The 55,955-nt window shown below is 60.2% G+C and carries 55 protein-coding genes and 1 tRNA gene (1 of these 56 running past the window's edge); 19 read left to right on the top strand and 37 right to left on the bottom strand.

All coding sequences use genetic code 11. The annotated features are described in order from the left end of the window. Positions 1–38, bottom strand: the 5' portion of a protein-coding gene (locus tag LKX83_RS21925) for a hypothetical protein (RefSeq protein WP_227884916.1). The gene continues 163 nt to the left of window position 1, outside the view; 38 of the gene's 201 nt are visible here — the first part of the coding sequence; the start codon lies at positions 36–38; its stop codon lies off the left edge, out of view. Positions 39–136: 98 nt separating this feature from the next. On the opposite strand from LKX83_RS21925, the gene LKX83_RS21920 reads away from it, so the two are divergent. Further along, the gene (locus tag LKX83_RS21920) at positions 137–703 is read left to right on the top strand and encodes a GNAT family N-acetyltransferase (RefSeq protein ID WP_227884913.1); all 567 of its coding nucleotides are present in this window, start codon (positions 137–139) and stop codon (positions 701–703) included. A gap of 63 nt (positions 704–766) precedes the next feature. Further along, positions 767–843, top strand: a tRNA-Arg gene (locus tag LKX83_RS21915). 383 nt (positions 844–1,226) lie between these two features. Here the strand turns inward: LKX83_RS21915 and LKX83_RS34735 are convergent. Continuing rightward, positions 1,227–1,343 carry a hypothetical protein gene (locus LKX83_RS34735; protein ID WP_465249350.1) on the bottom strand — a complete coding sequence of 39 codons (117 nt, stop codon included), beginning with the start codon at positions 1,341–1,343 and terminating at the stop codon, positions 1,227–1,229. Positions 1,344–1,712: 369 nt separating this feature from the next. On the opposite strand from LKX83_RS34735, the gene LKX83_RS21910 reads away from it, so the two are divergent. After that, complete coding sequence (locus LKX83_RS21910) at positions 1,713–2,129, top strand: type II toxin-antitoxin system HicB family antitoxin (RefSeq protein WP_227884911.1); 417 nt, start codon at positions 1,713–1,715, stop codon at positions 2,127–2,129. A gap of 251 nt (positions 2,130–2,380) precedes the next feature. On the opposite strand, the gene LKX83_RS21905 is transcribed toward LKX83_RS21910, so the two are convergent. Beyond that, positions 2,381–3,022 (bottom strand): zinc dependent phospholipase C family protein, encoded by a 642-nt coding sequence (locus tag LKX83_RS21905; protein WP_227884910.1) that lies wholly within the window; start codon positions 3,020–3,022, stop codon positions 2,381–2,383. 282 nt (positions 3,023–3,304) lie between these two features. Between LKX83_RS21905 and LKX83_RS21900 the strand changes: the two genes are divergently transcribed. Continuing rightward, positions 3,305–3,733 (top strand): EamA family transporter, encoded by a 429-nt coding sequence (locus tag LKX83_RS21900; RefSeq protein WP_227884907.1) that lies wholly within the window; start codon positions 3,305–3,307, stop codon positions 3,731–3,733. Between the two features lie 248 nt (positions 3,734–3,981). Here LKX83_RS21900 and LKX83_RS33995 read toward each other — a convergent pair whose 3' ends face one another. The 3 genes from LKX83_RS33995 to LKX83_RS21890 are packed head-to-tail and all read right to left on the bottom strand — an operon-like array spanning position 3,982 to position 4,802. Beyond that, positions 3,982–4,116, bottom strand: a complete 135-nt coding sequence (locus LKX83_RS33995) for a hypothetical protein (protein WP_255654760.1) — start codon at positions 4,114–4,116, stop codon at positions 3,982–3,984. Between the two features lie 21 nt (positions 4,117–4,137). Then, complete coding sequence (locus tag LKX83_RS21895; protein ID WP_227884906.1) at positions 4,138–4,479, bottom strand: hypothetical protein; 342 nt, start codon at positions 4,477–4,479, stop codon at positions 4,138–4,140. Next, positions 4,476–4,802: a hypothetical protein gene (locus LKX83_RS21890; protein ID WP_227884904.1), complete on the bottom strand. Its 327-nt coding sequence runs from the start codon at positions 4,800–4,802 to the stop codon at positions 4,476–4,478. Before LKX83_RS21890 ends, LKX83_RS21895 begins: the two co-directional genes overlap by 4 nt. Positions 4,803–4,949: 147 nt before the next feature. Here LKX83_RS21890 and asnB point away from each other — a divergent pair, with 147 nt between their 5' ends. Then, the gene (asnB, locus tag LKX83_RS21885) at positions 4,950–6,803 is read left to right on the top strand and encodes an asparagine synthase (glutamine-hydrolyzing) (protein ID WP_227884902.1); all 1,854 of its coding nucleotides are present in this window, start codon (positions 4,950–4,952) and stop codon (positions 6,801–6,803) included. Between the two features lie 125 nt (positions 6,804–6,928). On the opposite strand, the gene LKX83_RS21880 is transcribed toward asnB, so the two are convergent. From LKX83_RS21880 to rph, 7 genes are all read right to left on the bottom strand, one after another. Then, positions 6,929–8,704, bottom strand: coding sequence for a sensor histidine kinase (locus LKX83_RS21880; protein WP_227884900.1), 1,776 nt, complete (start codon positions 8,702–8,704; stop codon positions 6,929–6,931). Between the two features lie 30 nt (positions 8,705–8,734). Beyond that, on the bottom strand, positions 8,735–10,303 hold the full coding sequence (locus LKX83_RS21875; protein WP_227884895.1) for a response regulator: 1,569 nt from the start codon (positions 10,301–10,303) through the stop codon (positions 8,735–8,737). A gap of 80 nt (positions 10,304–10,383) precedes the next feature. After that, a complete protein-coding gene (locus tag LKX83_RS21870; protein WP_227884893.1) occupies positions 10,384–12,078 on the bottom strand; it encodes a type 2 periplasmic-binding domain-containing protein in 1,695 nt (564 codons plus the stop codon). Positions 12,079–12,155: 77 nt separating this feature from the next. Next, positions 12,156–13,052 (bottom strand): carbohydrate ABC transporter permease, encoded by an 897-nt coding sequence (locus tag LKX83_RS21865; protein WP_227884891.1) that lies wholly within the window; start codon positions 13,050–13,052, stop codon positions 12,156–12,158. Between the two features lie 32 nt (positions 13,053–13,084). Continuing rightward, on the bottom strand, positions 13,085–13,957 hold the full coding sequence (locus LKX83_RS21860) for an ABC transporter permease (protein WP_227884974.1): 873 nt from the start codon (positions 13,955–13,957) through the stop codon (positions 13,085–13,087). Positions 13,958–14,317: 360 nt separating this feature from the next. Beyond that, a complete protein-coding gene (rdgB, locus tag LKX83_RS21855) occupies positions 14,318–14,953 on the bottom strand; it encodes an RdgB/HAM1 family non-canonical purine NTP pyrophosphatase (protein WP_227884889.1) in 636 nt (211 codons plus the stop codon). Continuing rightward, on the bottom strand, positions 14,950–15,696 hold the full coding sequence (gene rph, locus LKX83_RS21850; protein WP_227884887.1) for a ribonuclease PH: 747 nt from the start codon (positions 15,694–15,696) through the stop codon (positions 14,950–14,952). Before rph ends, rdgB begins: the two co-directional genes overlap by 4 nt. 174 nt (positions 15,697–15,870) lie before the next feature. Between rph and LKX83_RS21845 the strand changes: the two genes are divergently transcribed. From LKX83_RS21845 to LKX83_RS21835, 3 genes are read left to right on the top strand one after another with little or no spacing between them, the layout of a single operon-like run. Then, positions 15,871–17,217, top strand: a complete 1,347-nt coding sequence (locus LKX83_RS21845; protein WP_227884885.1) for a spore germination protein — start codon at positions 15,871–15,873, stop codon at positions 17,215–17,217. A gap of 6 nt (positions 17,218–17,223) precedes the next feature. After that, positions 17,224–18,381 (top strand): hypothetical protein, encoded by a 1,158-nt coding sequence (locus LKX83_RS21840; RefSeq protein ID WP_227884884.1) that lies wholly within the window; start codon positions 17,224–17,226, stop codon positions 18,379–18,381. Beyond that, on the top strand, positions 18,378–19,481 hold the full coding sequence (locus tag LKX83_RS21835; RefSeq protein WP_227884883.1) for a Ger(x)C family spore germination protein: 1,104 nt from the start codon (positions 18,378–18,380) through the stop codon (positions 19,479–19,481). Before LKX83_RS21840 ends, LKX83_RS21835 begins: the two co-directional genes overlap by 4 nt. Before the next feature lie 11 nt (positions 19,482–19,492). Here the strand turns inward: LKX83_RS21835 and LKX83_RS21830 are convergent, their stop codons facing one another. Then, positions 19,493–20,581 carry a GerMN domain-containing protein gene (locus tag LKX83_RS21830; protein WP_227884881.1) on the bottom strand — a complete coding sequence of 363 codons (1,089 nt, stop codon included), beginning with the start codon at positions 20,579–20,581 and terminating at the stop codon, positions 19,493–19,495. A 214-nt stretch (positions 20,582–20,795) separates the two neighbouring features. On the opposite strand from LKX83_RS21830, the gene LKX83_RS21825 reads away from it, so the two are divergent. Together LKX83_RS21825 and LKX83_RS21820 are read left to right on the top strand one after the other, a co-directional pair. Continuing rightward, complete coding sequence (locus LKX83_RS21825) at positions 20,796–21,347, top strand: phosphatidylglycerophosphatase A family protein (RefSeq protein ID WP_227884878.1); 552 nt, start codon at positions 20,796–20,798, stop codon at positions 21,345–21,347. 18 nt (positions 21,348–21,365) lie between these two features. Further along, positions 21,366–21,560 carry an acetylxylan esterase gene (locus LKX83_RS21820; protein WP_227884876.1) on the top strand — a complete coding sequence of 65 codons (195 nt, stop codon included), beginning with the start codon at positions 21,366–21,368 and terminating at the stop codon, positions 21,558–21,560. 194 nt (positions 21,561–21,754) lie between these two features. On the opposite strand, the gene LKX83_RS21815 is transcribed toward LKX83_RS21820, so the two are convergent. Further along, positions 21,755–22,834: an MBL fold metallo-hydrolase gene (locus LKX83_RS21815; protein ID WP_227884874.1), complete on the bottom strand. Its 1,080-nt coding sequence runs from the start codon at positions 22,832–22,834 to the stop codon at positions 21,755–21,757. A 253-nt stretch (positions 22,835–23,087) separates the two neighbouring features. Here LKX83_RS21815 and LKX83_RS21810 point away from each other — a divergent pair, with 253 nt between their 5' ends. The 6 genes from LKX83_RS21810 to LKX83_RS21785 are packed head-to-tail and all read left to right on the top strand — an operon-like array spanning position 23,088 to position 29,936. Then, positions 23,088–24,455, top strand: coding sequence for a YheC/YheD family endospore coat-associated protein (locus LKX83_RS21810; protein ID WP_227884872.1), 1,368 nt, complete (start codon positions 23,088–23,090; stop codon positions 24,453–24,455). Beyond that, positions 24,430–25,647 carry a YheC/YheD family endospore coat-associated protein gene (locus tag LKX83_RS21805; protein ID WP_227884871.1) on the top strand — a complete coding sequence of 406 codons (1,218 nt, stop codon included), beginning with the start codon at positions 24,430–24,432 and terminating at the stop codon, positions 25,645–25,647. The genes LKX83_RS21810 and LKX83_RS21805 overlap by 26 nt, the downstream gene beginning before the upstream one ends. Beyond that, positions 25,628–27,001, top strand: coding sequence for a YheC/YheD family protein (locus LKX83_RS21800; protein ID WP_227884869.1), 1,374 nt, complete (start codon positions 25,628–25,630; stop codon positions 26,999–27,001). Before LKX83_RS21805 ends, LKX83_RS21800 begins: the two co-directional genes overlap by 20 nt. Continuing rightward, positions 27,001–28,170 (top strand): YheC/YheD family endospore coat-associated protein, encoded by a 1,170-nt coding sequence (locus tag LKX83_RS21795; RefSeq protein ID WP_227884867.1) that lies wholly within the window; start codon positions 27,001–27,003, stop codon positions 28,168–28,170. Before LKX83_RS21800 ends, LKX83_RS21795 begins: the two co-directional genes overlap by 1 nt. After that, a complete protein-coding gene (locus tag LKX83_RS21790; RefSeq protein ID WP_227884865.1) occupies positions 28,167–28,697 on the top strand; it encodes a GNAT family N-acetyltransferase in 531 nt (176 codons plus the stop codon). The genes LKX83_RS21795 and LKX83_RS21790 overlap by 4 nt, the downstream gene beginning before the upstream one ends. Before the next feature lie 6 nt (positions 28,698–28,703). Beyond that, on the top strand, positions 28,704–29,936 hold the full coding sequence (locus tag LKX83_RS21785) for a YheC/YheD family endospore coat-associated protein (protein WP_227884864.1): 1,233 nt from the start codon (positions 28,704–28,706) through the stop codon (positions 29,934–29,936). A gap of 88 nt (positions 29,937–30,024) precedes the next feature. Here the strand turns inward: LKX83_RS21785 and LKX83_RS21780 are convergent, their stop codons facing one another. The 12 genes from LKX83_RS21780 to moaA form a co-directional block, all read right to left on the bottom strand. Beyond that, the gene (locus LKX83_RS21780; RefSeq protein ID WP_227884862.1) at positions 30,025–30,717 is read right to left on the bottom strand and encodes an HAD family hydrolase; all 693 of its coding nucleotides are present in this window, start codon (positions 30,715–30,717) and stop codon (positions 30,025–30,027) included. A gap of 1,023 nt (positions 30,718–31,740) precedes the next feature. Continuing rightward, positions 31,741–33,099 (bottom strand): glycoside hydrolase family 26 protein, encoded by a 1,359-nt coding sequence (locus LKX83_RS21775; RefSeq protein WP_227884855.1) that lies wholly within the window; start codon positions 33,097–33,099, stop codon positions 31,741–31,743. Positions 33,100–33,501: 402 nt separating this feature from the next. Beyond that, positions 33,502–34,071 carry a manganese catalase family protein gene (locus tag LKX83_RS21770; protein ID WP_227884853.1) on the bottom strand — a complete coding sequence of 190 codons (570 nt, stop codon included), beginning with the start codon at positions 34,069–34,071 and terminating at the stop codon, positions 33,502–33,504. A gap of 15 nt (positions 34,072–34,086) precedes the next feature. Beyond that, positions 34,087–34,344 carry a spore coat protein CotJB gene (locus LKX83_RS21765; protein ID WP_227884972.1) on the bottom strand — a complete coding sequence of 86 codons (258 nt, stop codon included), beginning with the start codon at positions 34,342–34,344 and terminating at the stop codon, positions 34,087–34,089. 74 nt (positions 34,345–34,418) lie between these two features. Then, entirely contained in the window at positions 34,419–34,676 is a 258-nt protein-coding gene (locus LKX83_RS21760; protein WP_227884852.1) for a spore coat associated protein CotJA, read from the bottom strand. Between the two features lie 149 nt (positions 34,677–34,825). After that, positions 34,826–36,247 (bottom strand): hemolysin family protein, encoded by a 1,422-nt coding sequence (locus LKX83_RS21755; protein WP_227884851.1) that lies wholly within the window; start codon positions 36,245–36,247, stop codon positions 34,826–34,828. Positions 36,248–36,324: 77 nt separating this feature from the next. After that, positions 36,325–37,482 carry a radical SAM/CxCxxxxC motif protein YfkAB gene (gene yfkAB / locus LKX83_RS21750; protein ID WP_227884848.1) on the bottom strand — a complete coding sequence of 386 codons (1,158 nt, stop codon included), beginning with the start codon at positions 37,480–37,482 and terminating at the stop codon, positions 36,325–36,327. 126 nt (positions 37,483–37,608) lie between these two features. Beyond that, the gene (locus tag LKX83_RS21745) at positions 37,609–38,634 is read right to left on the bottom strand and encodes an HD-GYP domain-containing protein (protein WP_370639111.1); all 1,026 of its coding nucleotides are present in this window, start codon (positions 38,632–38,634) and stop codon (positions 37,609–37,611) included. Positions 38,635–38,988: 354 nt separating this feature from the next. Then, positions 38,989–39,834, bottom strand: coding sequence for an undecaprenyl-diphosphate phosphatase (locus tag LKX83_RS21740; RefSeq protein ID WP_227884840.1), 846 nt, complete (start codon positions 39,832–39,834; stop codon positions 38,989–38,991). A gap of 9 nt (positions 39,835–39,843) precedes the next feature. After that, the gene (locus LKX83_RS21735) at positions 39,844–41,310 is read right to left on the bottom strand and encodes a bifunctional metallophosphatase/5'-nucleotidase (RefSeq protein ID WP_227884838.1); all 1,467 of its coding nucleotides are present in this window, start codon (positions 41,308–41,310) and stop codon (positions 39,844–39,846) included. A 31-nt stretch (positions 41,311–41,341) separates the two neighbouring features. Further along, positions 41,342–41,806 carry a molybdopterin-dependent oxidoreductase gene (locus LKX83_RS21730; RefSeq protein WP_227884835.1) on the bottom strand — a complete coding sequence of 155 codons (465 nt, stop codon included), beginning with the start codon at positions 41,804–41,806 and terminating at the stop codon, positions 41,342–41,344. Positions 41,807–41,873: 67 nt separating this feature from the next. Then, complete coding sequence (gene moaA, locus LKX83_RS21725; RefSeq protein WP_227884827.1) at positions 41,874–42,878, bottom strand: GTP 3',8-cyclase MoaA; 1,005 nt, start codon at positions 42,876–42,878, stop codon at positions 41,874–41,876. A gap of 141 nt (positions 42,879–43,019) precedes the next feature. Between moaA and LKX83_RS21720 the strand changes: the two genes are divergently transcribed. From LKX83_RS21720 to LKX83_RS21710, 3 genes are all read left to right on the top strand, one after another. After that, positions 43,020–43,778 carry a molybdenum cofactor biosynthesis protein gene (locus LKX83_RS21720; RefSeq protein WP_227884969.1) on the top strand — a complete coding sequence of 253 codons (759 nt, stop codon included), beginning with the start codon at positions 43,020–43,022 and terminating at the stop codon, positions 43,776–43,778. Then, positions 43,775–44,821, top strand: coding sequence for a ThiF family adenylyltransferase (locus tag LKX83_RS21715; RefSeq protein ID WP_227884825.1), 1,047 nt, complete (start codon positions 43,775–43,777; stop codon positions 44,819–44,821). Before LKX83_RS21720 ends, LKX83_RS21715 begins: the two co-directional genes overlap by 4 nt. A gap of 418 nt (positions 44,822–45,239) precedes the next feature. Continuing rightward, a complete protein-coding gene (locus tag LKX83_RS21710) occupies positions 45,240–46,274 on the top strand; it encodes an HD-GYP domain-containing protein (RefSeq protein WP_227884823.1) in 1,035 nt (344 codons plus the stop codon). Positions 46,275–46,466: 192 nt separating this feature from the next. On the opposite strand, the gene LKX83_RS21705 is transcribed toward LKX83_RS21710, so the two are convergent. The 10 genes from LKX83_RS21705 to LKX83_RS21660 form a co-directional block, all read right to left on the bottom strand. Beyond that, the gene (locus LKX83_RS21705; protein ID WP_227884821.1) at positions 46,467–47,450 is read right to left on the bottom strand and encodes a C40 family peptidase; all 984 of its coding nucleotides are present in this window, start codon (positions 47,448–47,450) and stop codon (positions 46,467–46,469) included. Between the two features lie 159 nt (positions 47,451–47,609). After that, positions 47,610–49,007 (bottom strand): Fe-S cluster assembly protein SufB, encoded by a 1,398-nt coding sequence (gene sufB / locus LKX83_RS21700; protein ID WP_227884819.1) that lies wholly within the window; start codon positions 49,005–49,007, stop codon positions 47,610–47,612. 20 nt (positions 49,008–49,027) lie between these two features. Beyond that, on the bottom strand, positions 49,028–49,480 hold the full coding sequence (sufU, locus tag LKX83_RS21695) for a Fe-S cluster assembly sulfur transfer protein SufU (RefSeq protein ID WP_227884815.1): 453 nt from the start codon (positions 49,478–49,480) through the stop codon (positions 49,028–49,030). Then, positions 49,464–50,693: a cysteine desulfurase gene (locus LKX83_RS21690; RefSeq protein ID WP_227884813.1), complete on the bottom strand. Its 1,230-nt coding sequence runs from the start codon at positions 50,691–50,693 to the stop codon at positions 49,464–49,466. Before LKX83_RS21690 ends, sufU begins: the two co-directional genes overlap by 17 nt. After that, on the bottom strand, positions 50,694–51,998 hold the full coding sequence (sufD, locus tag LKX83_RS21685; RefSeq protein WP_227884811.1) for a Fe-S cluster assembly protein SufD: 1,305 nt from the start codon (positions 51,996–51,998) through the stop codon (positions 50,694–50,696). A 24-nt stretch (positions 51,999–52,022) separates the two neighbouring features. After that, complete coding sequence (gene sufC, locus LKX83_RS21680; RefSeq protein ID WP_227884810.1) at positions 52,023–52,805, bottom strand: Fe-S cluster assembly ATPase SufC; 783 nt, start codon at positions 52,803–52,805, stop codon at positions 52,023–52,025. A gap of 215 nt (positions 52,806–53,020) precedes the next feature. Then, positions 53,021–53,590 carry a DUF1802 family protein gene (locus LKX83_RS21675; RefSeq protein ID WP_227884808.1) on the bottom strand — a complete coding sequence of 190 codons (570 nt, stop codon included), beginning with the start codon at positions 53,588–53,590 and terminating at the stop codon, positions 53,021–53,023. A gap of 48 nt (positions 53,591–53,638) precedes the next feature. Next, a complete protein-coding gene (locus LKX83_RS21670; protein WP_227884805.1) occupies positions 53,639–54,997 on the bottom strand; it encodes a hypothetical protein in 1,359 nt (452 codons plus the stop codon). Continuing rightward, positions 54,984–55,265 carry a sigma factor-like helix-turn-helix DNA-binding protein gene (locus LKX83_RS21665; RefSeq protein WP_227884804.1) on the bottom strand — a complete coding sequence of 94 codons (282 nt, stop codon included), beginning with the start codon at positions 55,263–55,265 and terminating at the stop codon, positions 54,984–54,986. The genes LKX83_RS21670 and LKX83_RS21665 overlap by 14 nt, the downstream gene beginning before the upstream one ends. A gap of 29 nt (positions 55,266–55,294) precedes the next feature. After that, on the bottom strand, positions 55,295–55,516 hold the full coding sequence (locus LKX83_RS21660) for an RNA polymerase sigma factor (protein ID WP_227884802.1): 222 nt from the start codon (positions 55,514–55,516) through the stop codon (positions 55,295–55,297). Positions 55,517–55,955 lie beyond the last annotated feature (439 nt).

The following is a 55,955-nucleotide window of genomic DNA, read 5'->3' as shown; positions in this document are numbered from 1 at the left end:
ATCTCCGCGCTTCGGCCGACGTAACGTTCGATATTCATCGTGCATCCCTCCGGATAGAACGTTTGTTCCCATTATATCAGGAACGTCCGTTCCCGTCCAACTTTTGGATGTCTGTGTCATATAAGGAGGTCCCATCATGTCTTTACGTCTGGCTCGCCCGTCCGACAGCCGTGCCGTCGCCCAGCTCGTGCTGCTCGCCATTCAGGACATCGCCTGCCAGCTCACCGGCGAGACAGAGGAGAACGCAATCCTGAACCGGCTCGAGCGTTATTACTTGACGGAAGGCAACCGTTTCAGCGCGGACCGTTACCGGCTGTTCGAGGGGGAAGACGGCGCGGCCGCCGGCATGATCCTTTGCTACGACGGAGCGAGCGCGCAGGCGCTGTACCGGCCCGTGCTGGATGAGCTGCGCCGGCGCCAGGGGCGCGATGACCTGGCGATGGATGACGAAGCGGACGATGACGAATTCTACATCGACGCGCTTGCCGTGTTTCCCGCGTACGAAGGGCGCGGTTATGCCAAGGCGCTCCTCGCGGAAGCTGAAGATTGGGCGCGACGGGAAGGCTGGCGCAAAATCTCCCTGAACGTGGACGTGGACAAGGCGAAAGCCCATGCCCTCTACAGCAAGCTCGGCTATACGGAAGTCAAGCAGATCCGAATCAACGGGCATCTTTTCCGTCATATGGTCAAGAACCTGCGTTGAGTGCCCATTTCCTTTTTTCCACTTGAGCAAAAGGCTGTCTCTGTGGTAAGATAATCAAGCTGTGTCCCGGTAGCTCAGCTGGATAGAGCAACGGCCTTCTAAGCCGTCGGTCAGGGGTTCGAATCCCTTCCGGGACGCCACTTCCTTACGAATGAAGAAATTATAAATACATGCCAAAACCCCGGATTCCTTGATGTACAAGGCTTCCGGGGTTTTTATTTTGATTTTTTCAGGCATTGAGATATGGGTACTTGACGACAGAATCTCGATTTTTTACACATTTTTACACTTCTACTCATGTTCCTCTAAAAGAAATGAATATCGTCGCCCCCTGCCCGATAAAGCTTCGCAATCCTCAAAGCAGTTGACGGCAAAATAACAGCTTGATTATTCTCGAGTTTTCAAGATCTATCCCTGTCATTCCTAATTTGGCTGCCGTGTATTCCAAAGAATACCCATAAATCCCTGTCCCATACGGACGCTAATCTCCGCCCGAGCTCTCCCGAACGACTCCCAACCGGTCCTAGTAGCCCCGGCAGACGTAACAGGTATAGATGACAATGTCCTCCTGGTATTCCTCGTTGAGCTTGATCTGGCGTGCCTTGAGCTCCTTGCGCAGCGCCCGATAGTCCCGGTTGATCTGATCGGAAAAAGGTCGTTCACCTGTACCTATTTCAAGCTTATTTCGGAAAACTTTTGACGCGCATTTTTATGCGTGTTAAAATATAGGTGGAAAAAAGGACAAAAAGTGGGGAAACAAGTCACGGCTTGCGAAGCTCTAAAAGCGCTTCGGAAAGCGGGGTTCATCGAATCGGCGCATCATGGGAACGGAACCAGCCATAGACGATACATACAGAAAAGCGAGCCCAACCGATACGCCGACATCGCAGTCCACCGCTCCGAGCAAATGATTCCCAAGGGAACACTCAAACCATCAAATGGATTTCCGGTTACCTTCTAAACCTGGTTGTTTTCCCATCTGTCCGACCAAAAAGGGAGCGTGAGCTGCATGGAGAATTATTACATCTACCCGGTTGTCGTTGAACGTGGAGAGGTTGGCGGGTACGGCCTGTATTTCCCCGACTTTCCAGGAACGGCTATCCTACATGATGACCTGACAAAAGCGATTACTGAAGCAAAGCTCATGCTTGCCTTTCGTGCTCGTGAGCTGGAAGAGAGCGGCCAGCCATTGCCGAAGCCATCGACTCCGGAGAGCATTAAGTTAGAAGGCCCAAGCGATCGAATCGTGTTTATTGAAGTTTATATGCCGCCGTACCGGGACGATGCCGCGAACAAGGCCGTCACTAAGAATTGCACGCTCCCGAAATGGCTGCGGGATGCCGGGGATGAGGCGGGCGTCAACTACTCCTTGCTTCTACAAAACGCGATCAAGGAAGCGCTAGGCATTTCAAGGCACCAGGGGTAAGAGGGGCTAATCCGTGAAGGTCGTGAAGGGTGAAGAACGTTGCGACGAATACGGAAAATTGTGGCGGCTCGTTATCTTGGAAGGGTTTAACGGGCAATTAGGATTGTGTTCAGATTGCTCCTTTCCTGTCGTAAAAAAGCGAACGAATTCGCAATCGAAATTCCCGATAGTTATTTTTGAAAATCGGCAAACACCGGGGAGACTATTGGTCTCGGGCTCCATATGATCCTTCTTACTGAGGCTTGGCGCCCCTAACCGTGGCCAGCGTCGACAGGCAAAGGATACAGAACGGCCGCCTGCTTGAGATGGATCAAGCTGACTTCAACGGATGTTTCGATATATCCCAAGATCTGATCGAATGTAAAAACACGAAGCTTTTCGCTCAGCATTTCCTTATCGTATGCCATGTCCCCCAACACATGCGGAACGAGCGCTTCGACCTCTTTGGACTTCACCTCTTCCAGATCCATGACGGATGGAAGGGCTTCGAACGCTCTCCGCAACGTATCCTTCAAGCCGTAATGCTCCAGCAGCTTTCCGTTCAGCAAGCGAAAATCATGGTGGTATCGCGGGTGCCATTCCGGATCCGCTTCCATTCGGTTTCTCAGCCAGGACAGATTAAAGCCTTTCAGCCAGATGTCGTCGGCGATCAAATGCGTAAAATACCCTAAAATGAACGGATTCGCCGCATGGTCGCCGTATTTGTGCAGAAAGCCTTTATAATCGACGCTTCGCGAAAAATCCCGTACTTCGCCTTTAAAGAAATGCGATTCGTTTTTGATGAGAACGGCATCGGGGGCCACACTCCCCAGCAAAAAGGATGTTCGATTTTCGAATGGCAGCCTCTCGGCGATTCGGTTGGCGATGATCAAGTGCATGATCCTCGATCCCATTAAACCCCTCCCCTTTCCCAGCTCCTTTGAATTATTGCCGCGCCTGCGTTAAAGGCTCTTGCGGACTCCCAACAATCCCTCTCTCCGACGCCTCAACTTTGATGTGTTATAATGGCTTCGCGTGCGGAACCCTACATACTGCGCCCACATTTCTTTACGCCGCGGGAGGATCTTCATGATCTCGTTCGTCCTGACCTTGAAGCGGCTGCTGTCCGGTCTAATTCACGGTTACATAGATGAACGCCTAGATATTCCGATCCCCGCCAGAAAGGAGTTCAGAGCATGGGTGTTTGGCTGATTTACGCGTTGTTGTCGGCCGCCGCGGCCGCGCTCGTCGCGATCTTGGGCAAAATCGGGCTGAAGGAAATCGACGCCAACGCGGCGACGGCCGCCCGATCGATCATCATGGCGATATTCATGGTTGGCGTCGTCGTCATCCAGGGAAAGTGGAGCCAGTTCGGCGAGATCTGGTCGCACAAACGGGCGTTGGCATTCATCGCCCTAAGCGGCGTCGCAGGCGCGCTGTCCTGGATGTTTTACTTTCTCGCGCTTAAATACGGAAAGGTCTCGCAGGTCGGCCCGGTCGACAAGCTGAGCGTCGTCATCGCCGTCGTGCTGGCGATCGCGTTCTTGGGAGAGAAGATTACGCTCTGGAACGGCATCGGCGTCGCGTTGATCACCGTCGGCGTCATCCTGACCGCCCTCAAATAAGGAAGCAGCCGATTAGTTGCACTTTTGCAATAAACCGGTCCAGCGCCTCAAACGATTGCCCCTTAGGCCTCATCTTCTACGAGGACGCATAGCCCGACCCATTCAGACAAAGTAGGCGACCACGCGCCCTATTCCCATTTTATATCATAGTGGAAGCCGCTTCCAGAGTCTCGTGACAAGATCTCCGGAAAGCGGCTTCCATAGCGCTTTTCTATGGCATGAACCTTCACGGCTTCAACCCGGCCGCGTTATCGGTTGTGCGGCGTCGCCGGGCTGTTCTGCGCCGGATGCTGCTCGTCGCGATGCTTGATGACGGCCTCCGCGAACGCCTCGCCCTGCTCCGCGTAGCTGTTGCCTTTGTTCTTCTTGCGTTTGCCTGCCATAACCGAATCCACCTCCTCCCTCTAGGCCAGTTGGCGCGCCAACTCATCCGCGAGACCGCCGTAAGCCAGCACCCGCCGGCCGAATGCGTGGCGGTCGTCCGCGCCGCCGTGGCTCGGTCCGGCGAACAACTGTGAGGTGACGTCCTGAGAGGCCGAGTGGAGATGATTGTCGAACCAGTCCAGCTCGTGGTCGGCGTCGTTCGCGATGACCCGGATCAGTTGGAACTGACCCCCGCCCTCTTTGCGGAAGTAAGCGAGCAGCTCCGGATTCCGCGGAAGATCGGTGTGCACCTCCACCTCGGCATAGCGCTGGTCTCCCCGTTCCAGCACCCGGCGGAACGCCGCATGTCGAACGCCGATCATCGCTTCTCCGAATCCTCGTCCAGCAGTCCCGACGACTCGATATGGCGCCGGGTCTCGTCCGTGCCCAGCTCGTAAAGCGTGTGATAGAGTCCTCTCATCCGCTCGTCGTAGTCCCCCAGCATGTCTTCTTCGTCCACCGATTTCCAGCCCGTATGGCGGAACGCGGCCGTTTCGTCCGCGCTCGACAAATCTTCGAACTGCTCCTGCAGTTTGTTCAACTCTTCGACGTTCGCCCGAATGGCGAATTCGAACGGCGAGACCGTCGGATCTTCGAGGATTTGCCCCGCGCCAACGGCTACGTAATACGTCTTGCGGTCGTCCATGGATGTTCGCCCCTTCCCTGATCGAATCTCCTCTATTTTCTCCACGCGGACAGACATTTTATGCCTTTTTTCGCATAACCATCAGTTGAGCGGTCCCTACCCCGTCATAGACGGCTATCGCGAAACCTAGGGGAGGTAGTTTCTTCCATGTGCGGAATTATTGGCTGGATCGATTGGAAAGCGGATTTGACACAGCAGGCGGACGTGCTGGAGCGGATGACGGAGACGATGGAGCTGCGGGGGCCGGATGCCTCCGGCACTTGGCTGTCGCGCCATTGCGCGTTCGGCCATCGGCGGCTGTCGGTCATGGACCCCGCGAACGGCGCGCAGCCGATGGTTCGGCCGACCAAGCGCGCGGAAGACCAGGATTGCGTCGTCGTCTACAACGGCGAGCTTTACAACGCGCCGGAGCTGAAGCGGGAGCTCGAATCGCTGGGATATGCGTTCCGCACGACTTGCGATACGGAAGTGCTGCTGCAGGCCTATGTCGAATGGGGTCCGGCTTGCGTGGAAAAGTTCAACGGCATCTTCGCCTTCGCCGTCTGGAATACCGAGGAGGAGCGGCTGTTCATGGCGCGCGACCGGCTGGGCGTCAAGCCGCTTTTTTACCGGCGGGAAGAGGGGAGGCTGCTGTTCGGCTCCGAACCGAAGGCCATCTTGGCGCATCCGGACGTACAGCCGGAGATCGACGGCGAAGGGCTGGCGGAACTGTTCGTGCTCGGCCCCGCGCGGACGCCCGGACATGGCGTGTGGCGCGGCATGTCGGAGCTGAAGCCCGGCCACACGCTTTTCTACGACCGCGACGGCATGCGGATCTCGGCCTACTGGCAGCTCGAAGCCGCCCCGCACGAAGAAGAGGAGGCCGAGACGGCAGAACGGGTCGGAGCGCTGCTCCAGGATACGCTGGAACGGCAGCTTGCCTCCGATGTGCCGGTCTGCACGCTGTTGTCGGGCGGTCTGGACTCCAGCGCGCTGACGGCGCTCGCCGTCGCTTACTACAACCGGACCGGGCAGGGCACGGTCCATACCTATTCCGTTGACTACGTCGACAACGACAAGCATTTCCAGGCGCATGCGTTCCAGCCGAACGCGGACGCCCCGTGGATCCGCCGGATGGTCGACCACCTGTCCACCGAGCACCACGAGATCCAGTTCGACACGCCCGAGCTCGTGAACGCGCTGGAAACGGCGGTGCTGGCCAAGGACTATCCCGGGATGGCGGACATCGACGCCTCCCTCTACCTGTTCTGCCGCGAGATCAAAAAGGGCGCAACCGTGGCGATTTCCGGCGAAGCGGCAGACGAAATATTCGGCGGCTATCCGTGGTTCCACCGGAAGGAGGCGCTGGAGGCGGAGACGTTTCCCTGGTCACTGTCCGCCGATTTGCGGGAGAGCATCCTGTCCCCGGAGCTGCTTTCGCTCCTCCGGCCGAAGGAGTATCTCGGCGACCGTTACGCTCAGGCTGTCGAAGAGGTGCCTGGCCTTCCGGGCGAGACGCCCGAGCGGCAGCGCATGCGGCGGATGTCGTACCTCAACATCACCCGTTTCATGCCGACGCTGCTCGACCGCAAAGACCGAATGAGCATGGCGGCCGGTCTCGAAGTCCGGGTGCCGTACTGCGATCACCGCCTCGTCGAATACGTATGGAACATCCCGTGGGCGCTGAAGATGGCCGGAGACCGGGAAAAGGGCATTCTCCGCCGCTCCCTCGAAGGGGTTCTGCCGCACGACGTGCTTTACCGCAAAAAAAGCCCGTATCCGAAGACGCACAACCCGAATTACCTGTCCGCCGTCCGCGACCGTCTGCTGGAGCGGCTGGACGATCAGTCGTCGCCCCTTCAGCCGCTCCTCGACGTCCGCCGTGTCCGGGAGATCGCCTCGTCCGTGGACGCGAATACGAATTTGCCCTGGTTCGGACAGCTGATGTCCGGTCCGCAGCTGTTTGCCTACTTGCTGCAGGTCGACTTCTGGCTGCGGCACTACCGGGTGCAGCTCGTCTGATCGACCGTTCGATGCGAGTGGCAGGATGATCGAGATGCGCCGAAAAGCCGCTTCCCCCTCATGGGGAGCGGCTCTTTCGGTTGTGCAAGTTCGGCGAAAAGAACGGCGAACGGCAACAACGCGCCTTAGGCGGAAAGCTCGCGGTGGTCCGTCCGGCGGATCGCCGGGAAGACGATGCGCACGGCCGCGCCGATGCCCGGGCGGCTGGCGATCGTCACCCCGTAAGCCTTGCCGAAGTGGAGCTTGATCCGCTGGTCGACGTTGCGGATGCCATAGCCGGCTTGATCGACGTCCGCGCCGCCGAATATTTCCTGAATCCGCGCCGGGAGGAAGCCGACGCCGTCGTCGATGACCTGAATGACGATGCAGCCGTCCTCGAGCTTGGCCGCGATGCGCAAGTGGATGCGGTCGCCGCACCAGGCGTGCTCGAGCGCGTTCTCGACGAAGGGTTGGATCGTCAGCTTCAGCATGAGGTAGCCGGCGACGGACGGATCGATGTCGTAGAGCACGTCCATCCGCTCGCCGTATTTCGTTTTCTGGATGTCGATATAGGCTTTGACCTGCTCCAGTTCGCGGTAGGCGGGGATGATGTTTTTCCCGTCGCTCAGCGACAGCCGGTAAAATTTCGCCAGATCGAGCACCATCCGGTGCAGCTTGTCCACCTCGCCGAATTTGGCCAGCCGGCTGATGGACGATAACGTATTATAAAGGAAATGCGGGTTGATCTGCGCCTGCAGCGAGGCGAGCTCCGCTTCCTTCTTCTGCAAATCCTTCAAATAAACCTCGCGAATGAGCCGCCCCGTGTTCTGGCCCATTTCGTTCAGCGCTTGGGAGATCCGGGTGAACTCGTCGTTTCCTTTGAAGTGGATTCGCTTGTGGAACTCCCCGCTTTGGAACGAGTCGAGCACGGTTACGATTTTCGTCACGCGCTTGGAAAAGAAACGGGAGATGAACAAACCCGCCGCCGAAAAGACAAGGAGGCACGCCGCGCAGATCAAGGCGGTCAGCAGCTGGATTTTGCGCGAGTCTCGCTCGGTCAGGTTCGCCGGGATGACCGCGCGAAGCGTCCAGCCGAGACTCGGGAGCGTCTGCTCGATCGCGAGCTGGCGTCCGGCAGGCTGCGCCTGCCACGTCTCTCCGATGGCCGGCGGCAGCGAGCCCGAGGACGTGACGACGCGCCCCCGGTTGTCGGCGATGAAGATCGTCGCCCCGGTGCCGATCTTCTGGTAGTCGACGCTCTCGAACAGATCCGCAAGCGGCACGCTGATGCGCAAAAATCCGATTTCCTTCACATCGCGGGGGCCGAGCTCGATAATCCGCCGCAGCAGCGAGATGCGGCTGTAGCGGTAGTCGTCCTCAATCTGCTTCCACTGCATCGTCTTGCCGTACTGCTCCTCGGGAAAGTCGCGGTACCAATCTTTGTCCGCGATGCGTTTGATATGGTACCAGTCGTACTGCTGATCGCGGAGCGCGATCGGGTCCGCGTCGCCGTAGTTTTTGTAGATTTCCGGCAGCAGCTCGTTGTGCAGATAAAACGACATCCACATCCGGCGGTTCGTTGCTCCGAGCGCGGTGCGGAACTTGGGCACCAAGTATTTTTTGGTCGCCTCGTAGTTCACCCATCCCGCCTCGAAATGCCGCAAGTGGGCGGCCAGCGAGTCGTCGTAGTAGAGCATGTCGGAAATGCGCTGCGTATCCTCCATACGGTAGGCGATATTGTCCCTCATCTGTTGCAGAGTGCCCTGGATGTTCGTCCGCGTCTTGTCGCGAATCGACTCGACGAAGACGGAGTTCGCCACGTAGCCCACGAGCAGCACCGGGATCATGATCAGGACGGCATAGGACAGCATCAGCTTGTAGCCGAAGCTCAGATAGCCTCGCTTAGTGCGCTTGCGGGACATCGCGATCCCTCCTCCTGACGCGGCGGTCGGTCAGCACTTTCTACGGTATTCCATCGGGGTCATTCCGGTCGTCTCCTTGAACTGCCTGCTGAAGTAGGGCAGATAGCGGTAGCCGACGCAGTCGGCCACCTCGTAGATTTTCAGCTTCGTCTCCCGCAGCAGCTCCTGCGCCTTGTCCATCCGGAGGTCGATGACGAACTCGCTGAAGTTGCGGCCCGTCTCTTCCTTGAACAGCAAGCCCAGATGGTTCGGCGAAAAGGAAAACCGCTCCGCGACGTCCCGAAGCGTCACGTTCTCGTGCAGCCGCTCCTTGATGCACGACACGACGCTTTGGACGAGCTTGCCGTTTTTGGACTGCTTTTTGGCCTGCAGCGTTTCCGAGAGCTCGAACACCTTGCGCCGAAGCCAATCTTCGATGTCGCCAACCGTCTCGAACTGCAGCAGGATATCCAGGTTTTTGAGTTCGAGGCCGAGCAGCTTGAACAGATCCTCGTTCAACCCGCGAAGATGCTCGTTCAGCTTCAAGATGACGTACATGGAGAAATGGCGGATCGTGATCTTGGACCCGAGCCGCGCGGCCAGGCGGAAGACGCTCGACAGCTCGTCGTGGGCGAGGACGAGATCGTACCGGGCGACGGCTTGCAGCATCGATGCCAGGTGGAGATCAAGTCCCTTCAAATCTTCGAGCTCCGCTTGCCCGCTCTCTTCGTAGACGAGCACCCTGCCTTTGCCCCGCAGCATCTTCTGCTCGAGGGCGCGCGCCGCTTCCGCGTAGGCGTCATGCAGCCCGGACAAGCCGTACGCCTCGCTGCCTAGGCCGATCGTCGCCGTGAACGGAAACGCCTCGCGCACGCGATCTGCGAGCGACTGCATGGCGTCCGGCCGCACGTCGGCCCCGAGCAGCAGCGCCGTCCGCTGCTTGGAGACGCGGCAAACCTCCTGGATGCCGTGCTCGGCCAGATACGCGGACAGCAGCGCGCCGAACCGGTCCAGCAGCACCCTGCGCTCCGGCTCGGGATAAGGATTCAGCTTCCACGTAAAGTCGTCGATCTCCAACGCGGCGACGCGGATCGGCCACCGAAGCCGATCCAGGCTGTAGGCCCGCTTCAGCACCGGGGAGGGCAGCGCCTCCGCCGGCGACTCCAGGAGCTGCAGCAAATATTCGTTTTTGGCGATCGGCACGAGCTGCCGGAGCGCCTCCCGTTCTTCCCGCCGGCGGCGCCCCTGGTCGAGCTCGCGCTTGACGCCCAGGAGCGCCTCGATCAATTCCTTGTCGTCCGTCGGCTTCAGCACGTAGCCGTCCGCGTTGAGCGACACGGCCTGCTTGGCGTATTGAAAATCCTGGTGCCCGCTCACGAAGATGACGCGAAGCTCCGACTGGACGGAGAGTGCGCGCTTTGCCAGCTCGAGTCCCGACATGTTCGGCATCCGGATGTCGGTGACGAGAATATCGATCTTCTCGGATTCGATCACCTCGCAAGCCGCGAATCCGTTGTTGACGGCGCCGGCGACCGTCAGCCCCAGCTCCGGCCACGGGATGAACGTCCGCATGCCCTCCAAGTCCAGCATTTCGTCGTCCGCCAGCAGCACCTTGTACATCGCGAAACCTCCTCTCGTTCGATGGCAAAGGAGAGCATACGCCACCGTATACTCTCCCTGCTTCCGCTATGAACGTCTTATTACTCGCCTTTCATGATCTTCTGGTTGCGGTGCCATCTTTCCGTCTGGTAGTCCAGCAGCTTCTGATAGCCGACCGCCATGGCGTCTTGATCCGCTTTGTCGAGAATCTTCAGCACTTCCTCGTCGCTCTTGGCGAACAGCGCCTGAGCTCTCGATTCGTCCCAGATGTCTTCGACCGCCGTCTGGATGATCCCTTCCTGGCTGTCCTTGGCCGGGCTCAGATTCGCGTATTCGGTCGCGTCGGCCTGGGTCTTCCAGGTGATGTCGTACTGCCACTTCAGCGTCCAGCTGCGCTGCTCGTCCTTCAAGGTCGACTCGAACTTGCCCTTCGTCAAGTCGGTGAACACCGTATTGCCGACGAAGATCAGGTTATTGGTAACGGCCTGCAGCTCCGCCAATCCCTTCGGATCCTGCCAGTACGCATCCTTGAATTTCGGCGTGATGCCGTCCGCTTCGTGACCTTCCCAATACTTGCCTTCCGGTCCCCAGTTCAGCACCGTCATGCCTTCCGGACCGGTCATCCAGTCGAGCACGGCGAACGCGGCTTCCGGATTTTTGGCGGACTTGGTGATGACGGCGACGTTCCACCCCAGCGTGGCGTACGTGCCCGGGTAAATTTTGTTCCGGTCGAGGCCCGGCTTCGCGATCGGCCAGATCATGAAGTAGCCGGCGTTCGGATCCTTCGCGACAAGCAGCTCCTGAGCCTTGGCCGCGATGTCCGTCGGGCTGGAGGACGCATAGACGGCGACTTTGCCGTTGTTCACTTTTTCGGTGACCTGGTCTCGCGTCTGCGTCATCGCGTCCTGCGTCATCAGCTTCTCGCGGAACAGCTTGGACGCGAACTGCATCGATTCGCGATAGACCGGATCCTTGAAGATCGAAGCCATCTTGTCGCCGGACGGCACGGCACGATTGCCCACCCAGCGATTCAACGCATTTTCGCCGAAGGCCGAGTAGAGCACGTCGAGCCCTTGGCCGTCGACCGCGAGCTCCGGCTCGAACGGGGTGATGCCGTTGCCGTACTTGGCATTGACCGCCTTTAGGTATTCATACAGATCGTCGGTCGTCTCCAGCTTCGGCGAGCCGAGCTCCTCGTAGATTTTTTTGTTGATGACGTAGCCGGCGTTGCCGTTCGGCTTGTCTTTGTTCGTGTACCAGTTCGGGAACTGGTACAGCTTGCCGTCTTCGGCGCGGAGCAGGTTGGCCGTCTCCGGCGACAGATACGTCTGAAGATTCGGATATTTCTTCATATAATCGTCGAACGGCACGAGCATATCCGCCTGGCGGAGCATCTCGTATTCGGCGGACCCGCGGTCCATCCAGATGATGTCGGGGAGCTCCTTGGTCGCCATCATCGTGCTGAGCTTCTTCTTTGCGTCCCCGCCGGACTGGATGAAGTTGATGTTCAGCTTTTTGTTTTCCTTGATCCATTTGGACACTTCGTCCTCGCCCCACGGCGGCGCCGCGTACCAGTCGTAGTGCCCGTAGAGGGAAATCGTGAGCGGCTCCTTGCCCAGCTCGAACGCATCGGAAGCGGACGCGCTCGGCGATGCGCTCGCCTCGGAGTTCGGTGAGGCCGCGGGCGAAGCTGCTCCGTTAGCGCCTTTGTCCTTGCCGGCGCAGCCCGCCAGCGCGGTCGCCAGAACGAACATCCCGGCGAACGTGCCGAGTAGTGCTCTCTTCGTCTTTCTCATCCAGGTCATGCCCCTCTCAAAAAATAAGTATAATCTATGGTTCAAGCAAAATGCTCTAAACCCGGGGGAAAAACGTCTTACTCCTTCAGCGAACCGACGAGCACCCCTTTGACGAAATGCCGCTGGACGAACGGGTAGACGCATACGATCGGCAGTGTCGCGACCATCATGACCGCCATCGAAAGCGATTTGCTCGTGACCTTCTGCATCTTGCCGAGGGCGGCCTGAGCGCCGGCGTCAAGCGCGGAGACGTTCTCCGTGACGATGTTGGAGTTCAGAATTTGCCGGAGAATCGTCTGGATCGGCAGCAGGCGCACATTCTCGATGTAGATGCTGGCGTAGAACCATTCGTTCCATTGGGTCACGGCCGTAAACAGGGAAAGCGTCGCGATGACAGGTCCCGAAAGCGGAAGCACGATGCGGAAGAGGGTGCCCCAGTTGCCGGCGCCGTCGATTTTGGCGGCCTCCTGCAACCCTTCGGGCAAACCTTTGAAGAAGGTGCGGAAGATGATCATGTTCCACACGTTGATGAGCACCGGGACGATGTAGACGAGGAACGTATTCATCAAATGAAGATCCCGAATCAGCAGGTAGGTCGGGATGAGACCGCCGCCGAAGTAGAGCGTGAGCATGCAGAAGATCATGTAGTACTTGCGCCCGATCAGGCCCGGAAGCGTCATGCCGTAGGAGAAGACCGCCGTGGCCAGAATCGAGGCGACCGTGCCGACGACGGTTTTGGCGACCGAGATGCCGAACGCCCCGAGCAACCGGTTGTCCTTGAAGATGATGTCGTAGTTTTCCAGCGTAAACGCGCGGGGCCAGAAGGTGACCCCGCCCATCGCCGTGTCCTGGCCGGCGTTGAAGGAGATGACGAGCGCATTCCAGAACGGATAAAACGTCGTGAAGGTCAAAAGCGAGAGCAGCGCGTAGATGACGATCGTCATCGTCCGGTCTCCGGCGGTCAGTCTGTGCATTCGTTAGGTCCTCCCGGTTCCATGATGCGGTCTTACCACAGGCTGTTGCCGGATCGGCGAGCCAGTTGGTTCGCGACGACGAGCAGCAGCACGCTGATGACGGCTTTGAACAAACCGATCGCGGTGGCGAAGGAGTAGCGCATGTTTTCGATGCCGATCCGGTACACGTACGTGTCGATGACGTCCGATACGCCGCGCAGGAGCGGGTTTTTTGCGAGCAGCAGGATGTCCTCGAAGCCGGCGTTCAGCAAATTGCCGATCGCCAGGATGAAGAAGATGGCGATGACGGGCAAAATCGAAGGCAGCGTGATGAGAAAGATTTGCTTAAACTTGCTCGCGCCGTCCATTTCCGCCGCTTCGTACAGGTTGGGGTCGATGCCGGCGATCGCCGCGAGAAAGACGATCGAGCCGAAGCCGACCTCCTTCCACACGTTCGTCGTGATGAGGATCGTCCAGAAATAGGACGGAATGGAGAGGAAATTGATCGGATTGTCGATCAGGCCGAGCCCGCGCAGCGCCATGTTGACGCTGCCGTTGTCCACCGAGAGGATCGAGATGACGATGCCCGCGACGATGACCCACGAGAGAAAGTAAGGCAAATACGTCACGCTCTGGACGAACCGCTTGAAAAAGGCGTGGCGGACTTCGTTCAGCATGAGCGCCAGGAGGATCGGGGCGGGAAAGCCGATCGCGAGCTTAAGCAGCGCGATGATGATCGTGTTGCGCATGACGTGGCCGAAGTCGGGGTTGGAAAAAAACGCCTCGAAGTGCTTGAAGCCGACCCAGGGGCTGTCCGCAAACCCTTTCAGAATGTTGTAATCCTTGAAAGCGGTCAGGATGCCGTACATCGGGATGTAGCTGAAGACGAAAATCAAGAGCAGGCCGGGCCATACCATGAGCTGCATGTCCCATTGCCGGAAAAACCGGATCCAGGGGCCGCCGGACGGCTTGGCGGGGATGTCGTGCTCGGTATTCGCGGTGAGGTGCGCCACGTTCATTCCTCCTGTGCAACGATGCTGTTTGACCTAAGTGTATCGGTTTGAAAGCGCCATTAAAATTTGCCTGGGCAACGAAAAATGATACTTTGCAACGGTCCCGTTCCAAGTAAAAACGGTTTTGCCGTCTTCCCGGACGGCGGCACATTTTTATCGGAGGTCATACAGATATGGACAGGGGTAAAACTTCTACATTCTGAATGACCAAAAAAAACACCCTACAATTCTTAAGGATTGTAGGGTGTTCACAAATCGTATTCGAAGCTTGTCCTACAGCCGGGCGAGCAGGCGGCGGAGCGCCTCGCCGCGATGGCTGACGGCGTTTTTTTCCTCTGTCGAGAGCTCCGCCATCGTGCGGCCGTAGTTCGGCAGCCAGAACAGCGGGTCGTAGCCGAACCCGCCTTCGCCACGCGGCGTAGGGAGAATAAATCCGCGGACGTCGCCCTCCGCCGTCTTTGTCTCGCCGCCCGGCGCGTACAAGACGAGCGCGCTCACGAAGCGGGCGGCGCTCAGCGCGTCGGGAGCGCCGGCCGCTGCCGCCTCGTCTGGCGGCGTCAAGCCTGTGGCCGCCAGCTCGCGGAGCAGCTTGGCGTTGTTGTCCGCGTCGGACGCGCCTGCGCCGGCGTACCTCGCCGAATAGACGCCGGGCGCGCCTCCGAGCGCGTCGACGCAGAGCCCCGAATCGTCCGCGAGCGTGGGCAGCCCGGTCGCTTCGGAGACGATGCGCGCCTTGATCAGCGCGTTGTCCGCGAACGTCTCCCCGTCCTCGACGATGTCTGGGATCGCCTCCGGCGCCTCGTTCAGGTCCCGCACCTCGATGCCGAGCGGGGCGAACGCGGCGCGGAATTCGTTCGTTTTGCCCCGGTTGCGCGTCGCGACGAGCAGCGTCTCGCCGGCCCGGATCATACGCGGGCCGTCCCGATCCGCGTCCCCGCCTCGCCCAGCGTCTCCCGCTGCATCGCGATCAGTCGGCGGATGCCGTCTTCGGCGAGCCGCAGCATGTCGTCCAGCTCGTGCCGCTGGAACGGCGCCTCTTCGCCGGTCCCCTGGATTTCGACGAAGGCGCCGGCGCCCGTCATGACCACGTTCATGTCGACCTTCGCCTTCGAGTCTTCCGCATAGTTCAGATCGAGCAGCGTCTCGCCCTGGAGCGAGCCGACGCTGATCGACGCAAGATAGTCCGTGATCGGATAGGTCGCAAAGCCCGCGCCCGCCGACAGCTTATGTACCGCCAGCGCCAGCGCGATAAACGCGCCGGTGATCGACGTCGTGCGGGTCCCTCCGTCCGCTTGCAGCACGTCGCAATCCAGCGTAATCGTACGTTCGCCCAGCGCTTCGAGGTTCACAACGGAGCGGAGAGCGCGGCCGATCAGCCGCTGGATTTCCATCGTCCGGCCGACTTGCTTGCCTTTGACGGACTCCCGCTGGTTGCGCGTCTGCGTCGCTCGCGGCAGCATCGCGTACTCCGCGGTTACCCACCCTTTGCCCTGACCCTTCAGGAATGGGGGCACCTTCTCGTCCACCGTCGCGGTACACAGCACTTTGGTGTCTCCCATTTCGATGAGCACCGAGCCCTCGGCGTATTTATTGGGATGAAGCGTCACGGCAAAGGGCCGCAGGTCGCTTGCGTTTCTTCCGTCCGTTCTCATGGATGTTCCTCCTCCGAAATCGCCGGCCGCTCTTGCGGCCTCAAACCTTTCCCATTTTACCAAAGTCCTCGCCCAAAAGCATCCCCGATCCGGGCCCTCCGCATGCTTCCGTATGACGGGAGCCAATCCGGGCAATCTAAAAGCCGAATGGAAATGGAAGGGAGGGAAGGGAAATTGCTCAAAGAAGTCAAAAACAAGCTGGGCAATCCAGATGATCTGATCTCCGAAACGATGGACAACGGCTACACGAAAATGGAGTTCTGCTTCTTCCCCGGCATGTGCGACATCAATCAGGTCAAAAATGGCATCCTCGTTCCCTTCTCCTATCGGTTCGATCCCGACGAATTCCGGCGCATGCTCCGTGCCGACCTGGCCTTCATCCATGCCGACAAGCCGGACGAATGGGCATCGATGCTGCTCAAAGGCTGCGCGCTGCTGGAGTACGAAGGGGAAGTCTTCGCCTTCGGCGCGGTGCGCAGAATGCAGACGAAGCCGGATCCGACGGAGGTCGAAGCGTCCCTGCAAGGCCCTCAGTCCGCCTATACGGAGGATCTCGACCTCAATTTGAACCTGGTACGCACCGTCTACAATTCGACGACGCTGTCCGTAGAATGGCATCAGAAAGACAATATCGCTTCGCAATCGCGCATCATGATCCTGTACGACCGGGAAAAGGCGAACCGGGACACGGTGAAGGAGGTACGCACTCAGCTCGACAAAGTCGGCAAAAACCTGATTCTCGGCGCGGGACAGCTGGCCAAGCTCATGTCGCACAATCGGCACCGTTTGTTTCCGGTCATCCTCCTCACCGAGCGGCCCGACCGGACCGTCATGCACCTGAACAAAGGCAAGATCGTCGTCATGCTGGACGGCAGCCGCTTCGCGCTGCTGATGCCCGTCCGCTTTTTCGACTTTTTGAGCGCAATGGACGACTATTACGAGCCGTTCTGGATGAGCCGCTTTTTGATCGTGCTGCGTTATATCTCCATGCTGCTCACCCTCACGCTGCCGGCGCTGTACATCTCCATCGTCTCCTACAACCCGGAAGTGTTCCGCGTTCAGCTCGCCTTCTCGATCGACGGCAGCCGGGCGGCTGTCCCGTACCCGTCCTTCATCGAGGTACTCATTATGCTCTTTATGATCGAGGCGCTGATCGAAGCCAGTATCCGACTGCCCCGGTTCGTCGGCTCGACCGCCGCAACCGTCGGAGGCTTGATCCTCGGCCAAGCCGCACAGCAGGCCGGTCTCGTCAGCAGCATCATGATCATCGTCACGTCCGTCGTCGCGATCTCGAATTTCGTCATTCCGAACTCGACGTTCAGCTACTTCATTCGCATCATCAAGTACGTGTTCGTCGCCGTCTCCATTTTTTCCGGTCTGATCGGCGTCGTCGTCACGCTGTTCATGCTGATCGTCTATCTGTGCAACATGCGCAGCTTCGGCGAGCCATACTTCGCCTTGTTCATGAACGCCAAGAAGCATGCGGGGAAAGATCAGACCAAACCTCAGAAAGCGGGATGAATTCGGATGGTCCGTTTCTTCTATTACCATGTCATCTACGTCGGCATGATGAACATCATGGTGCTCGTGCCTTCGATGCTCATCAGCCACCGGTTCAACGGCGCCGTGTCGGCGATGCCTATCGCGATCGTTTCCGGCACGCTGTTCGCCTGCGTGACGTCGTTCTGCTTTCAGCGCTTCCCCGGCATGGGCCTCCCCGAGCTTTACAAACGGTTTCTGCCCCGTTGGCTCGGGATCGCGCTGAATCTGCTCGGCGCCTTCGCCTGGGCGACCGGAGGCATCATCGTCCTCTATTCTTACTCGAATACGATCGGATTGTTTTTCAACCCCGAGACGAGCCCCTATATCAACTTGGCGATCATGTCGGCCGCATGCATCTGGGCCGCCAGCCGGTGCTCCCGCTCCGTCCAGTTCACCCAAGAGATGCTGCTTATCCTCAGCTCGCCGGTGATCTTCTGGATTATGTTCAAAGCCATCTTAAGCCCTTGGCTCGACTGGGACGCGATCCGCGTCGTGGCCGGCCGGATCACGGAGCCGCCTTCCGTCGTCCCGTTTTTCGCGGCCACGTTCGTCTTCTCGGGCTACTTGAACGTGACGCTGTTCAACCGGCTGACGGAACGCGGCCACCGCTACAAGCACCTCTGGATCATCCCGGTGTTTTGCAGCTTTTTTCTGCTCGTCTCCTTCTTCGTGCCGATCGGCTTCCACGGGACGCAAGCGGTGGGCAACTATCTGTATTTGTGGAGCGTCACGATGGACTGCCTGATCATGAAGTACGGATTTATCCAGCGCGTATTGTACTTGTTCCTCCTGTTGTATACCCTGCTGTCGCTGCTGTTCGTGATGAATACGTGGCACACGGCCATGGAATTCGTCAAAGCATGCACGCGGCGCTACCCGCCGCGTCCCGAACAGCCGGAAGTGCCCCGGATCAATTGGTACATCTGCACGGTCTTCGCCGTCTGCACGTTCGGGTACGCCTATATGATGAACGACCTGCGCAACCAGATGGTAAGCGAACTCTGGCTCATCGGCCGCTATTTCATCGAGCTGCTACTGCTTCTTCTGGTGATCCTGTTCGCCTGCCTGGAACGCAAAGGCGTCCGCAGGCGTCCCGACCCCCGTCCGCCGACCAAAAACGCCAACGGGGTGCCGGGGCCATGAAACGCGCCGGCATCCGCCTGCTGCTCCTCGCGTCGTTCTCGTGGTCGCTGCTGCCGCTCGGCGGCTGCCAGCTGAAGGACATCGACAAGCGGTTCTTCGTCGTGTCTGCCGGCTTCGATGTCGCGGACAATCCGGCCAAGCCCTATCGCGTCACGCTCCGTCTCGCGCTCACGTCCTCCAAACTCGAAGCCGGCGCCTCGCATACCCAGGTGGAGACGATGGACGCGGCCTCCGTCGCGGAAGCCGTCCGGCATTTGAAGGCCAACGTGGACAAAGAGCTCGAATTCGGCCACTGCCGCGAGTTCGTGTTCGGCAGGGAGATGCTCGAGCAAAAGGGATTCCAGGAAGTCATGGAGTGGCTCGCCCGCAGGCGCGATATCCAGGGCGTCTCGAACGTCATGATCGGCGACCCCGACGCTTCGTCGATTTTGGAAACCAAGCCGTTGTCCGAACGCTACCCCGGCAACGCGCTGTTCCTCACATTCGGGAACGAAGGCACGGAAGCTTCGGATACGGTCACGGAGTATTTGTTCGATCTGTACCGCCGCGAATACGAAACCGGCCTCGATCCCGTCCTGCCGGTCGTCCGCAGCGTGCAGCACGCCTATCAGATCAACCGCGTGGCATTGCTGGACAAAGAAAAAATACGCCTCATCCTCAGTCCGGAAGAGACGCAGATCTACAATATGACGGCCAACGACATTCGCAAGTCGGTTTTGGCCATGCCGACCGCCGAAGGCCGGCTCGTCATGGCGGTCACCAAAGTTAGGAGCCGGGTCAGCGTCGCGGACGGCGGAATTCCGAAGGTCGTGCTCCACGTCCGCGCGACGGGCTTTCTCGAGCAGAGCCCGCCGCGCCTGCTGGAACGGGACTGGGACGGCTTGGAGCGGAAATTGGGACGCTATTTCTCGGAAAAAACGGTCGAGCTGCTGGAGAAGATCCGCGACCAGAACATCGATCCCTACGGGTTCGGCCTTCACTACCTCGCGAACCACTATGGGCGTCCGAGCACGTGGGAGAAATGGAAGGAGCTTTATCCCCGGGTCAAATTCGAAGTTCGGACGGACGTCAAGATTCAGGGGACGGGATTGATCCGTTAGGCGCCTCGCCGTTATCTTGCAAGCGCGTTGATCTGCGTCGGACGGGTAACGGGCTGCGCGTAGGACCGGTTGTCCGTGTCCAGCAGCTCGGTGTTGCCGTTCAGGGCGAGCTGCACCTTCGGCGCCTTAGTCGCTTCGGTCATCGTCAGGACAAGCGCCTGCATCATGTCGGCCGGCACTTCCGGCACGGGCGCTTTCGGCACCCAACCCTTTTCCTGAAGCTTGACGACGACCGTGTCGGACAGGACGCTCAGCTGTTCGACGGACGTGTCCGACACGAGAACCGGCTCCAGCTTCTTCGTGTCGCTGGGCCCTTTGATCAGCTCGTTCAGCGCGGCGCGCGCCCGGTCCGGCTGGCGGTCGACGAGACGGGTGACGGGGACGAAGTAGCCTTCCCCTTCGGCCGTCTTGGCGGAGAAGTACAGCGTGACGGCCATCGAGCGGCTGGCCTTCACTCCTGCGGCCTGCTCGAGGTTGATGCCCATGTCCCGCGTCAGGACGCTTGCGATCGGCAGCCCCGACGGCAGCGAGGTCAGCGGCTTGCCGTCCAGTTCCAGCCGGACTTTCTCCACGCCTGGCAGCTCCGTCATCGTCCAGACGAGCGCTTCGACGACCTTGCGCTCCTGCGATGCGGCGATGGTCGGCAGCGGCGAAGCGAAGTCGATCGTGACGACGCCGTTCGCCAGATCCTTGCGCACGGCCTTGATCTTCGTGCCCTGCGGCAGAATGGGCGTGAAGCCGGGCGGCAGCTGCATGGCCAGCTTCGGATCGGCGGTCATCCAGGCGATCGCGGTCTCTTCCGGCGACCGGGACGTCTTGCCGTCATCGGCCTGAGGCTGGCTGAGCGTCATCGGGGCGACAAATCCGTGGCGGTCTTGCAGATACACCGTCAGCCCGTCGGCGATGGCGACGGATGAAGCCGAAGCCGCGGCTTGTTCCGTCTGCTGGAGCATCTGCGATTCTACGTCTGCAGGAGGCTGGTCGATCGGATCCGAGCCCTTCCCCTGCTGTCCCGCGAAGCTGCATCCCGCGATGAGCAGGACCAGGCCTGCGGAGGCGATCAGTTTGGCGGAACGTCTGCGTACGGCGCTTGCGATCATGAACGATTCCTCCCGTGCGGGGGAGCTTGGTTTTTCCCTTCCCCCGATTTGTAGTACTATGTATACGAGCCCCCCGGGCTTTTATGTACGGTTTGTCCCGCGGGCGGCCGTCAAGTTTGGAATCGACTTATTCGCCGGCCCGGAGAATATACTAGCGAGGGAGCCGGGTTCGGCGCGGATTCCATGAACGGATGCAAAGAAAGAGGTGCTGACATTGTCCAATCCAGGCGTTTACCGGCTCAACAGCAAAGTGGTGGCGAACGCCACCCAAGAGTGGCTGACCAAGCGCGGCGTATCCAAGGAGCAGATCGGGCAGCTCGTCATGCTGCTCCAGAAGGATTATTTTCCGGAGCTGACCTTGGACGAGTGCGTCGTCAACGTGGAAGCCGTTTTGTCCAAGCGCGAAGTGCAGAATGCGATTCTGACCGGCATTCAGCTCGATATGCTGGCGGAGGAAGGCAAGCTCCTTCCGCCGCTGCAGGATATGATCAAAAACGACGAAGGCTTGTACGGGTGCGACGAGGTGCTCGCGCTCAGCATCGTCAACGTATACGGAAGCATCGGCTTCACCAACTTCGGCTACGTCGACAAGTTCAAGCCCGGCGTGCTTAAGAAGCTGAACGAGAAAAACGGTCGGGACTGCCATACGTTCCTCGACGACATCGTCGGCGCGATTGCCGCGGCGGCTTCCAGCCGCATCGCCCACCGCAAGCAGGCGGAGCGGGAAGCGGTTCAGGAAGCGTTGGAGCAGGAAGGCCAAGCGTAAGAACGGATCCCGCAATTGGTGCCGGTCTGGATGTGCATCGGCCTGGTCGACACGATCACGCCGCCGTCCACCTTCTTCGCCGCTTACAATCGCCTGACATGCGACAAGGAGATCGCCGTCTCCCGCAATTACGGACGCGAAGGCTTCCCCGGCAGCATCGTGCCGCGGCTGCAGCTGTTCATGGACGTGCTGCAAAACGAAGCAGCAGTCTGACCTAAGCGCCGATAATCCCGTCAAAAAGCCTTGGCCGACCGGCGCCGCTTCGCGGCGTAGTCTGCCAAGGCTTTTTTTGGGACGCGCTAGGGATCTGGCTATCGAATTGGACCTTCCATTTCCCAGGCAATGGAGGTTTCCGGCACGTGCAATCCTGCCTATCCTGCCTCGACTTTCGAAATAGCGGAAATCAGCTACGCGGTCGTACCGTCGGCTTTCGTCCCGACCGCTTGTCGCATGTCCTCGCTCGGCCGAAACCGGATGAGCGGCTTCCCGACTGCCTGCCGGACGGCCCCGTCCGCACTCTCCTCTACCCGTTCCACACGCCCGGACCGTTCCAGGCGGACGAGATGCGCGATCGTTTCGGCCATCGCGAACCGCAGATTGTGCGCGTTGCCCTGCAAACGGGCGCCGAACAACCGCTCGCACATCTCGAAGGCGGAAAGCGGCTCGCCCGCCTCCGCGGCAAGCTCGGCCATTCGACGCAGCCGGCGTTCGTGATGGGCGACGATCGCTTCGACGCGTTCGCCGAACCGGTCGAACGGGTCCCGGTGGCCCGGATAGGCCCGCGCGACCTCCAGCGGGCGCAGCGCCTCTAAACTGTCGAGAAAAGCGCCAAGCGGGTCGGGATCCGCATCCGGCATCCAGCCGATGTTCGGCGTGATGTCCGGCAGCACCTGGTCGCCGCAAAGCAGCAGCCCTCTGGCCTCATCGTAGTACGACAGATGCCCGGGCGCATGCCCTTCCCCGGCGATCGGCGTCCACGACGCCCCGCCGAACGCCAGCGGCGCGCCCGCTTCGACGAGCCGCACCTCCCGCGGCGGTGGATTCACCTGCGCCTTCACGCCTTCCAGATGCGCCTGCATCGCCGGCACAAGCTTCTCCGGTAAACCGTACGAGCGGAATGCCGCGATCAGCTCGTCCGAGAACGTCTCCCCTTCGCCCCACAGCTTTTCCGCATAAACGCGAGCCTCAGCCGACAGATAAACGGAAGCCCCCGTCCGCTCCTGCATCCAGCCGGACAAGCCGTAGTGGTCGGGATGATGATGCGTGAGCACGATTCCCGTCACGTCCCGCCAGCCGATGCCGAGCGCGCCGAGCGCCGCTTCCCAGCAAGCTTCGGCATCCGCGGATCGCAAACCCGGATCGACGACCGAATAACCGGCGCCGTCCGGCAGCACGTAGCTGTTCACCCATTTTAACGAAAAAGGAAGCGGCACCCGAAGCTGCACCCACCCGTTTTCGTGTCTCGTCCATGTCCCCGCCTCGCTCATGTCGCACGCCTCCCCGTAACTTTATTCCATCTTCAGGCCCGCTTGGCGGGTGCTTGAATACAACCCGTTCCGGGCTCGTTTACCCGCGTTCCACATCCTCCAGTATAGAGTTTTTGGGCAAAGGTGGCCAATCACCTAAGAATAGATGTCCTCATATGATGGAGTATTCTCGCCTGCCCCCGGGAAGGACGCTACGAGATCCTTGCCAGATGCCTTCGCCAGACTTCTCAAGCACGGTGGAAGGAGAACGATCATGCCTACCCCAAAAGTCGACGTCCAGGTCATCAGCTCCGGCATGATGGATGGCGACGTCCTGATGCTGGGGGAATCCGTGATGAAGCAAGCCAAAATCCCGGCCAACCAGCATCTTGTCCTTCAATTCGGTTCATTCAGGGAATCCGTCTCCGTTACCCCGATCCCTCGCTACGACGGATTACGCATTAGCCATTCGCTCGCCAGGCGGATGGGCATTCAGACCGGCACGCCGCTGCGCATACAGTACCGGCAGGCGACGCGAACCCTCTCGCTCGGACCGGTGATCGGCGTTTTGATCAGCCGGGACTATCCGCAGCAGCCCGACAAGCCGTTCGGCTCGATCACGATGTTCTGCCGGGAGCTCGTCGCCGCCTGCCGCAACCAGGGCGCGTTCGTATACTTCTTTACGCCGGACGACATCGGTTCGCAGACCGGCACCGTCGAAGGCTGGGTGTATCAGTCGGGCTGGCACAAGACCTCGCTTCCCGCGCCGGACGTCGTGAACAACCGACTGACGTATCGCAAGCTGGAAAACCGTCCGAGCGTTCAGAAGTTTATGAACGAGATCAAGCAGCGGCACGGCGCCCAGGTGTTCAACGAAAAATTTCTCGACAAATCCGAGGTGTTCAGCGCGCTCAAGGGCGATTCATCGCTACAGCGCTACTTGCCCGAATCGCACTCCCTGCAGAACTACACGATGCTCAAGAACATGTGCTCGCGCTATCCGGTCGTCTTCCTGAAGCCGGTCCGCGGCTCCTTGGGCAAAGGGATCATTCGCCTCTCCCGCGTCGGCCAGGAAGGCTGGCAGGCGTCCTTCACGACGACAGGCGGGGCGAAACGGCAAACGTATCCGAACCTGCTGAAGCTGTTCTCTGCGATCAGCGGCAAGATGAAATCGGTCCGGTACTTGATCCAGCAAGGCCTGACGCTGATCGACGTCGGCGGCCGGCCGGTCGACTTCCGCGCCTTGACGCAGAAAAACGCGACCGGCAAGTGGACCGTCACCTCCATCGTTGCGCGGACGGCGGGCAATCAGCATTACGTGTCGAACCTGGCGCGCGGCGGGACGCTCTCGACCGTGCGCGAGGCGGTCGGCAAGACCAATCTGCCCCTGGCCGGCCGCAAGGACGCCTCGGCTCGGCTGCGCAAGGCGGCGCTCGACATCTCCCGCGGGATCGAGGACCATATCCCCGCCCATTTCGGGGAGCTCGGCATCGATCTCGCACTTGATACGTCCGGACGGATTTGGCTTCTCGAAGTGAACTCCAAACCGTCCAAAAACGACAATACACCATTAAACGAGGGGAAAATCCGTCCTTCGGTACGGATGATGATTCAATATGCCCGCTATCTCTCCGGTTTTTGACGGCGCGGCAGGCCGCACCGCCGTACGCGCCGCCTCCGGGCCGGCGCAAGGCCGTTCCGATCGGCGCCGTCTTGCGATCGGAATCCTCGTCTGCGAACGCCCGGGGCCGACGCCGTTCGCCGAAGCTTCGTTCGTGCGGCGCCTGCTGGACGCCGCCTGCCGACACGGCCTGCAGGCGTTTGCCTTCGACCCGTCGACCTTGGAGGACGCCAGCCGTACCGTTCAGGGCTGGCATCGGTCGCCCGAGGAGGGATGGGTCCGCACCGACGCCCAGGTGCCCGACCTGCTCTACGACCGCGCTTGGCCGGACAACGCCGCCGTCCGCTACCGCTTCCGAGAGGGGCTCGCCCGGATGAGGGCCGCAGGCTGCTTTCACTTGTTGAACGGACGGCTGCCCGGCAAATCGGAAGTGCTGCGGACGCTGTCCCGCTACGAGGACATCCGGCCGCTCCTGCCGCCGAGCGCCCGTTACCGCGGCCCCGTCTCCCTGTCCTCCTGGCTGAGCGTCCATGGGGAGTCCGCCTTTCTCAAGCCGACGCATGGCTCCCAGGGCCGCAGGGTCATCTCCGTCGCCCGCCGGCGAGAAGCCGGCGCCGTCGACCTGCGCGGCCGTGATGGCGCCAATCGGCCGTTTCGCTTGGATCGCATGGAGGAAGCGACGGCGCTTCGCCGCATCGACCGCTGGATCGGCAGGCGTCCGTACCTGATGCAGCCTTTGCTCGACCTGCGCAACGATCAGGGCGAGCCTTACGATTTGCGCGTGCTCATGCAGAAGGACGGCAGCGGCGCCTGGACGCCGGCGGGCACGGTCGTACGCTGCGGCAAGCCGGAGTCGGTGACCGCCAATCTTCACGGCGGAGGCCGGGCGGCGAACGCCCTTGCGCACCTGTCCGTCCTGTTCGGGGAATCGGCCGCCAAACCATTGCTTCGCGACGTCGAGCTCGCTTCGCATGCCATCGTTTCGCGCTTGGAACAACTGTACGGACGCTTCGCCGAGCTCGGATTGGATTTCGGCGTCGACCGGGAACGCCGACTTTGGTTTCTCGAAGCGAACACCAAGCCCGGCCGCGCTTCCATGATCTGTGCCGGTCCGGCAGCCGTACAGCAAGCCGCGGACAGACCGCTCGCCTATGCGAGATACATCCTGCTTCGATCATCTGGGAGGGTATTCCATGAGTTTGACCCTATGTAACGTCCATTTCACGCAGCAGTCCGAGAAGATCGTGTGGGTGTCCAGCCCGCTCGCGAAGCTGCTGGAGCTTAACGGACGGAAGACGATCAACGTCAAGCTCGGGCGCGACGTCGTGACGGCCACCGTGCGTACCGTCAAGCGCAAAGGCCACCACGTCTTCCTGTCCGCCGGCCTTCGCCGCTCCGTCCGCATCCCGAAATCCGGCAACGTTTATCTGGCCAACGCTGACAGCGAAGAGATCCAGCTCGGGCCTCTGATCGGCGTGCTGACGGACGGCAACCGATCGCCCAGCGCCCCGTTCGGCCCCCGCACGGGCTTCGTCAAGCAGCTGTTGGCGATGGGGCAGAAAAAAGCGTACTTCTTCGCCTTCACCCCGCGCGACATCAACTGGCAGCAGGAAACGGTACACGGCTGGTTCCTGAACGGAAGCGGAGGTTGGATACGCAAAGTCGTCCCCCTCCCCGATGTCGTCTACAATCGGCTTCCGAGCCGTCGCGCCGAAACGGGAACGGCCATCACCGCGCTCCGGGAAAAGTTCGTCCGGCGCCGCATTCCGTTTTTCAACTGGAGCTTCTTCAACAAGTCCGACGTCTACACGCTGCTCGACAATGACCCGGAAGCGCTGCGCCATTTGCCCGAGTCGGTCAACAATCCGTCTCCCGAAAAGATCAAGGAACTGCTGGAAAAGCACCAATTCCTCTACTACAAACCGACGGGCGGCAGTCTCGGCATGGGGATCTACCGGCTCACGTACCATCCGCGACGAGGGTACTTCGTCCGCTACCGCAGAGGTTCGAGCAACGTGCTGCTTCGCTTCACCAATTTCAACAGCTTGATGAAGATGCTCCGAGCCCGCCACGGGAGCGGTCTGTCCGGCTACGTGGTCCAGCAGGGCATTCGGCTGGTCGAGATCGACAACTGTCCGATCGATTTCCGCTTCCACATGCACAAGGACGGCAGCAACAACTGGGTTGTCGCCGGCATCGGCGCGAAGAAAGCCGGCCGCGGCAGCGTCACGACCCATATCAAAAACGGCGGCCAGCTGATGACGCCGGAGCAGGCGCTGAGCCGGACGTTCGGCAACCGGTCCGGCGAAGTGCTCCAAGACGCCAAAGACATCGCCGTCCGGCTGTCCGAAGCGATTGAGCGCAACTACAACCATACGCTCGGGGAGCTGGGGCTCGATATCGGCATCGACCGCGACGGCGACGTATGGATGTTCGAAGCGAACGCGAAGCCCGGCCGCTCCATTTTCAAGCATCCGGCGCTGAAGGAACAAGGGAGGGCATCGCTCGGCTACATTCTGGACCATTGCCTCTACCTGAGTAAATTCCGAAAGAAGGATGAATCTTGATGAAGCGGAAAACGCAAGTCGACGTTTCCTCCTTCGCGGAGGCGGCCATCCAAAGCAGACCGGTACTCGCGATCCTCACGATCGACGACGACATCCAGCTGTTCCGGGGCAACCGCCACAACTTCTCCGATTTGCTCGCGACGGGCGAAGAGCAGGGATTCCTGACCTACGTCGTCACGGTCAAAAACCTGAAGCTTTCGAGCGCGAGGGTGATCGGCTACACCTACAACGCATCTAAGGACAGTTGGATGGAAGCCTGGTTTCCCCGCCCGAACTTCGTCTACAACCGCATCCCTCAGCGCGAAGACGAACGGCTGCCATGGGTTAAAAAGAAGCTCGCCGCGATCGCGAACCGACCCGACATCATTTTGTTCAACCGTCGCTTCTTTAACAAATGGACGCTGTTCAAATGGCTGAACGAGGCCAGAAGAACGCGCGCCTACGTGCCGGAAACGCGGCGGCTCACCGAGCCGCTCGTCCTCTCCTCTCTGCTGAAGCGCCATTCGCAGATCTATCTGAAGCCGATCATGGGCAAGGCCGGCGTCGGCATCATGAAGGTACGCGTATTGCCGGAAAGGCAGCTGCCCTATCGGCTGCAAATTCAGGAAGAGCGAGGCAGCCGCACCTACAACTGCGCAACGATATCCCGGCTCTGGTCGCGCATCCGCAGACAGTCGAAGGCGGCGGGAGAACCCTATATCGCCCAGCAGGGCATCTCGCTCGCTTCGGTGAACGATCGGCCGTTCGACCTGCGCGCGCTGATCCAGAAAAATCAGAACGGCGTCTGGGAACTCACGGGAATCGGCGCCCGACTCGCGGGCAATACCAGCATCACGACCCACGTGCCGCGCGGGGGCAGCATCGAGGATCCGGAAAGGTTGCTCGTTTCCGTCTTTGGGCAGGAGAAAGCCCAACGGGTGTTAAGCAAAGTCAAGAACACCGCCGTCCTGCTGGCCAGCCGGATCGAGCGAGCCTCGAAGCATAGGATGTGCGAGATGTCGATGGATCTGGGTGTCGACGAGACCGGCCACGTATGGTTCTTCGAAGCGAATTCGAAGCCGATGAAGTTCGACGAACCGCATATCCGGCAAAAATCGCTCGAACGCATTTTCCAATACAGCCAGTATCTGCATCGCCAGTCGCAGCACAAGGGAGGCGGATCCCGATGATCGTCCGGTTATTGGCATCGGAAGAGTGGGAACGCGCGCGGTTCCCGCTGCTCCGCTTCGTGCTGCGCCATAGCGACCGCCGCATCACCCAAGCCGGATGGCGAAGGATGGTGAACGCGGGCAAAGACGCGCTGGCCTTGCCGGGCACGGCCGTCGCGGTCGCCTTCACCGCCTGCGGCCAGCCCGCGGGCGTCGCCTTCGCCCAAGGCTATGGCGAAGACGCCTGCCTGGTCGCCGTGCATCCGGCGCTGCGGGGCCGGGGCATCGGCCGCCGGCTGCTGATGCGGTTGGCGGAGCCATGGGGACGGCTGTCGTGCAACGTCGCCGCCGACAATCCGGCCAGCCTCGCCATGTGCCAGGCGGCCGGCTTCGCTTCGTCGGGCCTGCATGTCGGTCCGACGGGCAAGCCGACACTGCGGCTCGTCTGGCGCCCTGCGTCCGAGTCCGACGTCGGCGTGCCGGTCTTACCCGGCGCTGCCGAAGGGCGCTCGAAGTCCGCCCGCCTGACGGCATCGGAGCGGAGGTGAGTCGGGATGGCCCAGCCCGTTCTCGGCATTCTCACCCTCTACCTGAGCGACCGCAGAGGGATCGAGGATAAGCCCGTCTACGAGAAGATGATCGAGGAGGGTCGAAGGCTCGGGATGAACGTCTTCGTGTTCACCCCCGATGACGTCGACGACGTCAATGCGCGCATCAACGCTATGATCTACAAGCCCGAAACGAAATCCTGGCACCGCAAATGGGTTCGTTTCCCGAACCTCATTTACGACCGCTGCCGCATTCAGCGAAGCAAGCGTTTCGATCGACTGCTCGCCTTCCGCCGGAAATACGGCCACCTTGCCTTCCTCAACCGGCCGCTGCGGAACAAATGGACGGTCTACCGCACGCTCGGCAAGGTGGCGGCGTTCCGCGACCATCTGCCGGCGACGCGGCTGTACCAGTCGGCCGACGACGTTACGGGTCTTCTCCGCAAGCATACGCTCGTCTACGTCAAGCCGATCAACGGCACGGGCGGGCGGGGCATTCTGCGCATCGAGCGGCTCGCCAGCGGTGCCTACAGCCTGCAAGGGCGCGATCTCAACCGCCGGATCGTCCAGCCCAGGCGCGTGACCCGGGAACAATTGCCCGCCGCAATCCGGTCGTGGAATATGCACGGGAATCGCTATATCGCGCAGCAGGGCTTGCACATCAAGCTGCCGAGCGGCCGCGTCCACGACTACCGCATGCTCGTGCAGAAGAACGGCTCCGGCGAATGGGAGGTGACGGGCTGCGCGGGCCGCGTCGGGCCGCCGCGCAGCATCACTTCCAATCTGCATGGAGGCGGCGAAGCCGTCTCCATGAACACGCTCCTTCGTCAGTGGATCGACGACGAAGATCAGCTGTCGCAAATTCGAGAGACGGCGGAGAAGCTCGGAATCGGCGTCGCCCGGCATCTCGAGTCGACCTACGGCGCGCTGTGCGAGCTGGCGCTGGATCTGGCGATCGACCGCCGGGGCCGCGTCTGGCTGCTCGAGGTGAACCCCAAGCCCGCGCGCGAGGTGTTTATCCAGGCGGGCGAAAAGGAGACGTATAAGACGGCGATCCGGCGTCCGATGGAGTACGCCCTCTGGCTGTACGGCCAGCGGCGCGCCGGACGCAACAAGTCGTCGGCCGGTACGTCGCGGACGGGCGGCACCGGCGCGCGTCCCGGCACCCGGACCAGCCCTCGCCTGTCAAGCTTTCCGCCCTTGTTCGGCTACGATCTGCGCGATTCGGAAACGCCCTAAGGCAAACGAAAAGGCTGTCTCCGCCAGGTCCATCGGACCCGGCGGGGACAGCCTTTTGATTTTCGGACGCGCGAGGCGCGCGGCCGGGTCATGCAAGCGATTCGGAACCGTCCGCCGCGACGAGATCGAGCAGCTCGGAGAACGACTGGATAACCGCATCCGAGCCGTCCAGCTCGCCTTCGCGGCGGAACCCGGCGTAGTCGCAGCCGACGACGAACAAGCCGTTGCGCTTGCCCGCCTCCACGTCGGACGAGCGGTCGCCGACCATCCACGCCGTGTTCACGCCGTGCCGGTCAAGCAGAAGATGCACGAGGTCCGCCTTGGACGCGGTGTTGTATTCTCCCGCGCTGTAGAAGCCCTCGAACAGGTCTCCGATGCCGCGCAGCCGGGGGACTTCCTTGACGTAGTCTTCCAGGCCGTTGCTCGCGACGAACAGCCGAACGCCGAGCGCGCGAAGACGGCGCAGCGTCTCCGGCACGCCGTCGTACAGCTCGCCGCGGCCCTGCCGCAGCTCCTCCATCTCGTATTCGAGCAGCAGATCGTTCGCGCGCGCGTGCGCGGCTGGCGAGCCGTCGGGCATGACGCGCTGCCAAATATGTTCGAGCAGCATGCCCAGCGAGCCCAGCAGGAGCTCGACCGGGGGCTGTGGCGATTGGTACAGGCCTTCTTCCTTCAGCTTGTCGAAGACGCGGGTGTGGACCGTCTCGAGGAGCGTTTCCGTGCGGAACAGCGTACCGTCGAGGTCGAACAGCATCGCTTCCGGCAAAGGATGTCTAATCATGGGGATCTCCTTCGTTTTTCCCCATCATACCGGACCTGTCGATCGGCGGCAACCGTTGGCAGCGCTGCCATCTTTATTTTTCGTGCAGGCGAGGCATCGGGCGATCGTCTTGTTACCGGGGCGTCAACGCGGCGTTAAGGGGACGTAAAAAATACGCCGGGATCCGTGTGGAAGGGTTGAAGCGGAACGCTTCGCGCCCGTCCCCGGTGACCGCCCCGTGACGGATGCAACCGGATTTGCCGCCTTGAGCGGCCGCCAAGTGGGAGGAGTCCCGGACTCCTTGTTCGTCTATTCGCTTTTCTCCCGAAGAATGTGAGTAGTTTAATTACCTACATCGACGCTGGGCCGCCACTTCACCCAAATGTGAGTAGTTTAACTACCTACATCGTCGCCGGGCCGTCACTTTCCCCAAATGTGAGTAGTTTAACTACCTACATCGTCGCTGGACTGCCACTTTCCCCAAATGTCAGTAGTTTAATTACCTACATCGACGCTGGACCGCCACTTTCCCCAAATGTGAGTAGTTTAACTACCTACATCTCGTCGGGCCGTTACTTTCCCCAAATGTGAGTAGTTTAATTACCTACATCGACGCTGGACCGCCACTTCACCCAAATGTGAGTAGTTTAACTACCTACATCGACGCTGGACCGCCACTTCACCCAAATGTGAGTACTTTAACTACCTACATCGTCGCCGGGCCGCCACTTCACCCAAATGTGAGTAGTTTAATTACCTACATCGACGCTGGACCACCACTTCACCCAAATGTAAGTAGTTTAACTACCTACATCGACGCTGGACCGCCACTTTCCCCAAATGTGAGTACTTTAACTACCTACATCGACGCTGGACCGCCGCAAAGAAGTCGTGTTGAGCCGCGTTAACCAGTTTGAACGGGCATTCCCCGGCAGTTGAAGCTGGGGCGCGGCGGCTTACCGCGAAAAAGGCTGGCCCAGGGGCTGCCCAAGGGCGACCTTTTGAATCCGCGAACTCGTGATGCACACTACCCGCTTAAAAACGCTACTTTTTGGTGATCCAGACGGATTGGGTCTTGGCATCGCTCGCGAATTCGTATCCGAAGTAGTCGGCTACGTCCCGCAGCGGCAAGCCCTGAAGCGTCCGGTATTCGCCGTTGAACCCTTTGGACACCCGGCGTTTGACGAGGGTGAACGTTTTGCCGCGGCTGCCGTTCGAGACGATCGCCGTCTTGCCCTTGATCGTCACCGTCAAGCCGAGCTGCTCCCGGAAAAAGCCAACGTCCGTAAACAGCTTGTTCCCGGATTCGAAATGGATGCCGCGGGCGGAGAACGTCTCCTTGCGAGGCTTGGTCGCCGTCTCCTGGATGCTGGTCAGATAGTGCGGGTTTTTGATCGTCTTGCGGTAGGCCGCGAGCAGCTCCGCGTTGTCCGTGATCGAGTAATCGTTGATCTTGCGGTTTTCGGGCGCGTTCAGCACGTTGTTCACATCGAAGTAATAGATCGATTTGACGCGCGGATACAGCTTCGGCAAATTGTCGTACAGCCGCTTGATTTTGTTTTGGGCGAAATCGACGTGATAGGACTTGTCCGTGATCGTGTAGTGTGTGGCGCCGTATTCGGAAATTTGGATCGGCTTGCGTCCGCTGTACGTATTGTACACGTAATCCAGCAGCTGCAGCGGGTCCTCCTTGTCGCCGCGATCGTAGCGGTTGTCGTTGTGGTAGACGACGTTGTAAATGTTCACGCCGACCCAATCCACATAGGCGTCGCCGGGATAAAAGGAAGCCATCGTGGATTCCGGGAACGAGAACACCGTCCACACCATGGCGACGTTCGGCGCTTCCTGGGCGAAGACGCGATGGACGAGCCGCCATTTGGCGATGTACAGCTCCGACTTGCCGGAATACTCCGTCCAAGTGCCGTTCATCTCGCTCGCAAAGCGGAGGAAGATCGGCACGTCCGCCTCCTTGGCCGCTCTGGCGAAGTCGCGCAAGTACTCGTTGTCCTTGATGACGTCGAGTCCCGCATTCGGCTCGAAGGCGATATGCGGCACGGCGCCCGCCGCTTTGACTTCCTCCACCCAATCCGTTGGAAACGGCCGTCCGTAGCCGACGTATTTGAAGAAGCTGATATGCTTCTTTTGCGTTAATTCGTTATATTTCGTCATGGATGCTTTGATGTATTCGTCTTGCAGGACGTATGCGCCCAAATAGGCGCCTTTGACCGGTTCAAACTTGGCCGGCTTGTATTGATCCCTCACGGCATAAACGGTCCAATCCGAACCTGCAGCTTGGGACGGGGATGTCCATATGCCGCCCAGCAGGCAGCAGGCGAGCAGCGCCGTGACAAACCGGAGCGTGCTTTTGGGACGGCGCAGCGGGAGCCTATAACGAGAAAACATGACCAGGGACCCTCCTATATGACAATAGCCCCCATTATATCTGCATCAATCTTCCAGAATCAAGGAATTTATTAACATTTTCTCATCCATTTCATCAGGATTCTCATTCCTGTCATAAATATGCGACTTAAGACCCATGATCTTGAAGATGGAATGGGAGAATCGGCGGAGGACAGCTCTTGAACGCAAAAGCGAGCCCGAGACCGCTGCGCGCCCGGAATCGCATCGAAACTTGGAGAGGAAATTAGCGAAGGCAGAGGGAGCGTCCGCTCTCCGCGTTCCTTGGGCTTGTACAATGGACGGAGGTCCATGGGCGGCATGACGTTCTCCGGCAAAGAAAGCGCCGCCGGCAAAAGCCAAAAGCCGGCATCCGGCCGGCTCCCGACGCGGCCTGGCAGCCGCTCAGTAGACTTTCTTCTGCTCGCGGTCCGCCTTCAGAATCTCGACCGCTTCGCGGAACCGCAGCGAGTGCACGATCTCCCGCTGCCGCAGGAACTTCAGGCTGTCCTGGATATCGACGTCGTCGGTCATGTCGATCAGCCACTGGTACGTGGCGCGCGCCTTCTCCTCCGCCGCGATGTCCTCATAGAGATCGGCAAGAGGATCGCCTTTCGCAGCAATATAGGTGGCCGTCCACGGCACGCCGCCCGCGTTCTCGTAATACAAGGCATTGTCGTGATTCACGTAATGAGGCGCGAGACCGGCCGCTTCCATCATCTCGGGCGTCGCGTCCTTCGTCAGCTTGAACACCATCGTCGCGATCATCTCGAGGTGGGCGAATTCCTCGGTGCCAATGTCATTCAAGAGGCCGATGACTTTGCTCGGAATCGTATACCGCTGGTTGAGGTAGCGCAGCGCCGCCGACAGCTCACCGTCCGCGCCGCCGTATTGCTCGATGAGATACCGGGCCATGCGGGGATCGCATTTGCTGACTTTGACCGGGTACTGCAGCTTTTTCTCGTAGACCCACATTGTGATCCCCCTCCCCTAAACCTGCCACGGCCACGGCGCGTCGTTCCACTGCCACGGATAACGCGTGTAGCTGAGGCCGAACTGCAGCATCGGACCGTACTTCATCTCGAACGGGTAAACGAGCTGCCGCCGCTTCTGGGCGAGCTGGTTGAACTGCTGCACCGCCTGGATGTCGCCGGGATGCGTATCGAGATAGAGCGTCAGCTCGACGAGCGCGAAGTCCACCTTTTGAATCTCGAAAAGCTCCGCCACGTACGCCTCGCTCCCCCGCACGGGCGCTTGCTCGCGCTCTTCCGCCTCCTGCTCTTCGCCGCGCGGATTGCGTTCTTGCCGTTCCGCCAATGCGATCAGCCTCCTTTCCCGTGCCGCCGCGACGCGTACGGGCTAAACAGCGCCGGCCAAAGCGTTCCTCTGCGGATCGCCTCGTCCAGCGTAAACTGCGGCAAGTTCATCGGCTGGAAGTAAATATATTGATTGGGCGGAACGACGTACGTTTTGACCAAAATAGGCGGACACGGGTCCCAAGGGCTCACGTAGGGCCGCCACTCCCTCAGCTGGTTGTCGGACAATCCAAGCTCCTCCTTCGCATTCGCCGTGGAGATCATTCGCTTTAAACCTATGACATTCGCCCAGCGATCTGACGTTGTCCGACAAAATAAAAGAAGCCCCTCCGGCAGAAGGGACTTCTCGGTTGATCTTCTTTTGTTCGCGAAACGATAGCGGTGCCAGAACCGGAAGGCGCAGCGTCCGGCGTCTAATCGCGCCTGGAGCCCGGCCGATCGGTTTGCGTTTCATAAAAGGACGAGCCTTCCGTCCCCGCCGCATCGGCCGACGTCAAGGGACCGGTCTGCGCGGGCGCCGTCTTGAAGCGATAAATATGTACGCGCTGCACTCGCAGCCGCTCCACTTCGGCGATCTCGAACACGAAGCCGTACTGCACGATCTTCTGTCCCTTGGCGACGTTGCCTTCCAGGTTTTTGAACAGCCAGCCGCCGATCGAGTCGACTTCGTCGTCCTCGATCTCCAGGCCGAGCAGATCGTTAACGTCCTCGATGAGCATCCGTCCGTCGAGCGAGGTCACGTCGCCCTTGACGATCACGCTCGGCGGCTCGTCGTCGAACTCGTCGTGGATTTCGCCGACGATCTCTTCGAGAATCGTCTCGGCGGTCAGCATGCCCGCCGTCCCGCCGTACTCGTCGATGACGATGGCGAGCTGGGACTTGCGCTTTTGCATCAGCTTCAGCACTTTGCTGATCTCCATGGACTCCGGCACGCTCAGGATCGGGCGAACGAACTCTCTCAGATCGTGCTCTTCGTCCGGATCGGCGGTCAGGACGTCGGTGATGTGGACGAATCCGATGATCTGGTCCTTGTCCTCCACCGCCACGGGATAGCGAGTATGCTTCGTCCGATAAGCCACCTTCAGGTTTTCGCTCAGTGGCAAGTTCGTGTACATACAGTCCATGTCGGTCCGGGGCAGCATCACTTCGCGGGCTACGCGGTCGGAAAACTCGAACACGTTGTCGAACAGCGTCATCTCTTCCTTGTCGATGATGCCGCTCTTCGCGCTCTCGTTCATTAAGATGCGGATTTCTTCTTCCGTATGGGCCGCGTCATGCTCGCTCGCCGGCTGCACGCCTACGAGCCGGAGCAGAAGGTTGGCCGCATGGTTCAGCAGCCAGATGACCGGAAGGAAGAGCCGGTAAAACAGCAGCAGCGGCAATGACAGCCAGAGCGAGACGCCTTCCGACTTTTGGATCGCGAGCGACTTCGGCGCCAGCTCCCCCAGCACGATATGGAGGAATGTAATGACGCTGAATGCGATGATGTAAGAGACGGTGTGGATCGTCGTCAAGTTCGTGATGCCGAATTGATGCAGAAGCGGGATCACGATGAGATCCGCGATCGCGGGCTCCCCCACCCAACCGAGGCCCAGCGAAGCGAGCGTAATCCCGAGCTGGGTCGCGGACAAATAAACGTCCAGCTTGCGGTTGACCTTCAGCGCGTAACGCGCGCGGACGTTTCCCTCATTCGTCAACTGGGTGAGGCGCGACTGCCGCACCTTCACGAGCGCGAACTCGGCCGCGACGAAAAATCCGTTCAGCAGCACGAGAAAAAGAACGAGAATCGCATGCCAGGCGATCGATCCCCATAGAAATTCCGAATGTTCAGGCAAGGTCTGACTCGCATCCTTTCGTCCTAGGCGCAGCAGGCTTTCGCCTTTTTCTGTTCAACTACCCCCGCGGGGCGGACTCAAAGCACGGCGCGGCGGCTCGAAAAGTCGACGTCCCGATAATACATGTCGGTCACGAGAAGATTCGGGCCGCAGCAGCCCGCCGCGTCGCAATGGCAGTTGAGCCGCTGCTGCATCGGGTGCGCCTGCCACCGGTCGAACACGTCGTCCAGCTTCTCCGTCTTGACGTTGCCGAACGGCGGAACGGAGGCAAAGTCCGTCACGTAGACGTCGCCGGTGAACAGGTTGACGTTCACGCGGTTGCGGCCGTCCGGATCGTTGCGGACGGTCACGTTCGGCTCCGTCCGGAGCCGCTGCAGCAGCCTGCGCTCCAACGGGTCGCCGCCGCAGGCGTAGAAGGGCAGCGTCCCGAACAGCATCCAAATGTCGGGATCCCGCACGTCGAGCAGTCCGTCGACGGCGGCGCGCATTTGCTCCTTGGACAGCATCGGCAGATTCGCGGCGAACGAGCTCGGATACATCGGGTGCACCTCGTGCCTCCGACAGCCCATCTCCGCAATGAGTTTATGAATGTCCCCCATCTTGTCATGCGTCCGGAAGTTGATCATGGATTCCGCGGAGACGAACAAGCCGCCGTCGGCGAGACGCCTGGCGTTGTCCATCATCCGCTCGTACATCCGGGACGCGGCGGCCAGGCCGACCTCCCTGCCCGATCTCGCGAAGCCGACCCGATGGAAATCGGACGCCTCCGTATAATTAAAGGAAATATGCATAACGTCGAGCTCGGGGGCGATCAGCTCGTACCGGGCATAATCGAGCGTCACGTTCGAATTGAGCTGCGTGCGGATGCCGCGGGAGCGCGCATACCGGAGCAGCGGCAGCAGCACCTGCTTGACGGTCTCCTCCCGGAATGTCGGCTCGCCGCCGGTCAAGCTGATCGTCTCCAGATGCTCGACTTCGTCCAAGCGGCGAAGGATAAGATCGATCGGCAGGTGGGCCGGTTCCGTCATCGCGAGGCTGTCGCCGACCGCGCAATGCTCGCAGCGCATGTTGCACAGATGGGTCGTGGTGAATTCGACGCTTGTGAGCGTATGGCGGCCGTAGGCGCGCAAAGATCGGATCGGATCCCACGGATCGTAGGCCGGCGAGAGCGGGGCGAGCCCGGCCGGGGGCGCGAACGGCGCTTCTGCCGTAGATGTAGCGGTAAAGCCATGCATAAGCCATACTCCCTGTCCTGACTGAATAGTTACTGTTATTGTACTGTTACCGTCCCCGCAAAAGCAAACGAAAGCCCCCGGCCGAATTGGTCTCCAGGGGCGTAACAGCACGCGCGAACGGCGGCCTCACACTAGTGAAGGCTCCATTTCGACGCTCGTAATCATCAGGGAGAGCTGCTTCGACAGGTCGATGTCGTAGGGCGACTTTAGATCCGCACCCGCTTCGTCCGTAAGCACCCGTACGACCGGACGATGCACGCTGGCCGCGTTGATGTCGACGATGACGCCCGTCTGTCCGGTGCTCAGCTTGACCGCCATACCGACAGGGTAGATCGCCACCTTGTCCCGGAACAAACGAAGCATATCGGTGTCGTAGAGGCTGCCGCTGCCCGTATACAGCGTTTCTACCGCACGATGCGGGAGCATCGCATGGCGGTAGACCCGATGGCTCGTCATGGCGTCGTACGAGTCGACGATCCCGATCCATTTGGCGAACTCGTGGATTTCGTCCTCGCGGATCCCGCGAGGGTACCCCGAACCGTCGAGCCGTTCGTGGTGCTGGAACGCACAATGGGCCGCAAGCAGCGGGATGTTCGGCTCGTCCTTTAGCAGTTGGAACCCCTTCTCGGTATGCCGCTTCATCTGATTGAACTCGTCGTCCGTCAATCGTCCCGGCTTCAGCAGCACATCCATCGGAATCCGCGTCTTGCCGATATCGTGCAGCAGCGCTCCGAGCCCCAGCGTCATCAGATCGTCCGAGTCATAGCCGTAGGCGATCCCCAGCAGCGTCGTATAGACGCACACGTTTAACGAGTGCATGTACAGGTAATGGTCGACGGTTTGCACGCCGAGCAGCATGATCATCGCGTCGCGGTTGCGATAAAGCTCTTCCATGATTTGATGCATCGCCTGGCGGACAGACTTGCCCACATAGGGATAATTGCCCGTGTGCCTGCGTCCCGGGTAATCGATCAGATCGCGGAAGACGCTCCGCACCGTCTGCAGTACCTGCCGGTGGGTCTCCTCGCTGATCAGTTCGGGCATTTCGATGCCTTCCGTACGAGGGTCCTGGATGAACAAGTGATGAATGCCGCATTGCGCCAAGCGCTTGATCAAGCCTTGCGTCAATTCGACACCTTCCGCCAATAGCACGATGCCTTCTTCCGAGAAGATTCGTTTGCCAAGTTTCATTCCCGGTCGGCAAGATGTGATCGGCATCATGCGCATACTTCACGTTCCCCCCAATCCGTCCTCACGTTGGCAGTTCACTATTTTCATCGGCTGCCTCTATTGTTAATGTAAGAGATTTGTCAGAAGACGGCAAGTTTTTCCGCAAAAAACCGACATTTTTCGCCATAGAGCCAAAAATGAGGCGTTGTGAGGCGCGCAATGCCGATTTCCGCAAGAGCGAATCTAACATTCGGGGAAAGAAGGCCGCGATGTTCGCCTGAGGACGCCAAAAAGCAAGAAGCCGCCGGTGAAATCCGACGGCTCCCGGTATCCCGCTCAGCGCATGACGAGCAGCCAAAACAGGCCCGCAAGCGCAAAACGGTACCAAGCGAAGTAACGAAGTTTGATCCGCTGCAGCAGCCGCAAAAACACGACGACGACGAGCAGCGCGACGAGAAAAGAGACGGCGAAGCCGGTCGCGAAAAATCCGAGATCCTCCGCGCGGAAATTCCCGGCGTTATCGAGCAGCTCGTAGCCGGTGGCGGCGGTCATGATCGGAATCGCGATAAAAAAGGAAAAATCAGCGGAGGCGCGATAGCTGAGACCGGCCAGCATGCCGGCGGCCATCGTGGAGCCTGAACGGGAAAAGCCCGGCCACAGGGCGGAAACGCATTGAACGATCCCGATGAACAGCGCCTGCTTGTACGTGATGTCGTCCATCGTCTCCGCCGTCCGGCGAATGCGGCCGCTGTCGTACAGCAGCTCGGAGGCCCACATGTAGATCCCGCCGACGACGAGCGCCCAGAGCACCGGGGTCGGTGTGAACCCCAGCGTCTTGATCCAGTCGCGGAACAGGTAGGCGACCGCGAGCGGGGGAACGATGCCGAGCAGGACGTGAAGCGCGTTCAGCCGGCGCTTCCGGAAGCTGTCCACGCGCAGCCCTTGCGCCTTTTCCGTGCGCCGTACGCCGAGTACTTGCAACACTTTCCGGCGGTAGACCAAAGCGATCGCGAGGATCGCCGCGAATTGGATGACGATCTCGAACGTCTTGAGCGTCTCCGGAGCCTCTTCGTAGCCTAGCAGCTTGTTCGTGAGAATCATGTGCCCCGTGGAAGATACGGGCAGGAATTCGGTCAAGCCCTCGACGATGCCGAGGATGATGCTGTCGAATCCGTGCAACATCGCAAGCTCTCACTCCCGTTTACCAGGATCGGGTCCATCCGATGAGGGCGCCGTATGCCACCGCTGCCGCGCACAGTCTGCGATGGCTCGGGTGTCGTTCAGCGCCTCGGCAAGCAGGTCACGGATGAATTCGGGCAGGAAATATCGTTCGGCCCGCCCCTCCTTCAAGCTCAGGTGGCCGACACCGAACGTGAACATGTCCAGCGTGCCGACGCGATAGATCCGTTCGTCGTCCAGCGGTTCGCCGTTCACCATGACGCGAACGATCCGCTCGTACGCCGGTTTGTCTTCGTCATACTCGACTTCCGCGCCGTCCAGGCAAAGCCGGCCGAGCACGCGGCCCCTGAATCCGTAGCCGCGGAATTCGAGCGACGTGAACTCTGGCAGCAGGCTTTCTTCTATCGCCCGCCGCAGCTGCTCGCCGCGCAGGAGAATGAGGCAAGGATTGATCGGCGACGGGCAAATGGCATGGATGCGCGCCTGCGTCACCGGTCCGGCTTCCAGGCCGTCGAGCAGCTGTCCGGCATTCGTCAGCCCGATCTCCGCGTCCGCCTTCCGGCGCAAGGCGATGGCCAGCAGCGTGCCAAGCGGGCTCTCCTGCTCCGTCTCCGCCGTCAGCGGACGGGCCAGCGTCGCCACGACGCCGTTCATCGCGGCGCGCGCCTGCTCGCCGCAGCGCTCCACGATCGCGAGCGCCTCGGGATCGGCCGGCCGGTCCGCCATGGCGACGCACCGGCCATCGATCCGAAGCCGCCCCGACCTACGGTCCCGTTCGATCTCCACGATGCCGACGTGACGTCCGAACTTGCCCGCTGCGCAGATCGTCGTGTCCCCCACGCGCAGCGGCGTTTCGAGGAGGTGATGCGTATGCGCGCCGAGGATCAGATCGATTCCGGGCGCCGCGACCGCCAGGCGCTCGTCCTGGCGCAGGCCCAGATGAGAGAGGACGATCAGCGCGTCGGCCTCCCCGCGTTTTTCGGCCACCCAGGCGGCGGCCGTCTCGAACGGATCGGACGCCTGCCAGCCGAGCAGATCGTAATACTCGTGGTACGGAGCGGTCACTCCGAGGATGGCGATCGTCATCCCCGCCCGGCGAAGCGTGAGGGACGGCGACAGCCACGAGGGATAGTCGCCAGTGGCGGCCTCCCGCATGTTGGCGCAGATGACCGGGAAGGACGCGTTCCGATAAAGCGAATCCAGCTGGGACCTCGTGCAGGTCAGCCCCTCGTTGTTGCCGAGCGTCACGGCGTCGTAGCGCAGCTGCTCCAGAAGCGCGCGGTTGACGGCCGCGTGTGTGCCCTCGGTCTCGAGCCGCACCCGGTCGAGATGGTCGCCACAGTCGAGTAGCAGGAGCCCGTCCTCCGGCACCCGCCGGCGCACATCCTTGACGAAGGCGGCGATCTGCGCCGCCTCCTCGAAATGGCTATGAATGTCGTTCGTATGCAGCAAAGTCAGCTTGTCGGCTATCTCCTTCATCTACGCCCTCCTGCCAACCCTCCCGGATACGCTACACGCGCGTTTGGAGTCCTGCCCTCAACCGTCCGGGTGATATTTCGTTTACAAAGCCGTAACCGGCTTCCTCTCCCAGCTGCGTATCCCGCACGATCCGAAGCTCCGCGACCCACTTGACGTTCAGACACGCGCTGGAGCCGTCCGGCACGTACAGGCGCATCGGTCCGCCCTGCTCGAGAGGACGGCCCTCCACGGCGTACTGGAGCAGCGTCTGACCGAGCTGTTCCCAGGGGAGGACGGCTTGAAAGCCGTCCTCCGCCCGCACGACCAGATGCGTTGGCGGCGCCCCGCCCTCCGATCCCGTCTTCGCGGCCTCGTACCACGACAGCCAGGCGAATCCCTCACCGGGCGCGCCCGGCACCCGTTCTCCGATGGGAAACGTGCGGCCGGCCGCCGCCGCCATCGCCTCGGGCGTCGTCTCGTCCACGCGGCCTTCCGGCCACCTCACGATAACGGGCATGAGCGGCGCCTCCTCCCTATTCTATGCTAACGTATCACGACTCTTGTCCGTCTCGCAACCGAGCGCGTCAACCGCCAATTTGCGACATGCGCCGCCCCGTCGGCAGATGGGATTGGGCCTCGCCCGCGAGCAGCGCGCCCATCTCGTGATTTTCCGGCTTGATCGCCATCGCCCGCAGAAACAACGCCCGCATCGCCTCCGAAGAGCCGAGGGCCGGGCGAACGCTAAGCTCGTCGACCCAGTACAGGCAAGGCTTCAGATCGCCTTCCGCAGTCAGACGCAGACGGTTGCAATTGCTGCAGAAATGGTTGCTGACCGGGTGGATCAGCCCGAACGTCCCGACGCCGCCGCGAATCCGAAAATTTTCCGACGGCCCGCTCCCCGCCGGGGCTTCGCCGGCCGGATCGACCGTCAGACCCGCGTTCGCCGCCTCTTCCAGCACGCGGCTCAGCGGCAGGTAGCGTTCACGCCAGCCCGCATCGTCGTGGCCGATCGGCATATATTCGATGAAGCGGACATGCAGCGGCTGCTCCTGCGACAGGCGCAGGAAACGAACGATCTCGTCCTCGTTCACGCCTTTGAGCAGAACGCAATTCAGCTTGATCGGAGCTAGGCCAGCTTCGGCGGCGGCCTGCACGCCTTCGAGCACCTTGCCGAGATCGCCGCGGCGGGCGATGAACTTGAAGCGGGTCGCATCGAGCGTGTCCAGACTGATATTGACGCGATCGAGGCCGGCGGCTTTGAGCTTGGCGGCTTGGGGGCCGAGCAGAATGCCGTTGGTCGTCAGCGATATTTCTTGAATGCCGGGGATCGCCTTCAACTGGACGATCAACTCTTCGAGGTCCGGCCGCACAAGCGGCTCTCCGCCGGTAATGCGCAGCTTGGAGATGCCTAGCTCCGCCGCCGTCCGCACCACTTCCGCGATTTGCGGATAGGTCAGCAGGCGGCCCTGGTCCATGAACTTCATGCCTTCTTCGGGCATGCAGTACAGGCAGCTCAGGTTGCATCGATCGGTAACCGAAATGCGCAGATACGTATGCTTTCTGCCAAAGCGGTCGATGAGCGGCGACATCGGGCAGCCCTCCTTCTTCCCTTGTTCCTGACGCCTTTCCGGCGCTTTTGTAGTCTCTCTAGCATAACATTTTCGGGGGCGATATGGTATGCTTGGAGCAGGCATCGTTTGACTCGGAAAGGAAGAAAGCTGGACATGAACATGACAACGAAATGGCGGATCCAATTGTTCGCGGGGCTGGCCGAGCGGCTCGAAGCGCGGGCGCTCGAGCTTCCCTGGGCGGAGGAGCAGTTGACGGCCGGGGAGCTGAAGCGGCGGCTGGCCGAGCGATATCCCGCGCAAGCGGACCTGATCGGCGTCTCGTTCGTCGCATGCAATCAGGCGTTCGCGGGCGACGACGCCTTCGTCTCGCGCCAGGACGAGCTGGCGCTCCTTCCGCCCGTGTCGGGCGGTCTGCCGGAGGACGCGCCGGACCATACGGAACCGGGCGAGGGGGCCCGCTACGCCATCTTGCAAGGGATGCTTGACGTAGACGCAGTGCTGGCGGCGGTGCATCATCCCGACCATGGCGCCGCGCTGCTCTTCGTCGGCACGACGCGCGAATGGACGGGCGGGCAGCGAACCGTCACGCTCGAATACGAAGCTTATGCGCCGATGGCCGAAGCGGCGCTGAAGGCGATCGGCGACGAGATCGGAATGCGGTGGCCCGGAACGCTGAGTGCGATCCACCACCGGATCGGCACGGTCGGCATCGGCGAGGCGAGCGTGCTTATCGCCGTCTCTTCGCCGCATCGCGCGAGCGGCTACGAGGCGAGCCGGTACGCGATCGAGCGGCTCAAACAGACCGTCCCGATTTGGAAAAAAGAGGTGTACGAAGACGGTACCGAATGGAAGGGCCATCAGCTCGGGCCGTGGAATCCGCTCGCCGAGCTCGACACCGCCGAAGGAGCCGGGCGATGACCGGGTTCCCGCCCGAGGAACGTTACGCGCGGCAGATCCGCTTCGCGCCGATCGGGGCGGAAGGCCAAGCCCGGATCGGCCGGGCCCATGTCGCGATCGTCGGCGTCGGCGCCCTCGGCTGCGTCGTCGCCAACCAACTCGCCCGGGCCGGCGTAGGCACGCTCACGCTCGTAGACCGCGACGTCGTGGATGCGAGCAACCTGCAGCGACAGCTGCTCTACGACGAGCGGGACGCGGCGTCGGGGACGCCGAAGGCGGTCGCCGCCGCCCGGCGGCTCGCGGCCGCGAACGGCGGCATCGCGATCCGGCCGCATGCGGTCGACCTGACGGCCGCGAACGCCGATACGCTGCTGGGCGGCGCGGATCTCGTCGTGGACGGCACCGACAACTTCGGCGTTCGCTATTTGATGAACGAATGGTGCGTCCGAACCGGCACGCCCTGGATCTACGGCGCCGCCGTCGGCGCATCCGGCATGACGATGACGGTTCTCCCCGGGCAGACGCCGTGCCTCCGCTGCCTGTTCCCGGAGCCGCCCCCCGGCGGCTCGCTCGACACCTGCGAGACGGCGGGCGTCGTGGCTCCCATCGTCGATACGATCGCGTCGATCGAAGCGATGGAGGCGCTGAAGCTGCTGGCGGGCCGAACGGAAGCGCTGCACGGGAAGCTGTTGCAGGTTGATCTATGGCGAATGGAATGGCAGCCGCTCGGGATCGGCCATGCCCGGCGTGCGGACTGTCCGGTATGTGCCGAGCGGCGGTTCGAGCTGCTCGAGGGTGACACCTCCCGCGAGCCCGTGACAGCCGCCCTGTGCGGGCGCAACACGGTGCAGGTGTCCCCGGCGGAGCCCGCCGCGCTCGATCTGGAGCGGTTGGCCGGCCGCTGGCGCGCGCTCGGCGACGTCGAGCTTAACGCTTATCTATTGCGGCTGCGCCGGACGGACGGCCTCCTCTTTTCCCTCTTTCCGGACGGACGCGCGCTCATCTCGGGCACGGACGACCCCGGCCGGGCAAGGCGCGTTTATACGGAGCTGCTCGGAGAATAAATTTTCCCGGCCGCATGGCGTACGAATACGGAGCGAAGCGGGCACGATAGCCGCTTCGCTTTTCTGATATTTGAAGCCAATCTGCCTACCGTCGCCAAGTTTCAAATGGGGGATACGATTGGAAAGAACGATCTTGCGCGTCGCGGCTATTTGTTCGAAATTTCATATGGAGGTTGTCTTTTTCTCAGTCGATTTCCGAATATCCGCCCGGAGCAGAACATGAACCTTCGGAAATGGACCTTTCTACGCACCTTTTCCCCGGCGTGCAACTTCGCGACTAGTCCTTTTAGGTAATTGTATAGTTCTTTCTATGGAAAAATAGTTGCAAGGAAGCGTTTTAGTTGGTAGCATATGGTTGAATGCGGTCCATTTGGCGGTATTTTCGCAATCGACTCAGACTATCCACATGAGGTGCGCCATGAGAGTCCATGTCACCGATCTCCGGGCGGGAGACCAGCTGTCGGAAGATATTTTTAACTTATACGGGCTACACGTCCTCTCCAGCGGAACGATCCTGAACGAGCGGGAGCTCTCGCGTCTGTACCAACATCAGATCGACTACGTCGAGATCGAGCGCAGACAGCAGCCTTTGGACAAACCTGCCCCTTACGTGCACCCCAAGCTGCTTCCCCGTTACGAGGACGCCGTCGCCGGCTGCGAGCTGCTGTTCCGCCGCGCGGTCGAGGAAGGCACGATCCGGGCAGAGGACGTCAACGAAAGCTTCGAGCCGCTCATGAACCATTTCCGCGAGGAGCGCGACGTCGTCTCCCTGCTGCTCATGCTGAACAGCCAGGACGATTATACGTACCAGCATTCCGTGCAGGTCGGCATGCTCAGCTATTATATCGCCAAGTGGGTCGGCTGGGACGAGGAGGATCAGATCCGCGCCAGCACGGCCGGATTTCTGCACGACATCGGCAAATGCCGCATCTCCGAGGAGATCCTCAACAAGCCGGACAAGCTGACCGAGGAAGAATTCGAAATGATCAAGCGGCATCCGCAGTTCGGCTATGAGATTTTGAGCGAAGCCTACCCGGATTCGGACATCGCGGCCGCCGCTCTGCAGCATCACGAGCGCAAGGACGGACGAGGCTACCCCAACCAGCTGACCGGCGAAGAGATCCAACCGATTTCCAAGGTGGTGGCGATCGCGGACGTGTACAGCGCCATGACGTCCTCCCGCGTCTACCAGGAAAAGCGGGACCTGCTCTACGTGCTCAAAGAGCTGTACCGGCTGAGCTTCGAGGAGCTCGATGGCGAAATGACGCACGCGTTTATCCGTCATATGATTCCGAACTTCATCGGCAAGCAGGTCGAGCTGACGAACGGGGAGCACGGAACGATCATACTGAGCAACGAAAGCGACTGGTTCCGGCCGCTTATCCGCATCGACGACCGGTTTATCGATCTGAGTGTCCAACGCGAATACGAGATCAAGCACGTCTTTATGTAACGGGATATGCCAACCAAGTAAAAACGGCTCCGCCGTCTTCAAGGAAGATGGCGGCACGTTTTTATCGAAGACGGATCAGTGAAGGATAGGTGAACTTATACTTTCTGATCCGTGAACAAAGGGTGCCGATCCGCGCAAATTGCGGACCGGCACCCTTTTTATTTCGCACTGCGCGTACCCTAGTGAAGTCCGTCAGCCGAGAAGCCGCTTGGCGTACAGGAACGTTTCCTGCCAGTAGGCCTTGTTGATGTCCGTAATTTGGACGCCGTCATCCGGTTTCGGGCTCGAATGGATCATTTTGCCCTCCCCCATATAAATGCCGACATGGCCCACCGTGTTATCGGTCTTGAACCGGCCCGGGACGTAGAAGAACAGCAGATCTCCCTTCTGCAGGCTGTCCCGGCCGACGGACCGGCCTAGCTTCGCCTGCTCTCGCGCCGTACGCGGCAGATCGATCCCCGCTTTTCCGAACAAATATTGCGTGAACGATGAACAGTCGAACGTTCCGGTATCCTTATAGTTGCCTGTGCCGAAGTCGTATTTGACCCCCAGAAATTTGCGCGCGTCGGACAGGATCGTATCGGCCTTCCCCGCGCCGGCTGCGGCAATCTGAGGCCTCCCATCGCTAGATGCGCCGGGCACCGCATCCAGGAAAGGCAGGCTTAGGCCCGTTGCACCCAGCTCGTGAGGCACCGGACGCGGGAGAAAGGATACGGAGTCGCCATGCGCGTACAGGGTAACCTCCGAGCCGAACAGAGACTGCAAGCCGGAGATCGGAATGTACAGCCGGTTGCTGTCCTTAACGGCCGGCGCTTGCATCTTGATCGTCTTTCCGGACTTCATGGCCGCGCTGTCCCCCGTCCGAAACTTCCAAACCGGGTCATGGTCCCCGATGCCGTACGAGCCGTCGCGGAGCCAGGCGCTGTGCAGGTCCGCCGCGCGCGCCACGTCGCTCAGCGAGACATAAGCGGAATGGTGAATGGTCTTGACCGGGACGACGCTCGTCTCGGCCGCGTCGCTGGCTTTTGTCTCCGCGAGGGAGCGCACGCGATCCGGGCCGCTGTATTTATGGAGATCCTTGGGATTGGTGCTCGCGCAGCCGCCGATCGAGACGGCCAGCACGGCCGCCGCCAGCCAGCCGGCGCCGCGTCCCATTCGTTGCATCCTATCGTGCATGGGGATCAATCGCCTCCGGGTGCCATTTGTTGAGATCACACCCGTTAGCATGGGTTGGTTGGGGATGGTTTATGCGGCGGCGCCTGCATCTCCTCACAGGAGCGAAAATGCATTAAGGCCCTCGGCAAATGCCGGGGGCCTTTAGCGTATTTATTCGGATTACCCGATCGAGCCTTCCATTTCGAACTTGATGAGACGGTTCATCTCGACCGCGTACTCCATCGGCAGCTCCTTGGTGAACGGCTCGATGAAGCCCATGACGATCATCTGCGTCGCTTCGGCTTCGGACAGGCCGCGGCTCATCAGATAGAAGAGCTGGTCTTCGGATACCTTGGAGACGGTCGCCTCGTGCTCCAGCGTGATGTTATCATTCAGGATCTCGTTGTACGGAATCGTATCGCTCGTCGACTCGTTGTCGAGGATGAGCGTGTCGCACTTGATGTTCGCCTTCGCGCCTTCGGCGTTGCGGCCGAACGAAGCGAGGCCGCGGTAAGTGACCTTGCCGCCGTGCTTGGAGATGGACTTCGACACGATCGTCGACGTCGTATCCGGCGCGAGGTGGAGCATCTTGGCGCCCGCATCCTGATGCTGGCCTTTGCCGGCGACGGCGATGGAGAGCACCATGCCCTTCGCGCCGCGGCCCTTCAGAACGACGGCCGGGTACTTCATCGTCAGCTTGGAGCCGATGTTGCCGTCGACCCATTCCATCGTCGCGTTTTCTTCGGCGACGGCGCGCTTGGTGACGAGGTTGTAGATGTTCGGCGCCCAGTTTTGGATCGTCGTGTAGCGGACGCGCGCGTCCTTTTTCACGATGATTTCGACGACGGCGCTGTGCAGCGAGTTCGTGCTGTAGACCGGCGCCGTGCAGCCTTCGACGTAGTGAACGAAGCTGCCTTCGTCGGCGATGATGAGCGTGCGTTCGAACTGCCCCATGTTCTCGGAGTTGATCCGGAAGTAGGCTTGCAGCGGGATTTCGCACTTGACGCCTTTCGGCACATAGATGAAGCTGCCGCCGGACCAGACGGCGCTGTTCAGCGCGGCGAACTTGTTGTCGGCAGGCGGTACGACCGTGCCGAAATATTCTTTGAAGATCTCCGGATGCTCGCGCAGCGCCGTATCGGTGTCGGTGAAGATGACGCCTTGCTTTTCCAGGTCTTCCTGCATGCTGTGATAAACGACTTCGGACTCGTATTGGGCGGAAACGCCGGCCAGGAACTTCTGTTCGGCTTCCGGGATGCCCAGCTTGTCGAAGGTCGCCTTGATCTCTTCCGGCACTTCCTCCCACGTCTTGCCTTGCTTTTCGGACGGCTTGACGTAGTACTGAATGTCGTTAAAGTCCAGTTCGTCCATGTTGCCGCCCCAACGCGGCAATTCCATCTTGTTGAACTGCTCGAGCGACTTCAGGCGGAAGTTCAGCATCCATTCGGGCTCGCCCTTCATCTCCGAGATCGTGCGGACGATTTCGGGGGTCAAGCCTTTGCCGGATTGGAATACGGCTTTGTGCTCGTCGCGGAAGCCGTATTTATACTCTTCCAGCTCGGGCATTTGCTTCGCCATGACGATTCGCCTCCTTCGATTTATTGATCGACGTTCTCTTCGTGTTTGCCGTGTCCTTGCTCGACGCCCTTGCGAAGCGCATTCCAGGCGAGGGTCGCACACTTGATGCGGGCCGGGAACTTGTTCACGCCGGAGAGCGCCTCGATGTCTTCGTATTCCTCGAACGAAGGACCTTCGCCCTTCATGAGGGCCGAAAATTTCTCCGCCAGCTCCATCGCTTCTGCGGTCGTCTTGCCTTTGACCGCATCCGTCATCATCGAAGCGGACGACATGCTGATGGAGCAGCCTTCGCCCGTGAAGCGCGCGCTCTTCACGATTCCGTCCTCGATCTGCATTTGCAGGGAGATCCGGTCGCCGCAAGTCGGGTTGTTCAGATTGACCGTCACCGACTCGTCGTCGAGCGTGCCGCGGTTGCGGGGGTTTTTATAATGATCCATAATGACGCGGCGATAAAGGTCATCTAACGGATTCATAGCCGAAGAACTCCTTTGTCTTGACCAGCGCGTCGGCCAGACGGTCGACATCCTGCTCGGTATTGTACAGATAGAAGCTCGCTCTCGCCGTAGCCGTTACCTCCAGCCAGCGCATGAGCGGCTGGCAGCAGTGATGGCCGGCGCGGACGGCGATGCCTTCCGTATCCAGCACCGTCGCGACGTCGTGCGGATGCACGTCGCCCAGGTTAAACGTCACGAGCCCGACCCGGTCTTCCCGGGGACCGTAGATCGTCACGCCGTCGATTGCCGACAGCCGCTCCAGCGCGTAATGCGCCAACTTTTGCTCGTGCCGGTGAATCTCTTCCAGGCCGACCTGCTCCAAAAAGTCGATCGCCGCGCTCAGTCCGACCGCGCCGGCGATGATCGGCGTGCCGCCCTCGAACTTCCACGGAATGTCCTTCCACGTGGATTCGTACAAGTCCACGAAGTCGATCATCTCGCCGCCGAATTCGATCGGCTCCATGCGTTCGAGAAGCTGCGCCTTGCCGTAGAGCGCGCCGATCCCGGTAGGGGCGCACATCTTGTGGCCGGAAAACGCATAGAAATCAATGTCGAGCGCGCGGACGTCCACCCGCATGTGCGGAGAGCTCTGCGCCCCGTCGACGACGATGATGGCGCCGTTCTTGTGCGCGATCTTCGCCATCTCCGCGACCGGGTTGATCGTGCCGAGCACGTTCGAAGCGAACGCGACGGAGACGATCTTCGTCCGTCCCGTTACCGTCGCTTCGACGTCTTCGAGCTTGATCGTGCCGTTCGGCTGCAGCGGAATATACTTCAGGGTCGCCCCCGTCGCCTTGGCGGCTTGCTGCCAAGGAATCAGGTTGGCATGGTGCTCCATCGGCGTAATCACGATCTCGTCGCCTTCGCGGAGCGTCTGTCGCGCATAGCCGCTTGCGACCAAGTTCAGAGCGGCAGTCGTGCCACGGGTAAAAATGATCTCGCGGGAAGAAGAAGCGTTCAGGAACCGCGCCACCTTCTCCCGGGCGCCTTCGTAAGCGTCCGTAGCGCGGGAGCCGAGCGTGTGCACGCCGCGGTGCACGTTGGCGTTGTCCCATTCGTAATAACGTTTCACGGCTTCGATGACGCTGCGCGGCTTTTGCGAAGTCGCGGCATTGTCCAGATAGACGAGCGGGTGACCGTTAATTTCCTGATGGAGAATCGGGAATTCGCTTTTCAGCGCGAGAGCGTCCATTTACCCCAGCTTCCTTTCGAGAATGCGCTGCAGTTGCTCGCGGATGCCTTCGAGCGGAATTTCGGAAACGACCGGATCGAGGAATCCGTAGATGATGAGCCGTTCCGCTTCCGTCTTCGGGATGCCCCGCGACATCAGATAGTGCACCTGCTCCGCATTGACCTGGCCTACGCTGGCGGCGTGGCCGGCTTTGACGTCGTCTTCGTCGATCAGCAGGATCGGGTTGGCGTCGCCGCGGGCTTTCGGGCTCAGCATGAGCACTTTCTCCGTCTGCTGGCCGTTCGCCTTGGTCGCGCCATGCTCGATCTTCGTAATGCCGTTGATGATCGCGGTCGCTTCTTCGGTCATGACCGCGCGGGTAATCATGTCGCTCTCGGATGCGCGGCCGAAATGGACCGCCTGCGTCGTCAGGCTGACGCGCTGGCTGCCCGTGCCGACGGCGATGATCTTGGCGTCGGAGTTCGAGCCGTTGCCCTTGAGGATCGACTTGGTGTCGGTCAGCGTGTTGCCTTCGTGCAGATCGCCGACGATCCACTCGATGCGCGCGTCGTTGTCGAGCACGGCGCGGCGGTACGAGACGTCGATCGCGGCCTTCTCCATATGATGCACCGCCGCATAACGCACATGCGCGCCGGCCTTTGCGAACACTTCGACGGCCCCGTTGTGCAGCAGCGTCGTTTCCGTGTCGCCGATGGCGGACGTCACGTTCTCGACGAACGAGACGCGGCTGTTCGCGTCGGCGATGACGAGAATGTGCGGCACGAACGTCGCCTCGGCGTCGTCCGCGAACAGGAGCGCCTGAATCGGCTCCTCGATCTCGACGCCGCGCGGCACGTACAGGAAGACGCCGCCGTTCCAGAGCGCCGCATGCAGAGCGGCGAGCTTGTGCTCATCGCGCTTGTACGCGGTCATCAAATGCTGGCGAAGCAGGTCCTCGTGCGTGCGCGCCGCTTCTTCCAGGCTCGTCAGCACGACGCCTTTCGCCTTCAGCTCGTCGGAGAGCTGCGTATACACGACGGCGGAATTGTGCTGCACGATCAAAGCGCCCTTCGCTTCCGCGGGGAGCAGGGAAGCGATCGCTTCCGGCAGCTGCGCGGTCGAGGCGACCGCTTGACCCGGACGATTAGCCCCGTAGACGTCGAGCGTCCAGCGATGGATCGGCGTCTTCTCCGGCTTCGGCAGCGGCAGCGTGGAAGCCAGCTGACCGGCTTCCTCCCGCCATTCGACGAGCCAGGCGGGCTCGTTTTTGCTGCGGGCCAGCTTGGCCGCGGCTTCACGTCCGAAAGAGGTGGTTGGCGTACTCATCGTTGTATGACCTCCCTTGTCCTCTTACGCTTCTTGGCCAACCGTCTCGTCGACGATGCCCAGTTCTTCTTTGACCCAATCGTAGCCTTCGGCTTCCAGGCGCTCCGCCAGCTCCGGACCGCCGGACTTGACGATGCGGCCTTGCATCATGACGTGAACGTAGTCGGGCTTGATATAGTTCAGCAAACGCTGGTAGTGGGTGATGATCAGGAATCCGCGATCCTCGGCGCGCATCGCGTTCACGCCGGCAGCGACGATTTTCAGGGCGTCGATGTCCAGACCCGAGTCGATCTCGTCGAGGATGACGAGCTTCGGCTCGAGCAGCAGCATTTGCAGAATCTCGTTCCGCTTCTTCTCGCCGCCGGAGAAGCCTTCGTTCAGGTAGCGGTGCATGAACTCGGGGTTCATTTCGAGTTCCTTCATCTTCGCTTCCATTTGGCGGACAAACTTGATCAGGGAGATCTCATTGCCTTCGCCGCGGCGAGCGTTGATCGCGCTGCGCAGGAAGTCGGCGTTCGTAACGCCAGTAATCTCGCTAGGATACTGCATCGCGAGGAACAGGCCGGCGCGCGCGCGCTCGTCGACTTCCATCTCGAGCACGTCTTCGCCGTTCAGGAATACTTCGCCTTCCGTTACTTCATATTTAGGATGGCCCATGATCGAAGAGGCGAGCGTGCTTTTCCCCGTTCCGTTCGGGCCCATGATTGCGTGCACTTCGCCGCCTTGCATGGTCAAGTTGAAGCCCTTCAAGATTTCCTTACCCTCGATTTCCGATTTGAGGCCGCGAATCTCGAACAAACTGGACATATTGTTTTCCCTCCACATTTCTAAGGACGCAAAGTGAGGTTGACCCCTGTCTTACGCTATCCTGGGAACCCGATTGCTGTGATCCTTATTTATAATTATTTTAAAGTGATTCTCAGTGATTCTCAACCTCCATTTTATGAAAGTGTCATGAAAAAAGCAAACCGGGCGCGATTCCGTTGGAAAAGCGCGACCGGTCCGTATACGAATTTTCTAACCTATCCTGCGATGGCATTGCGTACCGCTTCCGCTTGGGCGCGGAAAGCTTCGTCCGTCATTACGGGCGCAAGGTGTCCCGCGGCACTCTCCTCTTCGATCCGCAGCCAAGACTTGCAGCCGCCGTAGCTCTCTTTCAGCGGAATGTCGACCGGCGTTTCCAGCCTGTACACGCGAAGCAGGAGCACGTGAAGCGGCTTCGTCTTCTTCCACTTGAGCCGCTCTTCGGCGTAATCCTCCGTCCAAATGTGCAGAGCCTCGAGCCGCTTGAGCGTCTCGGCGTCCGTCACCTCGATGTCTTCGACCGCTTCGGCAAAGGACGTGATGCGTACGGTCTCCGGATGCAAGGCCGCTTCGTCCTGCGTCGAAGTCACGCCGTCCGCGGCTTTGGGCTTCACGAGATGCTGCTTCTGATGTTCGTACGAGGGGAACAAGTAGAACCGCGGGCTCTCCAGCCGAAACTCCTTCGTCTCCTCCGCGATGCCGCCCTTGCGCAGCACGATCACTTGCCGGCCCGCTTCGAGCGCCTTGACGGCCACCGCCCACTCCCGGAGCGCAGTGGCTTGTTCCATGATCAATCGTCTCCCCGCCATCGATGTCCTCTCATTATAGCACAAAGGCTATCGGGGGATATCGATGCGGGTCTCGAGCTCGGGAAGATACGTATGAGCAACGGTTTTTCGCGAGAGAAAGGTGAGTTTCTCGTCCGGAGAAATGACCGGAAAAATGGCTGTTCGATCTCGAAGATTTGCCTGCAGATCGTATGGCTCTCTTTGTAACTCGATTCCGTCTTCTCCGATGAGGTTCCACCCGTTTTGTTGGAGCGGATTCGATCCTACCGTTGTATAATGAACAACCGTTTGATTCTCGAGGTATTCGATGCCAGTAATTAAAGTGTAGCCTGCATCCCCTTGCGGAAGCTTTAACGGCTTTTTTGGATTAGGTTTTTCTTTTAAAGGCGTTTTGAAGTAATACACCCCTGCTTTTGCCGAATCGCTTTCCATATCGACTTGAATGACTTTTACCGTGATGTATTTTGTTCCGGCCGGAAGCGGGGCAGCCCTCAGAAGGTCGCCTTCACTAAAAAATTGAGGCAACCATTTCCCCTGATCGTCAATTAATTCCAGGCTAGTGTTAACTTTGGGATTAACCTTCAATCCTCTATTGATTGCATACTTGAGCTGAGTCGTCCATTCATTGACCAAAATGCCTGTAATCTCGAGTCTGCCACTCGATCCTGATTTTTCAATATCTAAATTATTGAACGTACCTCTCCTCATCTCAACCGGCAGCTGTACGTCCCATGTTCCCGCGAGGTCTCCGATTCTGGTCACATGCAGACTCAACTGAAAAGAAGGCGGTCGATAATTGTACATGCTTGCATTTAAAGTACCTTTATAAATCTGGTTTGTTTCTTCTCCCGCTTCCGTGTTTATCGGGTAGGTCTTAGTATCAGGCTCGTCCGAATTCACTTGAACTCCGTCCACCCGTATTCCTGCAACGATCGTCGAAAGATCATTCGGAGTCCGCATTGGCGGTTTTGCTTGTTCCCCACCGTCCATGACGACCCTAGAAGAATTAACGTTTATGGCGTATTGTATCGTCAGATAGAGCCCATCATAATCGACCTTCGTCACTTGAAACTCGATTCCCTGATCGGTAACGCTGGCGAGCGGCTCCTGCGGTTTGGCGCTCAAAATCTCGAACGTAGTGGCGGCACCGAACAAAGGCCGAAGCCAATCGGCTGCTTGCCCTCCCCATGTCGCGACAAAGAGCCCTGCCATGCCGAACAGGCCGATCGAGACGGCTGCGGAAAGGGCGGCCCGGCGCGCACGTGTATGACGTCTAAGCGAGCGCTGAGTAGGCAAGGTTTGAAGCGTCTCCTCGATCCGGCTCAAAACGACGGACGGTACGTCGACCGCTTCCGACGAATCCCATTTCCACGAACGCAGCGTTTCTTCTATTTTAGCGGAGCCCATAGCCCATCCCCCTTTCCTCCGACCCTTCGAGCCAGCCGGCCAACTGCTTGCGGGCGCGATGCAAGCGCGATTTGAGCGTTCCCTCCGGAACGTCTATCAATTCCGACAGATGATTCAGCGGCAGGTCCGCAAAGTAATGCAACTTGACCAGCATGCGGAGAGCCTCTTCCAATCGCTCCACGGCCTCCTGCAGATCCAGATCCGGGAGCGCCATCTCCTCGCCTTCGTCCGTCCCGATCCGCGCCTGTCCGATCCGACGGCGACCCATGCGCCTGCATTCCCGGATCAGGATGCGCATCATCCACGTCTTGAAAAATCCGGTTCCCGCAGCTTTGTCACCCCGCGATAAGCTTGCAGGATCGCCTCTTGAATCGCGTCCGCGCAATCGTCGTCGCTCCGCAGCAGCGTGCGCGCCATCCGATACATTTCCCCGCTCATGGTCCGAACGAGCCTGGCAAACGCTTCCCGGTCGCCGCCCTGCGCCAATCGTGTATCCGTATCCCATGCCAAATCCGGCAAATAGGATCACTCCCCTCCCGATTTCTTGTTCTACTCGTTAGAGGGCTTATCCTTGCATTCGGTTCAACCAAATCCAAAAAAAAGGAATGAACATTCTACAAATAACTGTCGGTTTAGTCCTTGGCTCAGGCCGCATCGGGGCGGATGCGGTAACGAGTGGTAAAGGCGGCGGCTTCTTACTTCCCCCTTCACGCGTATCTGTTCGATTTTTCGCATTCAAATGACCTCTTGCCCGCCAAAAGGCAGGATTGTATTCGATTTTTCAAGCTCATTTGCGGATTTTGAAGCATTGGAGATCCCTTTTATATGAAATTTCGAATAGATAGATGGCCATGAACCGAAAGAACGCTCCAACACGAGCTACACCGAACTGAGGAAATAGGCAATCGAGTAAGAGGGGGCGACTAACCCCCGTCTTCTCACACCACCGTACATGCGG

This window comes from Cohnella baijiui (assembly GCF_020731285.1).
Lineage (GTDB): Bacteria > Bacillota > Bacilli > Paenibacillales > Paenibacillaceae > Cohnella.
The sequence above is the reverse complement of the archived record's forward strand: the minus strand, read 5'-3'. Positions and strand labels throughout refer to the sequence as shown.

What these genes read in the sequence shown, in the direction of transcription:
- LKX83_RS21785 (WP_227884864.1), top strand. Translation starts at nt 28,704, where the DNA reads ATGGCCCAGCCCGTTCTCGGCATTCTCACCCTCTACCTGAGCGACCGC.
- LKX83_RS21730 (WP_227884835.1), bottom strand. Translation starts at nt 41,806, where the DNA reads ATGCCCGTTATCGTGAGGTGGCCGGAAGGCCGCGTGGACGAGACGACG.
- LKX83_RS21840 (WP_227884884.1), top strand. Translation starts at nt 17,224, where the DNA reads ATGGTCCGTTTCTTCTATTACCATGTCATCTACGTCGGCATGATGAAC.
- LKX83_RS21735 (WP_227884838.1), bottom strand. Translation starts at nt 41,310, where the DNA reads ATGAAGGAGATAGCCGACAAGCTGACTTTGCTGCATACGAACGACATT.
- LKX83_RS21665 (WP_227884804.1), bottom strand. Translation starts at nt 55,265, where the DNA reads ATGGGTCGCCGTCGGATCGGACAGGCGCGGATCGGGACGGACGAAGGC.
- asnB (WP_227884902.1), top strand. Translation starts at nt 4,950, where the DNA reads ATGTGCGGAATTATTGGCTGGATCGATTGGAAAGCGGATTTGACACAG.
- LKX83_RS21780 (WP_227884862.1), bottom strand. Translation starts at nt 30,717, where the DNA reads ATGATTAGACATCCTTTGCCGGAAGCGATGCTGTTCGACCTCGACGGT.
- LKX83_RS21900 (WP_227884907.1), top strand. Translation starts at nt 3,305, where the DNA reads ATGGGTGTTTGGCTGATTTACGCGTTGTTGTCGGCCGCCGCGGCCGCG.
- LKX83_RS33995 (WP_255654760.1), bottom strand. Translation starts at nt 4,116, where the DNA reads ATGGCAGGCAAACGCAAGAAGAACAAAGGCAACAGCTACGCGGAGCAG.
- LKX83_RS21875 (WP_227884895.1), bottom strand. Translation starts at nt 10,303, where the DNA reads ATGTACAAGGTGCTGCTGGCGGACGACGAAATGCTGGACTTGGAGGGC.
- LKX83_RS21810 (WP_227884872.1), top strand. Translation starts at nt 23,088, where the DNA reads ATGCCTACCCCAAAAGTCGACGTCCAGGTCATCAGCTCCGGCATGATG.
- LKX83_RS21705 (WP_227884821.1), bottom strand. Translation starts at nt 47,450, where the DNA reads ATGCACGATAGGATGCAACGAATGGGACGCGGCGCCGGCTGGCTGGCG.
- sufC (WP_227884810.1), bottom strand. Translation starts at nt 52,805, where the DNA reads ATGTCCAGTTTGTTCGAGATTCGCGGCCTCAAATCGGAAATCGAGGGT.
- sufU (WP_227884815.1), bottom strand. Translation starts at nt 49,480, where the DNA reads ATGAATCCGTTAGATGACCTTTATCGCCGCGTCATTATGGATCATTAT.
- LKX83_RS21715 (WP_227884825.1), top strand. Translation starts at nt 43,775, where the DNA reads ATGACCGGGTTCCCGCCCGAGGAACGTTACGCGCGGCAGATCCGCTTC.
- LKX83_RS21880 (WP_227884900.1), bottom strand. Translation starts at nt 8,704, where the DNA reads ATGTCCCGCAAGCGCACTAAGCGAGGCTATCTGAGCTTCGGCTACAAG.
- LKX83_RS21775 (WP_227884855.1), bottom strand. Translation starts at nt 33,099, where the DNA reads ATGTTTTCTCGTTATAGGCTCCCGCTGCGCCGTCCCAAAAGCACGCTC.
- LKX83_RS21815 (WP_227884874.1), bottom strand. Translation starts at nt 22,834, where the DNA reads ATGAGCGAGGCGGGGACATGGACGAGACACGAAAACGGGTGGGTGCAG.
- LKX83_RS21920 (WP_227884913.1), top strand. Translation starts at nt 137, where the DNA reads ATGTCTTTACGTCTGGCTCGCCCGTCCGACAGCCGTGCCGTCGCCCAG.
- LKX83_RS21895 (WP_227884906.1), bottom strand. Translation starts at nt 4,479, where the DNA reads ATGATCGGCGTTCGACATGCGGCGTTCCGCCGGGTGCTGGAACGGGGA.
- LKX83_RS21910 (WP_227884911.1), top strand. Translation starts at nt 1,713, where the DNA reads ATGGAGAATTATTACATCTACCCGGTTGTCGTTGAACGTGGAGAGGTT.
- LKX83_RS21760 (WP_227884852.1), bottom strand. Translation starts at nt 34,676, where the DNA reads ATGATCTCCACGGCGAATGCGAAGGAGGAGCTTGGATTGTCCGACAAC.
- LKX83_RS21795 (WP_227884867.1), top strand. Translation starts at nt 27,001, where the DNA reads ATGAAGCGGAAAACGCAAGTCGACGTTTCCTCCTTCGCGGAGGCGGCC.
- LKX83_RS21675 (WP_227884808.1), bottom strand. Translation starts at nt 53,590, where the DNA reads ATGGAACAAGCCACTGCGCTCCGGGAGTGGGCGGTGGCCGTCAAGGCG.
- LKX83_RS21805 (WP_227884871.1), top strand. Translation starts at nt 24,430, where the DNA reads ATGCCCGCTATCTCTCCGGTTTTTGACGGCGCGGCAGGCCGCACCGCC.
- LKX83_RS21890 (WP_227884904.1), bottom strand. Translation starts at nt 4,802, where the DNA reads ATGGACGACCGCAAGACGTATTACGTAGCCGTTGGCGCGGGGCAAATC.
- yfkAB (WP_227884848.1), bottom strand. Translation starts at nt 37,482, where the DNA reads ATGCATGGCTTTACCGCTACATCTACGGCAGAAGCGCCGTTCGCGCCC.
- sufB (WP_227884819.1), bottom strand. Translation starts at nt 49,007, where the DNA reads ATGGCGAAGCAAATGCCCGAGCTGGAAGAGTATAAATACGGCTTCCGC.
- sufD (WP_227884811.1), bottom strand. Translation starts at nt 51,998, where the DNA reads ATGAGTACGCCAACCACCTCTTTCGGACGTGAAGCCGCGGCCAAGCTG.
- LKX83_RS21720 (WP_227884969.1), top strand. Translation starts at nt 43,020, where the DNA reads ATGACAACGAAATGGCGGATCCAATTGTTCGCGGGGCTGGCCGAGCGG.
- LKX83_RS21690 (WP_227884813.1), bottom strand. Translation starts at nt 50,693, where the DNA reads ATGGACGCTCTCGCGCTGAAAAGCGAATTCCCGATTCTCCATCAGGAA.
- LKX83_RS21710 (WP_227884823.1), top strand. Translation starts at nt 45,240, where the DNA reads ATGAGAGTCCATGTCACCGATCTCCGGGCGGGAGACCAGCTGTCGGAA.
- LKX83_RS21830 (WP_227884881.1), bottom strand. Translation starts at nt 20,581, where the DNA reads ATGATCGCAAGCGCCGTACGCAGACGTTCCGCCAAACTGATCGCCTCC.
- LKX83_RS21870 (WP_227884893.1), bottom strand. Translation starts at nt 12,078, where the DNA reads ATGAGAAAGACGAAGAGAGCACTACTCGGCACGTTCGCCGGGATGTTC.
- LKX83_RS21800 (WP_227884869.1), top strand. Translation starts at nt 25,628, where the DNA reads ATGAGTTTGACCCTATGTAACGTCCATTTCACGCAGCAGTCCGAGAAG.
- LKX83_RS21865 (WP_227884891.1), bottom strand. Translation starts at nt 13,052, where the DNA reads ATGCACAGACTGACCGCCGGAGACCGGACGATGACGATCGTCATCTAC.
- LKX83_RS21770 (WP_227884853.1), bottom strand. Translation starts at nt 34,071, where the DNA reads ATGTGGGTCTACGAGAAAAAGCTGCAGTACCCGGTCAAAGTCAGCAAA.
- LKX83_RS21670 (WP_227884805.1), bottom strand. Translation starts at nt 54,997, where the DNA reads ATGGGCTCCGCTAAAATAGAAGAAACGCTGCGTTCGTGGAAATGGGAT.
- LKX83_RS21905 (WP_227884910.1), bottom strand. Translation starts at nt 3,022, where the DNA reads ATGGGATCGAGGATCATGCACTTGATCATCGCCAACCGAATCGCCGAG.
- moaA (WP_227884827.1), bottom strand. Translation starts at nt 42,878, where the DNA reads ATGTCGCCGCTCATCGACCGCTTTGGCAGAAAGCATACGTATCTGCGC.
- LKX83_RS21860 (WP_227884974.1), bottom strand. Translation starts at nt 13,957, where the DNA reads ATGCAGCTCATGGTATGGCCCGGCCTGCTCTTGATTTTCGTCTTCAGC.
- rph (WP_227884887.1), bottom strand. Translation starts at nt 15,696, where the DNA reads ATGAGAACGGACGGAAGAAACGCAAGCGACCTGCGGCCCTTTGCCGTG.
- LKX83_RS21740 (WP_227884840.1), bottom strand. Translation starts at nt 39,834, where the DNA reads ATGTTGCACGGATTCGACAGCATCATCCTCGGCATCGTCGAGGGCTTG.
- rdgB (WP_227884889.1), bottom strand. Translation starts at nt 14,953, where the DNA reads ATGATCCGGGCCGGCGAGACGCTGCTCGTCGCGACGCGCAACCGGGGC.
- LKX83_RS21790 (WP_227884865.1), top strand. Translation starts at nt 28,167, where the DNA reads ATGATCGTCCGGTTATTGGCATCGGAAGAGTGGGAACGCGCGCGGTTC.
- LKX83_RS21835 (WP_227884883.1), top strand. Translation starts at nt 18,378, where the DNA reads ATGAAACGCGCCGGCATCCGCCTGCTGCTCCTCGCGTCGTTCTCGTGG.